Source organism: Streptomyces sp. NPDC090025 (assembly GCF_044748125.1).
Taxonomy (GTDB): domain Bacteria; phylum Actinomycetota; class Actinomycetes; order Streptomycetales; family Streptomycetaceae; genus Streptomyces.
Genome location: NZ_JBIVFL010000005.1, coordinates 287777 through 345447, shown reverse-complemented (window position 1 = coordinate 345447; position 57671 = coordinate 287777). Strand labels below are relative to the sequence as shown.

The 57671-nt window shown below is 73.8% G+C and carries 45 protein-coding genes, 1 tRNA gene and 1 pseudogene (2 of these 47 running past the window's edge); 22 read left to right on the top strand and 25 right to left on the bottom strand.

Features of this window, described 5'->3' with window-relative positions:
* Positions 1 to 167: the 5' portion of a serine/threonine dehydratase gene (locus ACIPXM_RS15815; protein ID WP_401655478.1), read on the bottom strand. It extends 817 nt beyond the left edge of the window; the window shows 167 of its 984 coding nt (coding positions 1–167); it begins with the start codon at positions 165 to 167; the stop codon falls past the left edge of the window.
* Positions 168 to 380: 213 nt separating this feature from the next.
* Here ACIPXM_RS15815 and ACIPXM_RS15810 point away from each other — a divergent pair, with 213 nt between their 5' ends.
* Complete coding sequence (locus tag ACIPXM_RS15810) at positions 381 to 2789, top strand: MFS transporter (RefSeq protein ID WP_401655558.1); 2409 nt, start codon at positions 381 to 383, stop codon at positions 2787 to 2789.
* Here the strand turns inward: ACIPXM_RS15810 and ACIPXM_RS15805 are convergent.
* The 4 genes and pseudogenes from ACIPXM_RS15805 to ACIPXM_RS15790 form a co-directional block, all read right to left on the bottom strand.
* Positions 2779 to 3897 (bottom strand): C45 family autoproteolytic acyltransferase/hydolase, encoded by a 1119-nt coding sequence (locus ACIPXM_RS15805; RefSeq protein ID WP_401655477.1) that lies wholly within the window; start codon positions 3895 to 3897, stop codon positions 2779 to 2781. The two genes, ACIPXM_RS15810 and ACIPXM_RS15805, sit on opposite strands and share 11 nt — an antisense overlap.
* A gap of 45 nt (positions 3898 to 3942) precedes the next feature.
* Complete coding sequence (locus tag ACIPXM_RS15800) at positions 3943 to 5394, bottom strand: purine-cytosine permease family protein (protein WP_401655476.1); 1452 nt, start codon at positions 5392 to 5394, stop codon at positions 3943 to 3945.
* Positions 5395 to 5646: 252 nt separating this feature from the next.
* A pseudogene (locus ACIPXM_RS15795) lies at positions 5647 to 5994 on the bottom strand (BlaI/MecI/CopY family transcriptional regulator); the annotation flags it as partial.
* Positions 5995 to 6413: 419 nt separating this feature from the next.
* The gene (locus ACIPXM_RS15790; protein WP_401655475.1) at positions 6414 to 7175 is read right to left on the bottom strand and encodes a hypothetical protein; all 762 of its coding nucleotides are present in this window, start codon (positions 7173 to 7175) and stop codon (positions 6414 to 6416) included.
* A gap of 201 nt (positions 7176 to 7376) precedes the next feature.
* Between ACIPXM_RS15790 and ACIPXM_RS15785 the strand changes: the two genes are divergently transcribed.
* Positions 7377 to 7775: a nuclear transport factor 2 family protein gene (locus ACIPXM_RS15785; RefSeq protein ID WP_401655474.1), complete on the top strand. Its 399-nt coding sequence runs from the start codon at positions 7377 to 7379 to the stop codon at positions 7773 to 7775.
* Between the two features lie 19 nt (positions 7776 to 7794).
* On the opposite strand, the gene ACIPXM_RS15780 is transcribed toward ACIPXM_RS15785, so the two are convergent.
* Both ACIPXM_RS15780 and ACIPXM_RS15775 read right to left on the bottom strand, forming a co-directional pair.
* A complete protein-coding gene (locus ACIPXM_RS15780) occupies positions 7795 to 8199 on the bottom strand; it encodes a hypothetical protein (protein ID WP_401655473.1) in 405 nt (134 codons plus the stop codon).
* Positions 8196 to 9086, bottom strand: a complete 891-nt coding sequence (locus ACIPXM_RS15775) for a YqjF family protein (RefSeq protein ID WP_401655472.1) — start codon at positions 9084 to 9086, stop codon at positions 8196 to 8198. Before ACIPXM_RS15775 ends, ACIPXM_RS15780 begins: the two co-directional genes overlap by 4 nt.
* A gap of 229 nt (positions 9087 to 9315) precedes the next feature.
* Between ACIPXM_RS15775 and ACIPXM_RS15770 the strand changes: the two genes are divergently transcribed.
* Positions 9316 to 10371: a glycoside hydrolase family 26 protein gene (locus ACIPXM_RS15770; RefSeq protein WP_401655471.1), complete on the top strand. Its 1056-nt coding sequence runs from the start codon at positions 9316 to 9318 to the stop codon at positions 10369 to 10371.
* Here the strand turns inward: ACIPXM_RS15770 and ACIPXM_RS15765 are convergent.
* Entirely contained in the window at positions 10356 to 10979 is a 624-nt protein-coding gene (locus ACIPXM_RS15765; protein WP_401655470.1) for an NADPH-dependent FMN reductase, read from the bottom strand. The two genes, ACIPXM_RS15770 and ACIPXM_RS15765, sit on opposite strands and share 16 nt — an antisense overlap.
* Before the next feature lie 260 nt (positions 10980 to 11239).
* Here ACIPXM_RS15765 and ACIPXM_RS15760 point away from each other — a divergent pair.
* Positions 11240 to 11327 (top strand) — tRNA-Leu (locus tag ACIPXM_RS15760).
* A gap of 88 nt (positions 11328 to 11415) precedes the next feature.
* Here the strand turns inward: ACIPXM_RS15760 and ACIPXM_RS15755 are convergent.
* The 8 genes from ACIPXM_RS15755 to ACIPXM_RS15720 form a co-directional block, all read right to left on the bottom strand.
* Positions 11416 to 12249 (bottom strand): tyrosine-type recombinase/integrase, encoded by an 834-nt coding sequence (locus ACIPXM_RS15755; RefSeq protein ID WP_401655469.1) that lies wholly within the window; start codon positions 12247 to 12249, stop codon positions 11416 to 11418.
* Positions 12250 to 12468: 219 nt separating this feature from the next.
* Positions 12469 to 12651 (bottom strand): hypothetical protein, encoded by a 183-nt coding sequence (locus tag ACIPXM_RS15750; RefSeq protein WP_401655467.1) that lies wholly within the window; start codon positions 12649 to 12651, stop codon positions 12469 to 12471.
* A gap of 9 nt (positions 12652 to 12660) precedes the next feature.
* A complete protein-coding gene (locus ACIPXM_RS15745; protein ID WP_401655466.1) occupies positions 12661 to 12870 on the bottom strand; it encodes a DUF397 domain-containing protein in 210 nt (69 codons plus the stop codon).
* 396 nt (positions 12871 to 13266) lie between these two features.
* A complete protein-coding gene (locus ACIPXM_RS15740) occupies positions 13267 to 13452 on the bottom strand; it encodes a hypothetical protein (protein WP_401655465.1) in 186 nt (61 codons plus the stop codon).
* A gap of 96 nt (positions 13453 to 13548) precedes the next feature.
* On the bottom strand, positions 13549 to 14382 hold the full coding sequence (locus tag ACIPXM_RS15735) for a helix-turn-helix domain-containing protein (RefSeq protein WP_401655464.1): 834 nt from the start codon (positions 14380 to 14382) through the stop codon (positions 13549 to 13551).
* Positions 14379 to 14900 (bottom strand): DUF6879 family protein, encoded by a 522-nt coding sequence (locus tag ACIPXM_RS15730; RefSeq protein WP_401655463.1) that lies wholly within the window; start codon positions 14898 to 14900, stop codon positions 14379 to 14381. The genes ACIPXM_RS15735 and ACIPXM_RS15730 overlap by 4 nt, the downstream gene beginning before the upstream one ends.
* Positions 14884 to 15093, bottom strand: a complete 210-nt coding sequence (locus tag ACIPXM_RS15725; RefSeq protein ID WP_401655462.1) for a hypothetical protein — start codon at positions 15091 to 15093, stop codon at positions 14884 to 14886. Before ACIPXM_RS15725 ends, ACIPXM_RS15730 begins: the two co-directional genes overlap by 17 nt.
* A 315-nt stretch (positions 15094 to 15408) precedes the next feature.
* Positions 15409 to 16035, bottom strand: a complete 627-nt coding sequence (locus ACIPXM_RS15720) for a GNAT family N-acetyltransferase (RefSeq protein WP_401655461.1) — start codon at positions 16033 to 16035, stop codon at positions 15409 to 15411.
* Positions 16036 to 16178: 143 nt separating this feature from the next.
* Here ACIPXM_RS15720 and ACIPXM_RS15715 point away from each other — a divergent pair, with 143 nt between their 5' ends.
* The 17 genes from ACIPXM_RS15715 (at position 16179) to ACIPXM_RS15635 (ending at position 37818) form a co-directional block, all read left to right on the top strand.
* Entirely contained in the window at positions 16179 to 17003 is an 825-nt protein-coding gene (locus ACIPXM_RS15715; protein WP_401655460.1) for a Tat pathway signal sequence domain protein, read from the top strand.
* A 197-nt stretch (positions 17004 to 17200) separates the two neighbouring features.
* A complete protein-coding gene (locus ACIPXM_RS15710) occupies positions 17201 to 18025 on the top strand; it encodes a dienelactone hydrolase family protein (RefSeq protein WP_401655459.1) in 825 nt (274 codons plus the stop codon).
* A 91-nt stretch (positions 18026 to 18116) separates the two neighbouring features.
* The gene (locus ACIPXM_RS15705; protein WP_401655458.1) at positions 18117 to 18941 is read left to right on the top strand and encodes an arylamine N-acetyltransferase; all 825 of its coding nucleotides are present in this window, start codon (positions 18117 to 18119) and stop codon (positions 18939 to 18941) included.
* A gap of 186 nt (positions 18942 to 19127) precedes the next feature.
* Positions 19128 to 20117, top strand: a complete 990-nt coding sequence (locus ACIPXM_RS15700; RefSeq protein ID WP_401655457.1) for an alpha/beta hydrolase — start codon at positions 19128 to 19130, stop codon at positions 20115 to 20117.
* 295 nt (positions 20118 to 20412) lie between these two features.
* Entirely contained in the window at positions 20413 to 20850 is a 438-nt protein-coding gene (locus tag ACIPXM_RS15695) for a hypothetical protein (RefSeq protein ID WP_401655456.1), read from the top strand.
* Complete coding sequence (gene pstC / locus ACIPXM_RS15690; RefSeq protein ID WP_401655455.1) at positions 20847 to 21872, top strand: phosphate ABC transporter permease subunit PstC; 1026 nt, start codon at positions 20847 to 20849, stop codon at positions 21870 to 21872. The genes ACIPXM_RS15695 and pstC overlap by 4 nt, the downstream gene beginning before the upstream one ends.
* Positions 21873 to 21874: 2 nt before the next feature.
* Positions 21875 to 23320, top strand: a complete 1446-nt coding sequence (gene pstA, locus ACIPXM_RS15685; protein ID WP_401655454.1) for a phosphate ABC transporter permease PstA — start codon at positions 21875 to 21877, stop codon at positions 23318 to 23320.
* 49 nt (positions 23321 to 23369) lie between these two features.
* Positions 23370 to 25145: a phosphate ABC transporter substrate-binding protein PstS gene (pstS, locus tag ACIPXM_RS15680; protein WP_401655453.1), complete on the top strand. Its 1776-nt coding sequence runs from the start codon at positions 23370 to 23372 to the stop codon at positions 25143 to 25145.
* Positions 25142 to 27730 carry a hypothetical protein gene (locus ACIPXM_RS15675; RefSeq protein ID WP_401655452.1) on the top strand — a complete coding sequence of 863 codons (2589 nt, stop codon included), beginning with the start codon at positions 25142 to 25144 and terminating at the stop codon, positions 27728 to 27730. The genes pstS and ACIPXM_RS15675 overlap by 4 nt, the downstream gene beginning before the upstream one ends.
* A gap of 102 nt (positions 27731 to 27832) precedes the next feature.
* Complete coding sequence (locus ACIPXM_RS15670; protein WP_401655450.1) at positions 27833 to 28831, top strand: hypothetical protein; 999 nt, start codon at positions 27833 to 27835, stop codon at positions 28829 to 28831.
* Between the two features lie 47 nt (positions 28832 to 28878).
* The gene (locus ACIPXM_RS15665; protein WP_401655448.1) at positions 28879 to 30453 is read left to right on the top strand and encodes an Ig-like domain repeat protein; all 1575 of its coding nucleotides are present in this window, start codon (positions 28879 to 28881) and stop codon (positions 30451 to 30453) included.
* Positions 30454 to 30650: 197 nt separating this feature from the next.
* Positions 30651 to 32669 carry a WxL protein peptidoglycan domain-containing protein gene (locus tag ACIPXM_RS15660; RefSeq protein WP_401655447.1) on the top strand — a complete coding sequence of 673 codons (2019 nt, stop codon included), beginning with the start codon at positions 30651 to 30653 and terminating at the stop codon, positions 32667 to 32669.
* Between the two features lie 35 nt (positions 32670 to 32704).
* Positions 32705 to 33634 (top strand): hypothetical protein, encoded by a 930-nt coding sequence (locus tag ACIPXM_RS15655; RefSeq protein WP_401655446.1) that lies wholly within the window; start codon positions 32705 to 32707, stop codon positions 33632 to 33634.
* A gap of 20 nt (positions 33635 to 33654) precedes the next feature.
* Positions 33655 to 34953, top strand: coding sequence for an Ig-like domain repeat protein (locus ACIPXM_RS15650; protein ID WP_401655445.1), 1299 nt, complete (start codon positions 33655 to 33657; stop codon positions 34951 to 34953).
* On the top strand, positions 34950 to 35909 hold the full coding sequence (locus ACIPXM_RS15645; protein WP_401655443.1) for a sortase: 960 nt from the start codon (positions 34950 to 34952) through the stop codon (positions 35907 to 35909). The genes ACIPXM_RS15650 and ACIPXM_RS15645 overlap by 4 nt, the downstream gene beginning before the upstream one ends.
* A gap of 181 nt (positions 35910 to 36090) precedes the next feature.
* A complete protein-coding gene (locus ACIPXM_RS15640; protein ID WP_401655557.1) occupies positions 36091 to 36870 on the top strand; it encodes a phosphate ABC transporter ATP-binding protein in 780 nt (259 codons plus the stop codon).
* 216 nt (positions 36871 to 37086) lie between these two features.
* The gene (locus ACIPXM_RS15635; RefSeq protein WP_401655442.1) at positions 37087 to 37818 is read left to right on the top strand and encodes an anti-sigma factor family protein; all 732 of its coding nucleotides are present in this window, start codon (positions 37087 to 37089) and stop codon (positions 37816 to 37818) included.
* Positions 37819 to 37932: 114 nt separating this feature from the next.
* Here the strand turns inward: ACIPXM_RS15635 and ACIPXM_RS15630 are convergent, their stop codons facing one another.
* The 3 genes from ACIPXM_RS15630 to ACIPXM_RS15620 form a co-directional block, all read right to left on the bottom strand.
* A complete protein-coding gene (locus tag ACIPXM_RS15630; RefSeq protein ID WP_401655441.1) occupies positions 37933 to 38583 on the bottom strand; it encodes a hypothetical protein in 651 nt (216 codons plus the stop codon).
* A gap of 100 nt (positions 38584 to 38683) precedes the next feature.
* Positions 38684 to 39271: a type VII secretion system-associated protein gene (locus ACIPXM_RS15625; RefSeq protein ID WP_401655440.1), complete on the bottom strand. Its 588-nt coding sequence runs from the start codon at positions 39269 to 39271 to the stop codon at positions 38684 to 38686.
* The gene (locus tag ACIPXM_RS15620; protein ID WP_401655439.1) at positions 39268 to 40518 is read right to left on the bottom strand and encodes an AAA family ATPase; all 1251 of its coding nucleotides are present in this window, start codon (positions 40516 to 40518) and stop codon (positions 39268 to 39270) included. The genes ACIPXM_RS15625 and ACIPXM_RS15620 overlap by 4 nt, the downstream gene beginning before the upstream one ends.
* 280 nt (positions 40519 to 40798) lie before the next feature.
* Here ACIPXM_RS15620 and ACIPXM_RS15615 point away from each other — a divergent pair, with 280 nt between their 5' ends.
* Entirely contained in the window at positions 40799 to 43669 is a 2871-nt protein-coding gene (locus tag ACIPXM_RS15615; RefSeq protein ID WP_401655438.1) for a BTAD domain-containing putative transcriptional regulator, read from the top strand.
* A gap of 18 nt (positions 43670 to 43687) precedes the next feature.
* On the opposite strand, the gene ACIPXM_RS15610 is transcribed toward ACIPXM_RS15615, so the two are convergent.
* The 6 genes from ACIPXM_RS15610 to ACIPXM_RS15585 all read right to left on the bottom strand — a co-directional run.
* Complete coding sequence (locus ACIPXM_RS15610; protein WP_401655437.1) at positions 43688 to 44272, bottom strand: sigma-70 family RNA polymerase sigma factor; 585 nt, start codon at positions 44270 to 44272, stop codon at positions 43688 to 43690.
* 247 nt (positions 44273 to 44519) lie between these two features.
* A complete protein-coding gene (locus ACIPXM_RS15605; protein ID WP_401655436.1) occupies positions 44520 to 45842 on the bottom strand; it encodes a S8 family serine peptidase in 1323 nt (440 codons plus the stop codon).
* The gene (locus ACIPXM_RS15600) at positions 45839 to 49300 is read right to left on the bottom strand and encodes a right-handed parallel beta-helix repeat-containing protein (RefSeq protein WP_401655435.1); all 3462 of its coding nucleotides are present in this window, start codon (positions 49298 to 49300) and stop codon (positions 45839 to 45841) included. Before ACIPXM_RS15600 ends, ACIPXM_RS15605 begins: the two co-directional genes overlap by 4 nt.
* A 119-nt stretch (positions 49301 to 49419) precedes the next feature.
* Positions 49420 to 50790 carry a hypothetical protein gene (locus ACIPXM_RS15595; protein WP_401655434.1) on the bottom strand — a complete coding sequence of 457 codons (1371 nt, stop codon included), beginning with the start codon at positions 50788 to 50790 and terminating at the stop codon, positions 49420 to 49422.
* A gap of 135 nt (positions 50791 to 50925) precedes the next feature.
* On the bottom strand, positions 50926 to 51357 hold the full coding sequence (locus tag ACIPXM_RS15590; RefSeq protein ID WP_401655433.1) for a hypothetical protein: 432 nt from the start codon (positions 51355 to 51357) through the stop codon (positions 50926 to 50928).
* A 134-nt stretch (positions 51358 to 51491) separates the two neighbouring features.
* Positions 51492 to 57671, bottom strand: the end of a protein-coding gene (locus ACIPXM_RS15585; protein WP_401655432.1) for a hypothetical protein. Its footprint extends 20442 nt past the window's final position; the window shows 6180 of its 26622 coding nt (coding positions 20443–26622); the start codon falls outside the window, past its right edge; it ends in the stop codon at positions 51492 to 51494.

Here is a 57671-nt window from a genome sequence, read left to right as displayed (position 1 = left end):
GCCTTGAACGATCCGGTGTGCTGGAGGAACTCCAGGGCCAGGAAGAGGTCGGGACGGTCGGGGGCGTCGGCGGTGCCGGGCTCCGCCCGGGCGACCGTGACCGGTCGGATGACATCGGCGACCCGCTCGACGGCGGCCTTCACCTCGGCGTGGCTGAGGGACTGCACGGTGCTGCCTCCAGGTGCGTGGCGACGGCGGCCGCCCGGTCCCGGGTGCCCGCCCGTGCATCCGATCATCGCACCCGGAGCCGTACCGGGGCCGGGCCGGGCGCGGGCCGGGGCCGCCCCCGGCGCGGGCCACCACCGCGCGGAACCGGCCTGATCGGCCCAAACACCCGCCCGTCCAGGGGAGTTGCACTATCCTGCCGCCTCGTGGAACAGATGACCGCAGCGGACCCGAGCCACATCGGCCCCTACCGTCTCATCGGCCGCCTCGGCGCGGGCGGCATGGGCCTGGTGTACCTGGGGCGCTCCGAGGCCGGGCGGACCGTGGCCGTGAAGGTCGTGCAGGCCGAGTACGCGGGGAACGCGGAGTTCCGCAGGCGCTTCGCCCGCGAGGTCGCCGCCGCGCGCCGGGTCGGCGGGGAGTGGACGGCGGCGGTGCTCGACGCCGACCCGGAGGCCGAGGTGCCCTGGGTGGCGACCCAGTACATACCCGGGCCCGACCTGCACACCGTGGTCGCCCGGGACTACGGGCCGCTGCCCGAGCACTCGGTGACGGCCCTCGCCAACCGGCTCGCCCTCGCCCTGCGGACCGTGCACGACGCCGGGCTGATCCACCGCGACCTCAAGCCCTCCAACGTGCTCGTCACCGTCGACGGACCCCGGGTCATCGACTTCGGCATCGCCCGGGCGATGGAGAGCCTCGCCGGGGACAGCCTCCACACCCGCACCGGGATGCTGATCGGCTCACCCGGCTTCATGTCCCCCGAGCAGGTCCGCGGCCGTGAACTCACCCCGGCCAGCGATGTGTTCTGTCTGGGCGCGGTGCTCGTGTACGCGGCGACCGGACGCATGCTGTTCGGCGCGGGCGACTCGGGGCTCAACGCCCATCTGTTCCGCGTCGCGGAGGAGGAGCCGGACCTCACCGGCGTACCGGCGCCGCTGGTGGAACTCGTACGGGCCTGTCTGGACAAGGATCCGGCCCGCCGCCCGACGCCCCAGCAGATCGCCGAACGGACCGCGACCGACCACCCGGACGAATGGCTGCCGGGCTCCGTACTCGCCCAACTCGGCCGTCACGCCGCAGGACTGCTCGACTTCGCGCCCCCGCTGCCCGCCGCTGCGGCGATGCCGCCCGCACCGACGGTGCCGCCCGTGGTGCCCGCGCAGCACGACCCCCGGGTGGCCCTCGCGTACGCGCCGACGGCGGGCGCCGCGCCGTACGCCCCGACCGCCCCGTCGGTGTCCCCTGCCGGGGCGCCGGGCGGCGGGCGGCGGCGCGGGGCGGTGCTGATCGCCGTGCTCGTGCTGCTGATGGTGGCGGTGGAGGCGAGCGTCTTCGCGGGCACCTACCAGGATCTCCGGGTCAGTCTCGACCTGGGGAGCGAAGAGGTCCTGCTCGCGTTCCGCGTGTACCTCGTCGGGTTCGCCGCCGCACTGCCCCTCGCCGGACACCTCGTCGACCGGATCGGCAACCGTGCCGCGCTGCTCGCGGGACTGTCGGGATTCCTGTCCGTCACGCTGCTGGAATGCGTCCTGGCGGCGGACGTCTTCGGCGAGGGGGCGACCCTCGGCGTGCTCGTCGCGGCCCGCGGAATCATGGGCGTCACCGCCGCACTGCTGACCGCCGGCGCCTTCGCGCTGATCACCAGGGGAGTCCCCGACCCGGGGGCGCGACGGCGGGCCTTCGTCGGCTTCGCCGCGGTGGTCGTGGGCGGTTCCGCCGTCGGCAGGCTCCTCACGGGAGCTGTCGAGGAGGGCCTGAACTGGCGGATCGGGCTCTACCTGATGGTCCCCTTCGCCGTCACCCTGGTGGCCATGACGCTGGGCAAGGTCGAGCGCCGGGCCCCGGCCGAGGGCCCGGGCACGCCCTTCGACGCCGCCGCGGTGCTGCTCGGCGGCGCCGGACTCGGCGCGCTGGCCTACGGCGGCGCGGTGCTCGACCCGTTCGACGAGCCGGAGCCGGTGAGCGCGGTCGTCACGGTGGCCGGTCTGCTGCTGTGTGCCGCGTTCGGGTGGCGGCAGCGGGCGGTGTGGCAGGCCCTCGCGGGCCCGGGCATCCTCGGCGGCCGCCGTCGGGCGGGCAGCTTCCTCGCACTCGGGCTGTTCACCGCCGCGCTGTTCGATCTGAGCTGGGCGTCCGACTTTCAACCGGTCGTCTACCACGAACTCGGGCCGACCGCGCAGGGCGGCGTGATGCTGTCCCTGCTCGTCGGCGCCCTCGCCGGTGCGGCGGTGGCCGGGCGGCGGGCGGCCGGGGCCGCCGGGACGAGGTCCTGCGTCGTCTGGGGCGGAATCCTGCTGGCCGCCGGGGCCGCGGTGCTGCCGCTGCGCCTGGACGCCGGTGGGGTGTTCGCCGTCGTGGCCGCCCTCGCGGTCGGCGGGTTCGGGGCCGGTCTCGCGCTCGCCCCGCTCTACGCGGACCTGGCCGACGACGCGCCCGCCGGGTTCGTCGGAGGCGTCGGAGCGCTCGCCGCCGCCGCCACGCAGGCCGGGGAGAGCGTCAACAGCGGGCTGATGAGCAGCACCGCGGCCCCGGATCTCATCGCCGTGGTGGGCCTGGCCGCCGCCCTGCTCGCCGCCCTCGTCGCCGGAACCCTCCTCCGCCCCCGCCGCGTCACGCCCTGAGCTGCCGCCACGGGCGGGTGAACCGCTCCGCCGGGGTGCCGTCCAGGACCTGGACGGTACGGGCCGCCGGGTCGAGGACCACGGTGGCGAGGCTCGCCCAGCGGCGGCCCAGCGGCGCGCCCGGCTCGGGCAGGCAGGTCACCGGCGGCTCGCCGGGACCGGTGACCAGCAGGCCCGCCGTCCGCTCCGGCACTCCGGCGGCGGCCCGCCCGGCGTCGAGGCCGGTGGGTCCGCCGTCGGCAAGCCGGTCGCGCAGGAAGCGGTAGCGCTCGCCCGAATCCGGCTGGTACAGCCGGGACTTCTCCTCGGCGGCGGGCACCGGGGTGAGGAAGTGGTTGGTGCGCAGATAGGTGTCGGCGCGGACCGGCGGGGCCTCGAAGACGCCGACCGGGCTGAGGTCGAGCAGCACCGTCCGGTCGGTGTCGAAGAGCAGGAACGAGCCTGACGAGGCCAGCGGCGCCGAGTGGACCAACTCCTCGGCGTGCGCGACGCTTTCGGCGTCCTCCAGGACGAGCGTGGCGAGCACGTGCACCGAGATGCCGCCGACGCCGTCGGCCTCGTGGCCGAGGATGTTGAAGTGCAGGGCCACCCCCGCGCTGTTGACGCCGATCTTGGCGAGGATGCCGTGCTCGGTCAGACCGACATAGCGGTGCGCGGCACCGCTGGACGCCACGGTGTGCCAGTACGGGGCGAGTTCGACGTGCCAGTCCCAGGTCTGCACCCCGACCGGCGACCCTGCCCCGGCCCCGGCGGGGCGACGGACCACGGTCGAGCACTCGCCCGGCGGTACGGCGGCCGAGCGGGCCAGTATTTCGGTACGGGCGTTCAGCGCGGCGATCCGCCAGACCTCCACCCCGGCGCCCTCGGCCACCCCCTCGATCTGCTCGCGCAGTCCTGGCCGGAACGCCCCGACCGCGTCCAGGGCCCGTTCGGCGTCCGCCCTGACCACCTCCGGCGCGATCCCGCCGAGGGCGAACAGCCGGTCGTACGTCTCGATGGCGCCGTGCAGTTCCGGGCCGAGCAGCCGCCCGCGCTCGGCGCCGCGACGGCGCGGGTCGGCGGCGGAGACGGCGAGGTGCGGACGGTGGGCGGGGCGCGGGAAGGGCACGGCTGCTCCGGGAGCGATCGGGGGTGAGAGGTGGCGGTGACGGGGTCAGGAGGCGCGGGTGGCGCGGGCGGGGAGGGTGCCCAGGGCGCGGGAGAGGCCCCAGTAGAGCGCGGCGGAGCCCAGGACGCCGACCGGGATCGCCAGGTTGAGGCCGTCGAGGGCGGCCGACACCGGTCCGGCCCACGAGGTGGAGCTGACGCAGAGGGTGGCGGCGAGCGCGCCGAGCAGGGTGGCGAGGGCGCCGGCCCAGTTGACGCCGCCGCGGTACCAGTAGGGGCCGGTGCGGCTCAGATCGTGCAGCGCGGCGCCGTCGTACCGGTTGCGGCGCAGCACGACATCGGTCGCGTACACGGCCATGCAGGGTCCGGTGACGACCACGACCAGTTCGAGGAGGGTGTTGACGGCGGTGAGGAAGTCGAAGACGAGGATCGCGAACAGGGTCATCGCGGTGCCGATGGCACCGACCACGAGGACGGCGGCGACGCGGGGCAGCCGTACCCCGATGGACTGCAGCGACAGCCCGGCGCTGTAGGCGGTCATGCCGTTGTTGGCGACCGTGTTGAGCACCACGCAGACGACGAACAGCGGCACCAGCCAGCCGGGCATCACGCTCTCCAGGGCGGCCTGCGGGTCGCTCATGTCGAGCGAGGTGGCGGCAAGGGCGCCGACCGTCGTGAACACCACGCTCGGCACGAAGGCGCCCGCCGCGGTCCACAGCGCGACGGCGGCCCGGCCGCTGTCACGGGGCAGATAGCGGGCCAGATCGGGGCTGTTCGCGTACGACAGGGGCGCGGAGGCCACCAGGGTGAGCCCGGAGGCGAGGGCGACCAGGTGGGCGGTGCCGGTGAGCGGCTCGGCGGGGGACCAGGAGAAGTCGGCGTGGCCGAGGACGAGCCCGGCGACGATCACGAAGACGACGGTGAGCAGCACGGTGAGGGCCGGGTAGAGCCGCACGATGGTGGCGTGGCCGTAGATCGCGACGAGCAGGGTCGCCCCGGCGATCAGACAGATCACCACGGCGTCCAGGGCGGGCGAGTCGGGCAGTCCGAGGCGGCCGGTGAGGCCGATGCCCGCGACGGAGGCGGCCGACCAGTTGAGCGCGAGGTAGAGCGCGGAGATCAGCCAGCCGGTGAGGGCGACCACCACCTTGTTGCCGAGGACGCCGTAGATGGCCCGGGAGACCACCGAGCCGGTGGTGCCGGAGGCCGGGCCGCTGATCGCGATGAAGCCGGTCAGCAGCCAGAACAGATTGCCGAGGACGATCAGGGCGAGGGCCTCGCCGAGCGGGAGGCCGATCAGGACGAGGGTGGCACCGACGACGAGGCTGAGATAGCTGACGTTCGGGGCGGCCCAGATCATGAACAGTTCACGGGGCGAGCCGTGCCGCTCGTCGTCCGGGACGCAGTCGATGCCCCGGCTCTCGACCTGGCCGGCCCGGTCGACTCCGGTGCGGTCGGCGTCCGGGGCGGACGCGGGGGACGCGGGGGTGGGAGGCATGGCAGGGGTCCTTGTCCGAGAGGGTGCGCCGGGTCCTCCGGGTACGTCGGCGGGCGGTGGGGGGTCACCGCCGGTGCACTCGGCTTCGCCAAGCGTTATTGGTTGGGCAACCAATAGCTTGTTGGTCCGCCATCCAATAGCCTGCCGGGTGTGGCGTCAACCCCTCGCCCGATCCTGATTCGTGCTCTCGGCCGCGTTCTCCGTCGCACGCTCCGGCGCGCTGTCGACCGCGCTCTCCGCCGTGCTCTCTGCCGTGCTCTCGACCGCGCGGCGCAGGGCGTCGCGTTCGGCCGCGTCGAGCCGTCCGATGAACGCGAGCAGGACGGCGGAGGGGTCGGCGCCCGCGGCGAGCCCGTCGGCCATCAGGGCGGCGGCGTAGTCCTCGCGGGTCGCGGCGGCCCGGTACACCCAGATCCGGCCGTCCCGGGAGCGGGTGAGGAAGTCCTTGTGGAAGAGGATCGTGGTCACCGTGGTGACGGTGGTGTAGGCCACGTCCCGGTGCCGGTTGATGTCGTCGACGATCTCGCGGACGGTGGCGGGCCGCCGCCACTCCCAGAAGCGGTCCATGATCTCCGCCTCCAGCTCGCCGAGCCTGCGCATCCCCGGATCCCCCTCCGCCGCCCTCGTCCGGCCCGGCCGACCGGCCCGGCGTCCGGGTCCGCGCCTGTGCCCGGGTCCGGGTCCGTGCCCGCGCGTCATCGTAGAGGCGCAGGTCGGGCCGGTCGGGGCGGTCGGCGGCAGGGGGCTGGCGTGATCACGCCATAGCGTGTTCACGCCAGCGGGAACCCCTGTCGGGGCGGGGTGGCCGCGGGCCACGATGCTGCTGCGACGCGCACCCCGCGGGTACCGGGGAGCAGGCGCGCGTCGGACGGCACGGACCGGGCGTGGCCCTGGAGGAGTCGGTCACGGGCGGGGAGCACTTCCCCCGCCCCTCGCCCGTGATCGCGGCACCGCCCGGTCCTGCCGTTCAACTGCCCGCGAAGGTACGGGGTGTGAGGCTTCGTCAGGAGTTGGATGGCTCAGGCGGAGAGGGCGTCGGGTCCCGCCGTCGCGCGCCATGCGGTGGCCAGGCCCGCCAGCCACGCGGGCGGGAGTTCGGCGGCGTCCCATTCCTCGCGCAGGTCGTCGGGCGTCGTGGTGAGGCGTTCCAGGACGGCGACGCTGGTGGGGGAGTGCAGCAGGGAGAAGCGGCCGTGGATCGCGATCGGGCTGCCCGGCCCGTACTCGGCGTACATGCGTGCCACGCGGCCGTGGTGGGCGTCGGTGAACGCGGTGAGCCTGCCCGCGTAGGCGGCGCGCTGACGGCTGGTCATGGTGGCCAGAACGGCGGTCAGGACCTGCTCGGAGACCTCGGGGTCGAGGTCGGAGACGCTGCTGAAGGAGAGGTAGAGCGGCAGCACGACCACCTTCGCGCGCTCCAGCTCCATCCGGCCGACCTTCGGGCGCGGACCCGGGTCGGCGCCGAACCCGGCCCCGCCGTCCGGTCCGACGGCCTCGCGCAGCGTCCGCTCGGCCCGGCCCCCGAGCCCGTCGGCGACGCTCTGGGCGCCGTCCAGCCAGCCCGAGGTGTACGGCTCGCCCTTGCCGTCCGGCGCGTCGCGCGCGTGGGCGTCGAGCTCCCGATGGGCCAGGGCGAGCGCCCCGGCCTCGACGAGGCCGATCAGCTCCTCGGCGTCACCGGAGTAGACCCCCGCGCGGGCGAGGAGTTGGACGAGGGTCGTCTTCGCGTTGCGGACGTCGGCCTCGTCCAGCCGGAGTCGGGTTTCCTCGGTGGCGTTCATGGGATCTCCTCGTCGCAGCGGCCGCGCCGCCGCGAGCCTACGTGGCCGGAGCCCCCGTCCGCTGCTGGACAGGTACGGGTCGGGGGCCTAGCCTCACGATCACCTACTCAATAAATTGAGTAGGTAGGCGGGGTGGGTGTACGTCCGAGGACGCGCACGCGAACGACTTCGAGCATTTCGAGGAAGAGGAGAGGGCCGATCATGCATCCGTTCCGCAAGGCCGTGGAGAACCGTGACATCGCCGCGATCGAGGCGCTGCTCGCCGAGAACGTCGTCTTCACCAGCCCGGTCGCCTTCAAGCCGTACCCCGGCAAGCCGATCACCGCGGCCATCCTGCGCGCCGTGATGCGGGTGTTCGAGGACTTCCGCTACGAGCGCGAGCTCGACGGGGCGGACGGGCGCGACCACGCCCTGGTGTTCAGCGCGACCGTCGGCGGCAAGCGCATCCAGGGCTGCGACTTCCTGCACGTCGACGAGGACGGCCTCATCGACGACTTCATGGTGATGGTCCGCCCGCTGTCCGCCGCGCAGGCCCTGGCCGAGGCGATGGGCGCCCAGTTCGACCGCATCGCCGAGGAGGCGGCGGCCGCCGGGAAGTGACGAGGCCCCGCGCGGGCCGTCAGGACCGGGGCGCGGGGTCGGGCCGGGGCACCGCGACGACCTGGACCTCGTCCTCGTACACGACCCGCCCCGGATCGTCGGTCTCGACCCGCTCCCAGGCCACCCCGTGCGCGGTGAGGAGCGCCAGGTAGCCGGGGACCCGGTCGAGCAGATGACGGGCGTCGGCCCGGAACCAGGCGACCGCGCCCGGGTTGAGCCCGTGGTCGTACACCGTCGGGTCCTTCACCGACGGATCCGGGTAGGCGGCGTCGTACCAGTCGTTGGCGGCCCGCCAGAAGCGGTGCTCGGCCGGGTCGAGCGCGCCCTCCCGGGCCAGGCCGTTGGCCAGCGCGAAGACCCCGGGGAAGTGGCCCCGGGGGTGGCGCGCCGTGCCCTGGAAACGGACGAAGCGGGCGGCGGTCACCGCGCCGGGCCGCCGTTCCGCTGGTGCGGCAGCGCGAGCGGGCTCCTGGCACCGGCCTCGGACGGGACGCGGGGCGGCGGGCCGAAGCGGACCGGGACGCCGGGGGAGTAGAGGACGCTCAGCGGCGGGCCCTTCGGCGCGGTGAGACCGGCGGCGGCGATCAGGTCCTCGTCGCAGGACAGCAGCTCGGCCCGGTGCAGCGGCCAGCGCGGATGGGCGTTCGGGAGATAGCCCGCCCGCCCCGGGACCGTGCTGTGCAGGCCCCACCGGGCGGTGAGGAAGTGCTCCAGCGGCGTCGGCTCGGCGATCGGGTCCCCGACCCGCACCGCGAGCGCGCTGCGCGCCCCGCGCGGTCCCGGCCAGCGGCGGCTGCTCGTGTACGTGAGGGTCGCGCCGTCCTGCCGGACGCTCATCCGCGACCAGACGTACGGGATGCGGAAGGCCCACCGCCCCACCAGCACCGGCAACAGCCGCGAGGCGTCGAGCGAGCGGAACACCACGCCACGCCGCCCGTGCGCGTCGACCGAGTACAGCCGGACGTTCGTCTCGGGGAAGCTCCCGAGATAGGGGACGCCCGGCAGCCGGAACCAGCCCACCCGGTGCATCCGGAACGCCACCAGACCGACGTACGTGACGCCGTCGAAGACGTCCGGCACCGTGCCCTTCGGCAGCAGCGGCGCGACCTCCGCCGGGTCCACCGCCCAGTGCAGGAAGGCCAGGTCGAGCCAGGACTGGGTGAGCAGGGTCGGGGTCGCGTCGTGCGGCGGGTCGACCGTGACCGGCTCCGGCGTGGTGCCGGCCGTCGCCTTGAGGTCCGGCGTCACGTCCGGCGGTACGGAGCCGGGCACGGGTATCGGGTCCGGCACGGGGCGCTGCGTCGACGGCATCGCAGCAGTATGGCAAACGGCCCCCGGACCGCCGCCGAGCGCCGGGCCCCGCCGCCCGCCTTTCCCGGTGCCGGGCGCCCGCCTGGAGTGGCGGCCCCGCCCCCGCTTCGCCAGACTCGTGATCACCACGCCCCGCCCGGGCCGCGAGCACGAGGACGGTCCCCATGACACACGACGAGGACCCGGCGGATCCGGCGGCCCCGGTGGCCGGGGCGCACCGGGTGACCGGGTGAGACGCACCGCCGTCGGTGCCCTGCTCGCCCTGCTCGGCACCGCCCTCACCGCCCAGCTGCTGCTGCCCGGCGCCGTCGCGGGCGGCGACACCGAGGCCGCCAGGTCCGCCGACGCGGCGCGCCCGGCCGTTTCGGTGACGGCCGCCGCGTCCGGAACGGCGCCCGTCCACGGATCGGCCGCGGGGGCCGCCGGGGCGGCCCGTACCGCGAACGGAGTCTTCACCGGTTCCGGCGCGGACGGCATCGCGCGCCTCGCCCGGTTCGAGAAGTGGCGGGGGCGCGGGCCGCTCACCGCGGGCCGGACCTATCTGCCGGGCGACGACTGGGAGAGCATCGAGGGGCCGGTCGCCTTTCTGCGGCCCTGGTCGGTCTGGCGGGCGGCGCGCGCCGGACGGTTCGTCGCCCTCAACGTGCCGATGCTCGACCGCAGCGAGGCCAGGCTGTCCGACGCCCGGGTGGCCGCCCTGCTCAAGGCGGGGGCGGCCGGCCGCTACGACCGGCACTTCACCGTGCTCGCCCGGCGCCTGGTGAGCCTGCGGCTCGCGGACACCGTGCTGGTGCTCGGCTGGGAGATGAACGGCGTCACCTACACCCACCGCTGCCACCCCGCGCCGGATCGCTGGCGGGCCTACTGGCGGCGGATCGTCCGGGCCATGCGGGCGGTGAAGGGCCAGCGGTTCCGGTTCGACTTCGCGCCGAGCCGCGGCCGGGACGCCGTGCCGTGGACCCGCTGCTACCCGGGTGACGCGTACGTGGACGTGATCGGCATGGACTCCTACGACCAGCCGCGCCGCGCCACCTTCCGGCAGCAGGTGGAGGAACCGTACGGGCTGCGCGCCCAGGTGACGTTCGCCCGGCGGCACCGCAAGGCCGTCTCGTACCCGGAGTGGGGGTTGTTCCGCAACGGCGACGATCCGGCGTACATGCGCGGGATGCTCGACTGGTTCCGCCGCCATCCGCCGCTCTACCAGTCCTTGTCGGACTACTGCCCGCACGGGGTGTGGGCGTGCGGGCGGCATCCGAGGAGCGCGAAGGTCTACCGGGGGCGGTGAGCGACGGGCGCCGGGCCGGGGCCGCCGCGCAGCGTGCCGAGCGCGGTCGACCAGGCGATGGTCTGGTCGAGGACGCCGTGCAGCGCCTCGGCCTGGAAGGAGCGCGGGGTGAAGGTGCCGGGGCCGGGGTGGTCGGTGCCGGGGGCGAAGTCGTCCGCCAGGCCGAGCAGTACGGTGTCGCGCACGGTCGCCACCTTCAACTCGGCGAAGACGGCCCGCAGATGCTCGATGGCGCGGACGCCGCCTGCCGTGCCGTAGCCGACGAATCCGGCGGCCTTGTCGTGCCATTCGGGGCAGAGCCGGTCGATGGCGTTCTTCAGGGCGGCGGGTACGGAGTGGTTGTGTTCGGCGGTGACGACGACGAAGCCGTCGGCGTCCGCGACGGCCGCCGCCCAGCGCCGGGTGCCGTCGTCGGCGTACCGGTCGTACGGGGCGTCCTCGGCGGGCGGCAGCGGTTCGTCGCGGGCCGGGAGGGCGAAGTCGGCGATGTCGACGAGGACGAACTCCGCGTCGGTGCGCAGGCTCGCCTGTCCGAGGACCCAGGCGGCGACCCCTTCGCCCCTGCGTCCGGGGCGGTGAGAACCCAGGATGACGGCGATCTTGGTCATGGCGGCGCACTCCTTCGTGAGTCGGCTTCAGGTTCGCCGGGCGGGCACGAGGTGGGGGCACGGGTGGGGGTGGCTTCGACCGTACGGGGCGGGGCTGGCGCGCCGGTCGGGACGGAAGGCCCGAAAGCGGGTGACGAGCGGCCCGCCGGAGCTGCCCATAGAGCCCTGACCACCGGAAACGTGGTGAACACCGGCTCGAACACCTGGTAGATTGATGTGCGTCGCCGAGGGCAGCAGCACTGCCCTCGACCACACACCCCGTCCGGGTGGCGGAATGGCAGACGCGCTAGCTTGAGGTGCTAGTGCCCTTTATCGGGCGTGGGGGTTCAAGTCCCCCCTCGGACACCAGCAAAGACCCTAGTTCATCTGGGGTTTTTTGCATTTCTGGGCTGTGGCGTGACCAACCACGTGACCAACGGCCCAGAGATTCCCCTGGTCAGACCAGGGATGACAGGCCGAGTCGGCCCGCTCCGGAGGCGGCCAGTCGGCGGGCTCCGTCCTTACGTGAGTGCCCGTACCGGGCCATCGTGTAGCCCGGCGAGTGGTGCCGGACGTTCGCGGACACCTCTACGGGGTTCTCCCCGGCCTCCAGATCGTTCGTGACCTTGCTGTGCCGCCAGTCGTGGACCCGGAAGCTCAGGAAGGTGCAGCCGGTTCCGCAGCGTGCGCCACCGCGCCGAGACCTTCTCGGGGTCCTGAGGGCCCCGGCCTCACCCCGGTACAGCTTGAAGCCGTCCCGGGCGAACACCAGATCGTGATCGACCCACTCGGAGCCGAGTCGCTCCCGCTCGGCGTCCTGGCGCTGCTCCTGCCACTTGAGGACGTTCATCACGGACTGATCCACGTAGATCAAGGCGTTGTCGTCGCCGTCCTTGGTCAGCTTCCGCAGCCTGTACGCATTCCCCTCCTCGACCACGACCCAGCCAAGTTCGATAGCCCCCTCGTCCCAGCGGATCAGGGACCAATGCATGCCCAGGGCCTCACTGCGCCGGACGCCGGTGGCGGCGTAGACGGTCCACAGCGGGGCGTCTCGAAGGCAGTGATGGGTCAGGCCGCCGTCACAGGCCCGGTTTCCGCACGGCTCCCGCACGGTCCCCAAGAACCGCGCCGTCTGCCCGTCGTCCAGGGGCTTGCCCTTGTTCGTGGGACACGGGGCCGTCTCCAGCAGCCGGTACAGATCGTCCAGGGTGTCATCCGTGACTTCGCACAGCTTCACGCCACTGATGCGCGGCTTGATGTGCAGACGGATCTTCGTCTCGTACCCGGCCACGGTCGTTCCTTCCTTCCTGTGGTTGCTCAGCCACTTGTCGAGCCAGTCACCCGACTTCATGTCCGAGCGGGCCACGACCTTTCCGGCCTCATGCTCAGTGATCCACTTCCGGAGCGCCTTCTCCGCTTCGGTCTTGGTCTTGTACTCCCGGCCTATCCAGTAGCGCTCCTGACCAAGGAACGCCCCTGCCGAGAACGGCAGGGGCGTTCGTTTGTCGGTTCACCGCCGTAGGCCCCGGAACTCTTCCAGCACCCGCAGCCCGGAGTTGAGCGTCGGCCGGTGGCCGGGGCAGAGCCTTTCCGAGGGCAGTGCCAGCACTTCCCAGCACACCATGCAGCGCATCACCCCGGAGTGCTCCGGGTCGTTCTCCACGCTGCCGCCGCACCGGGGACACTGGTCCATGACGACTCCCTACGCGGTCACGTCGAACTCTCCCAGCTTGGCACCGCCGAGGAAGTCGGTCCACTCCTCGGCCGTGAACTCGACCGTCTGACCGGTCACGGTGCTGCGGATCGCCACCTTGCCGGGAACGTTGGTCGCGACCGCCACACACCGAGGGTCGCTGTTGTTGTACTGGCACGTGCTGGACGTACGGAACTCGTATGCGGATGTCTTGGCCACTGGTGATCTCCGTTCGCTGTTGTGGTGGTGACCGCCCCTGCCGTGCCGGTCGGCGTCAGTCACGGCAGGGGCGGGGCCTTGAGGAGCGGGGCGGTGCCCTCGCTCGATGGGTTGGCGTAGCCGCACCGGGTGCAGGCGTAGCGACCGTGCACGCCGTGGACCCTGCAACCGCATTGGTGGCAGTGGTGCGTGGTGATCGCGTCTAGACGCGGCTGACCGTGTTCGGGGGTGCCAGCCACTCCCTACCGCCGTTCTCCGGGGCCAGGAACGCCATACGCTGGGGGCGACGCTCCGAGGGCATGACGGCCGGGTCCTCGTAATCGCGGATCACATCCCGGAGGATGTCGACGCGTCCATGTGCGTCCTGGACGAGCTTCCCGACATCCTTGTTGCTGATCACGACGGCTGCGGGCACGTGGTGCCCGAGTGCGTGTAGACGACGTTCGCCAGGGCGCCGGAGTCGGTGCCGGTGATGAATCCGCGCCGTACGCGTTCGTCCCGCCGGATCGGCTGTCCGCACCGGTGGCACTTGTGCCCCGCCGGGGCGTGAGTGCCGTATTCGTCCGTGATGTTTGCGGTCATGCCCGCGCCTCTCGATGACGTTACCTGTTGTTCGGTACGTCATCCTTCACGAGTGGACGCCGGGGTAGGCCGATCATTCGCGTCCCGGAATAAAGATTATCCTCGGCAACTTTCAGCCCAGTGACGGAGTAGGTTTCTAGCGTCATCGCCAAAGCGGGCGTGCTGTTCGAACTGAGTGAACACGGCGAGGTATTCAGAGATGTCGCGTGCATCTCGAAACACCATTCGTCCGGTGAAGTTCTCTACCGTCGCCAGCCGATTGTCATAGACCGTGAATGTGTTCATCGGGCCACGGCCGGTGGGTGTGCCCAGAGGGATGACCCCGATCCTCACGTTGGGCAGGTGGGACAGCGAGACCAGGCGATCGATCTGCACGGCCAGGGCGGGGCCGGGGACGATGGACCAGCGCGCTGCCTGCTCCGTCAGTAGGAACGTGAAGTGCTTCGCCGCGTTGAAGAGGACCGCTTGCCGTTCCAGCTTGCGGATCACCGTCTTCGGCGAGTCTCCGGGAGTGTGGCTCAGACTGGCTCGAATGTACTCGGGTGTTGCCAGGAGCCCGGTAATCATCGAAGGGAGGAAGTACCGGAGTTCTGTTGCCTCTGACTCCAGGGCCGCCAGCTCCGCCTGGCGCTTCTCCACGCCCCGGCGCCAAGAGGACCGCTTGTCCTGCCATTCGGTATTGGCGATCCGCGCGAGGGAGTTTATTTCCGTGATCACATCGGGCGGCGCGTCGAGCGCCCGCAAGATGCGCTCGACATCCATCAGGGTCGGCGTCTTCCGGCCCGTCTCGAACTTACTAATCTGGCTCTGAGACATATTGCAGCGTCGGCCGAGCCGTTCCCCGGTCAGGCCGGCCGCCTTGCGGAGGTTGCGCAGTTTCTCCGCAAGGTCGGTCCTGGACTGGCCTAGCTGCTCAGGCTCAAACGTCACACGTTGTCTTTCACGTACTCGGAGAACGGCACGGCGTGGGCCAGGGCGATGCGCTGCCACTCCAGGTAGGGAGCGACGTCACCCGTCACCAGTTCTCGATTGATCTGCGTACCGTCCGAGCGGAAGTTCAGGTGCACAACGCCTGTGTCGTCGAACATCCACCAGTCGGTTCCCGACAGGGGCAGCCCGTAGTCGTCGTGCGTGACGTCCAGGACGCGGATGTCCTCCCCGGCCTGGATGTTGCCGGGGATACCCCAGGCGAACTGGTACCGCTGGTAGTCAGTCAGCGGCTGCCGCACGATCCGCACGCGCCCGATGGTCCGCCCCGTTGTCACGAAGCCACGGACGCGCTCATGCCACCGCTCGTTGTGCCCGACCGGCTTGGGCTCGCCCCGGAGGAAGCGGGCGACGTTCTCGGCTTCCTTGGGCATGCTGTAGGTGGGCTGGGCTTCGAATCGCCACGCAACGCGCTCGTAGGCGTCGAACGTCCGCCGCCACTCGTCACCATCCAAGAGCACGGACAGCCTCCCTCAGCACCGCTTCCGGGATCTCCACCAGGGCCTCGCCCTCCGGCGGCTGGAAGGCGTTGGACACGTTGCCCTGGACGACGATGGCGCCGCTCTCCGTGCGGTACACGTTCGGGCAGTCGTCGTCATCACAGTTCGGGCCGTTGAGCTTGCCGGTAAGCCGCGTCAGGTCGTTGCGTGCCACTGGTTCCCCTCCCGTCGTCGGCCCCGATCGGGCCGCTGCTTGACGACGCTATGCAGGGCATCGCTCCTCGTCTATGCCGACTCCGGACTATTCCCGATCCGGCATAAACGATCTCTGGTGCTAAGGGTTGGCAACGCGACCAACGCATGACCAACAGCGGTCCGAAACGGCAGGAAACAGGGGGAATGCATGACCAACCGAGGCTGTCAACATGCGGCGTGTCTTGGTATCCGCGCAGGTCGCAAGACCAGTGGACTGGTGTCCGAGTGGAGAGTTCAAGTCCCCCCTCGGACACCAACCAACGAAGACCCCTGTTCAGCAGGGGTCTTCCGCGTTTTCCGGGGTGGCGCCGAGTCCGAGGGCGAGACTCATGAACAGCGCCGTCTCCCCCTCGGACGCGGTGCCGTTGTAGAGGGTCGTGTCCAGGCCGCAGAAGGCGAACCCCATCCGCTGGTAGGCGCGGATGGCGGGAGCGTTGATGTTCGTCACCTCCAGCCAGACGTGCCCGGCGCCGCACTCCCGGGCGCGGCCGATGGCGTGGCGCATCAGGGCCCGCCCGATGCCCCGGCTCCGATACGGCGCGGCGACCTCGATGTCGGCGATGACCAGGCGCCGGTTCCAGGGCTCGTACGTCGTGTCGACATAGCCACACACGAGTTCGCCGTCCAGCGCGACGAACCGGCGCGCGCCCTCCGAGCCCTCGTCGGCCCCGGCTTCGGTTCCGGCCTCGGGCTCGTCGTCGGGGAAGACCTTGTGCACCGGCGGGTCGAGCCGGGTGGGCCGCAGGGTGAAGCCGCTGTCGGAGGCGGCCACGTCGAAGACGGTGTCCGAGGTGAACTCGCCCCTGATGACGGCGGACCTGTCCTTCTCGCTCGCGGCCACGCGGTAGGTGACGGCCGACGAGGGCTCGGGCCCGGCCGGTCCGTGGTCAGGGAGCGTCATCTCCTCACCGTACCCGGCGGCCGCGCCACGGCAGTTCACTGTCAGGAACCTTTACTAACCGACCATTCAGGCGGCAGGATGGCGTGCACCCATCAAGTCGACCGGGCGTCGGCCCTCGGCTTCTCCCCCCATGGAGGTGGCGCATGACGCGTCGGCACACCGTCCCGCTCGCCCTCGCGGCGGCCCTCGGCACCCTCGCCCTCACCCTGTCCGGCGCGGCGTCCGCGTCCCCCGCGTCCCCCGCGGACCGGGCCCCGGCCCGGGCGGCCGCCGCCTGGACGCTCAAGTGGTCCCCGAACCCCGCCACCAACGGCCTCGGCGCCTTCGAGTCGGTCGAGGACGACCGGGCCGACTCGCACCCCGGCGGCGCCCCGCACATCAAGGTCGCCGGGGACGCCTACCGCTTCGACATGCACAAGGTCGACCGGGACAGCGCGACCGACCGGCAGCGCCACGAGGTCACCGGCAACCGGACCTCGTCGTCCTCCTACCTGTCATGGAAGCTCGGCGAGACCTGGCGGGTCACGTACTCCATGTACATCCCCAGCTCGCTGATGGCGACCACCACCTTCACCCACATCATGCAGACCAAGCAGCCCGGCACCGGCACCTCCCCGATCACCGTCACCTCGCTGCGCCGGGTGGACGGCGTCCAGACCATCGAGCACAAGATCTTCGGCGGCGACATCCTGGTCGGCCGGACGAACCTGACGCCGCTGCAGAACAAGTGGATCGACATCGAGTACGAGATCAAGATCGGCAACGGCACGGCGGGCTCGGTCCGCTGGGTCGTCAAGAGCGGCGGCACCACCGTGGTGGACGCCAAGAAGACCGGCGTCGACACCTTCCTCGCCGACCGGGTGCGCCCCAAGTGGGGCATCTACCGCTCCCTGGGGGACACTTCGGGCTCGCTGCGCGACACGTATCTGCTGATCCGCAACCTGCGCGCCTACCAGCTGACCGACTGAGCGGCCTCAACTCGACGGTGTTCACCGAGGTTCACCGAAGCCCATGGGGCGAACGCTGCGCCAACGGTGAACACCGGCCCGAGCGGGTGCGACGGTCAGTACCGTCGGGCCGTATGACGAGCCCGATGACGAGCCCGATGACGAGCCCGATGACGAGCCCGATGACGAGCCCGATGACAAGTCCGATGACAAGTCCGATGACGAGCCGTCCGACGACGATCAGCACCCGCACGGTCACCTACCCGGCCGACGGCCTGACGATGACCGGACACCTCGCGCTCCCGGCCGGTGCCGGGCGCGGGCCCGCGGTGCTGATCGGGCCCGAGGGGGTGGGGCTCGGCGATGTCGAGCGCCGCCGGGCCGAAGCCCTGGCCGAACTGGGGTACGTGGCGCTGGCCTTCGACCTGCACGGCGGGCGCTATCTGGCGGAGCCGGAGGAGATGCTGGCCCGGTGCCTGCCGCTGCTCGCCGACCCCGACCGGATGCGGGACATCGGCCACGCCGCGCTCGACGTGCTGCGCGCCGAACCGCGGGCCGACCCCGAGCGGATCGCCGCCATCGGCTACGGCACCGGGGGCGCGGTCGCGTTGGAGCTCGGGCGCGACGGCGTCGACCTGCGCGCGATCGGGACGGTCAACGCGCTGACCACAGGCCGGCCGGGCGAGGCGGCGCGGATCCGCTGTCCGGTGTGGGCCGGGGTCGGGTCCGAGGACCCGATCATGCCGCCCGAGCAACGGGTCGCGTTCGCCGAGGAGATGCGGGCCGCGGGCGTCGACTGGCGCCTGGTGGTCTACGGCGGGGCCCTGCACGCCTTCCACCACCCGCCGGTCGACCACGCCACGCCGCCCGGCGTGGGCCACCATCCGCGGCACGCGGAGCGCGCCTGGCGCGACATCGTCGCGCTGCTCGCCGAGTGCCTGCCCGTCACGGACCGAACCGGGCGGCTCCCGGGCCCTACGCCCCCGCCCCCGCCCGCGCCCGGGACCCGAGACGTAGGACCGGGGCTCGGACCCTGGTCCTAGGCCGGTGCGGGCGGGGACCGGGGCCCGGTCCTGGCGCGGATCGGGCCCCGGTCCGAGGCGCGGTCCGTACCGGGCCGCATACGGTGAGGGCATGAAGATCGATCTTGACGCCTATCTCGCCCGCATCGGCTGGACCGGGGAGCGCCGCCCCACCCTCGACGTGCTGCGGTCCGTGCACCGCGCCCATCTGACGAGCATCCCGTTCGAGAACCTTGAGCCGGTGCTCGGCAGCGCGCCCTCGCTGGCGCTGCCGGACCTGGAGGCCAAGCTGGTGCGCGGCGGGCGCGGCGGCTACTGCTACGAGCACAACACACTGCTCGCCGCCGCGCTGACCGCGCTCGGTTTCCGGTACACCCTGCTGACCGCGCGGGTGCTCGTCGGCGCGAAGCCCGGGGACATCAGGCCGCGCACCCATATGCTGATGCTGACCGAGGTGCCGGGGGAGTCCGTGCCGTACGTGACGGACGTCGGCTTCGGCTCGATCGGCTCGCTGCTCGACCCCGTACCGCTCGTCGCGGACACCGAGTTCGCCGACACCCCGCGCCGCCACCGGCTGGTCCTGGGCGACCCGCCGCGGGGCGGGACGCTGCCGCTGTGGACGCTGCAGGCGCACGGCGCGGATTCCGACGGCTGGGACGACCAGTACGCGTTCACCGTCGAGCCGTTCGAGGCGCCCGACTACGAGGTCATCAACTGGCACATCGCCACCAACCCGCGCTCGCCGTTCGCCCAGGGCGTCTACGTCCAGCGCACCCTGGCGGACCGGCACCTGTCCCTGAGCGGCCGCACCCTCACCGAGACCGCCGCCGACGGCACCCGCACGGAGCGCGAACTCGCGGACGCCGACGAGGTCCTCGCGGTGCTCCGCGAGGAGTTCGCGATCCGCCTCCCGGACGGCATCCGGCTGGACGCGTAGCGGTACGGCGGCCCGGCCGCCGCCGGGCCCGGGGCTACGCTCCGCCGACGCGTCGCCCCCGATCGCCCCCCCGCCCGCGCCGTGCACGCGGGGAACCCTGGTGGGCGGTGGGCGGGGGCTACTGTGCCGGATATGCCCCGGCCGTCCCGCCGTGGTGTCCGTCGCTACGGGAAGCAGGATCCGCGCATGACCGAGCACATTCCCCCGCACGTTCCCCCGCACACGCCCGTCCTCGAACCCGCCGCCGCCGCTTTCGCCGAGGCGACCGCCAAGCCGCCCTTCCTCTTCCAGCTGCCGCCGGACGAGGGGCGCGCGGCGGTCGACGAGGTGCAGGGCGGGCCGGTCGAACTGCTCGCCGTCGACGAGGAGTGGGTCACCGTCGAGGGCGGCCCCACCGGGTCGGTGCGGGCCCGGATCGTCCGGCCCGAGGGGGCCGAGGGGCCGCTCCCGGTGATCGTGTACATCCACGGCGCCGGCTGGGTGTTCGGCAATGCCCACACCCATGACCGGCTGGTGCGCGAGCTGGCCGTCGGCGCCGGGGCGGCCGTGGTGTTCCCCGAGTACGACCGCTCGCCCGAGGTCCGCTACCCGGTGGCCCTGGAGCAGAGCTGGACGGTCGCCCGCTGGGTGGTCGGCCAGGGTGCCGGGCACGGTCTCGACCCGGCCCGGATCGCCGTCGCGGGCGACTCGGTCGGCGGCAACATGTCCGCCGCGCTGACCCTGCTCGCCAAGGAGCGCGGCGGGCTCCCGCTCGTCCAGCAGGTGCTGTTCTACCCGGTGACCGACGCCCGCTTCGACACCGCGTCGTACCGGCAGTTCGCCGAGGGCTACTTCCTGCGCCGGGACGGGATGGAGTGGTTCTGGGACCAGTACACGACCGACGAGGCGGACCGGGCCAGGATCACCGCCTCGCCGCTGCGCGCCACCACCGAGCAGCTGGCCGGGCTGCCCCCGGCGCTGGTCATCACGGCCGAGGCCGATGTGCTGCGGGACGAGGGCGAGGCGTACGCGGACAAGCTCCGCCAGGCCGGGGTACCGGTCGCCGCCGTGCGCTACCAGGGCGTCATCCACGACTTCGTGATGCTGAACGCGCTCCGCGAGACCCCGGCCGCCGGATCCGCCATCGAACTGGCCGCGACCACCCTGCGCCGCGCCTTCGCCGCCGCGCGGGACTGAGCCGCCCGGCCTCACCGGCCCGCCCGACGGCCGACGTCTGGCGAGAAGTCGTCGATACGGCCGCGGACTTCGTGCCGCGATTTGTCCGAGCTTGACCGTTCTCGTTCAGTGCCCCGGGGGCCCGCAGTGGTCCCCGGGGTGCTTTTCGGACACCTCAGCGTCTCTCGTTCATGTGCGCTCCGTTCGGCCTTCACTCATCCGTGCACACAAGTCCCACACAAGTCCGCGACTCTCACAACGCTTCGGGCGAAAGGCCGGTTGCGGAGTGTCGCCCTGTGTGGGCAGCGGAGAGGGGGTGGTCTCCATGGTTCCGGCGCGATTCCTGTACGTAGTGCTCGGGGCGCGGCAGAGACCGGTGGGGGATGCGCAGCGGATCGGCTGGCGTCTCGTGGGTGCCAACCATCGTGAACTGGGGCGTAGTGCCCTGATGTTCGCCGACCCCGCCGAGTGTCTCGCGGCGGTGGTGCTGCTCCGCGAGCGGATCGCCGACGGCCGCGCGCTGTTGACCACCACGGGAACCGCGGGTGGCTGGGGGTGGCGGCTGGAAATCGATCAGCGTCCCGTCGCCGTCTCGGGTCGCCCGTACCAGCGTCAGCGCGACTGCCAGTACAACCTCGGCCAGTTTCTGAACGCGGTTCCGGTGGCCGAGCTCGCGGGTCCCTTCCCGGTCAGGTCCCAGCTGGGGACGCTGCCGAAGCCCGCGGGCGGTTTCGACCGGGCGGGTGTGCGATGACCACCTTCGTGACAGCTCCTCGGGACCGGGCGGCCGGGGCCGCCGACACCGCGCGCCGGGTGCCGCCCGGCCGTACCGAGACCGTCGACCGGGTGTTCCGCGGCGGGGCCCGGGGCAGCGGCGCGGTCGTCCTGGTGATCATGCTGCTGGTCGGTGTGTTCCTCACCTACCGCGCCACCCAGGCGCTCGGCGTGGCCCGCTTCGACTTCCTCACCGAGCCGCTGTGGGAGCCCGACGCCCACCGCTTCGGCATCGCGGCCGTGCTCACCGGCACCGTCCTGATCGGCCTGGTCGCGGTCGGCATCGCCCTCCCGCTGGCGCTCGGCACCGCGCTCTACATCTCCGAGTACGCGCCGCGGAAGCTGAAGCGGACGCTGGTCAGCCTGGTCGACCTGATGGCCGCCGTGCCCAGTGTGGTGTTCGGCCTGTGGGGTGCCTTCTTCTTCCAGGGGCACGTCACCGGGCTGTCCCGCTGGCTCGCCACGTACCTCTCCTGGATCCCGCTCTTCGCGGTCGACGGCTCCGACCCGGACGACCCGCTGCAGACCCTCACCGTCTACACCTCCTCGACGTTCATCGCCGGGATCGTGGTGGCGCTGATGGTCACCCCGATCGCCTGCTCGGTGATGCGCGAGACCTTCTCGCAGGCGCCGGCCGGTGAGCGGGAGGGCGCGCTCGCGCTCGGCTCCACCCGCTGGGGCATGATCCGCTCCGTCGTCCTCCCGTACGGCTGGGGCGGCGTGATCGGCGGCACCATGCTCGGCCTCGGCCGCGCGCTCGGCGAGACCATCGCCGTCTTCATGATCATCTCGCCGGTCTTCGCGGTGCAGCCGCACATCCTGCAGAACGGCGCCAACTCGGTGTCCGCGCTGATCGCGCTGCGCTACGGCTCCGCCAGCGAGTTCGGCATGTCGGCCCTGATGGCCGCCGGACTCGCGCTCTTCCTGATGACCCTCATCGTGAACTTCATCGCGTCCTCGATCGCCGCGCGCAGCCGCTCCGGCGCCGGAACGGAGGCCTGAGCATGACCACCGACCTCCTGCCCGGCCGGCCCGGGCAGCCCGAGGCCGCCGCCACGGCCACCACGGCGGTCCAGGCGGGCCCCGCCGACGAGGTGAACCCGCCCGGGCGGACCGTCCGGCCCGCGCTGCTCCCCGCCGAGCGCGGCCCCGAACCCCGCCGCAGCACCTCCTCGGTGCACGCCACGGACCTGCTCGCCCTCGCGGGCGCCGCGCTCGGCTCGCTCGCCCTGACCACCCTGCTGTTCGTCTGGGTGGCGCCGTTCGACACCGTCCTCGGCTTCGTCGTCGTCGCCTACCTGCTCTTCCTCACCGTGTACGGGGTGCTCATCGGCCTCGACGAGTCGGCCGTGGCGGTCCGCGACAAGGTCGCCGCCGTCCTGGTGCAGAGCCTCGCCGCGCTGCTCCTGTGCGCGCTCGTGCTGGTCGTCGGCTACACCCTGTGGCGCGGCCACGCGGCGCTCGGACACCTCAACTTCTTCGTCGAGGACATGTCCAGCACCGGACCGCTCCAGCCGCTGTCCGACGGCGGTGTGGTGCACGCGATCATCGGCACCCTGGAGCAGATCGGCATCTCGCTCGCCATCACCGTCCCGCTGGGCCTCGCCTGCGCGGTGTTCCTCAACGAGGTGCCCGGACGCTACGCGCGTTTCGTCCGCACCATCGTGGAGGCCATGACGGCGCTGCCGTCGATCGTCGCCGGTCTCTTCATCTACGCCACGGTCATCCTGATCCTGGGCCTCGGCAAGTCCGGTTTCGCCGCGTCCCTCGCGCTCGGCGTGATGATGCTGCCGATCATCATCCGCGCCGCCGACGTGGTGATCCGGCTGGTGCCGAGCTCGCTGCGGGAGGCTTCGTACGCGCTCGGCGCCAGCCAGTGGCGCACGGTGTGGACCGTGGTGCTGCCCACCTCGCGCTCCGGGCTCACCACCGCCGTCATCCTCGGCACCGCCCGCGGCATCGGCGAGACCTCGCCGGTGCTGCTCACCTCCGGCGCCACCGCCGAGCTGAACCTCAACCCGCTGGACGGGCCGCAGGTCTCGCTGCCGCTGGCCACCTTCCAGCTGGTCTCCTCGCCGCAGCAGACGCTGATCGCCCGCGGTTTCGGCTCGGCCGCGCTCCTGATGGCCCTGGTGCTGCTGTTGTTCATCGTGGCCCGGGTGATCGGTGGCCGCGGCCCCGGCGAGCTCACCCGCAACCAGCGGCACCGCCGGGTGGTCGCCTCCCGGCGCGACGCCGACCGGATCGCCGCCCGGCACGCCCGGGAGAAGTCCTGGCCGGTCGAGGCCGTGCCCGACGCCGCGGTCGCGGCCCCGGCGGCAGCCCCGGCCGAGGTCCCCGCCGACGCGACGGCGTACGGCCCCGCCGACACCCCGGCCCACGCCTCCGCCGAGGCCCCCGCCGACGCCCCGGGCACCGGGCGCCACGCCGGCCCCGCAGCGGCCGAATAACCCACCCCGTACCTTCCCCGCACCCTCACCCGACCAGGAGTTCGCCGTCATGCCCGGATCGCCTCCGGCCTCCCCCGCCTTCCTCCGTACGAGAGCGGTCACCGCCCTCGTCCTGCTGGCCGCCCTGGTCTTCGGCGCCACGCTGACGGGGGCCGAGCCCGCGGCCGCCGCCACCTATGTGCCGATCTCGGGTGCCGGTTCGACCTGGAGCCAGAACGCGCTCGACCAGTGGCGGGCCAACGTCAAGCAGTACGGCATGACCGTGAACTACAACGGCACCGGCTCCTCCGACGGCCGCAACCAGTTCCGCAACGGCACCGTCGACTACGCCGTCTCCGAGATCCCGTACGGCATCAAGGACTCCGGCGTGGTGGACTCCCCGCCGTCCCGGAAGTACGCCTACATGCCGATCGTGGCCGGTGGCACCTCCTTCATGTACAACCTCGTCATCGGCAACAAGCGGGTCACCAACCTGCGGCTGTCCGGCGAGGTCATCGCGAAGATGTTCACCGGGCAGATCAAGACCTGGAACGACCCGGCGATCAAGGCCGACAACCCGGCGCTCGCCAACGCGCTGCCCGCCCGCCGGGTGGTCCCGGTGGTCCGGTCCGACGGCTCCGGCACCACCGCGCAGTTCACCACCTGGCTGAGCAAGCAGCACGCCGGACTGTGGGACGCCTACTGCGGCCGGGCCGGACGGTCCGCGCCGTGCGGCGCCACCTCCAACTTCCCGCTGGTGCCCGGCTCCGGCTTCGTCGGCCAGTCCGGCTCCAACGGTGTCTCCGGCTACGTCGCCCAGGGCAACAACATCGGCACCATCACGTACGTCGAGTACTCCTACGCCGTCTACACCACGGGCTTCCCGGTGGCGAAGGTGCTCAACAAGTCCGGCTACTACACCGAGCCGACCGCCCGGAACGTGGCGGTGGCGCTGACCAAGGCCCGGATCAACAACGACGCCTCGTCGCCGAGCTACCTCACCCAGATCCTCGACGACGTCTACAACGACTCCGACCCGCGGGCCTACCCGCTCTCCAGCTACAGCTACATGATCGTGCCCACCCAGCTGGAGGCGAACTTCAACAACCAGAAGGGCAAGACGCTCGGCGCCTTCGCCTACTACTTCCTCTGCCAGGGCCAGCAGAGCGTCGACAACCTCGGCTACTCGCCACTGCCGATCAACCTGGTGCAGGCCGGACTCGACCAGGTCCGCCGGATCCCCGGCGTCCAGCAGGAGAGCATCAACATCAAGTCCTGCCACAACCCGACCTTCTCCAGCAACGGCACCAACACCCTGGTGAAGACCGCCCCGTTCCCGGCCGCCTGTGACAAGAAGGGCACGGCGCAGTGCGCCACCGGCACCGGTGGCGCCAGGACCCCGACCCAGATCGGCGGCGGCAACGGCGGGAGCACCGGCAACACCGGTACGGCCAACGGTGGTTCGGGCTCCGGAGGGTCCGGCTCCAACGGCGGTACGACCACCGGCAGCGGCAACGGCGGTGGCACCACGGCCGGTTCGGCCACCGCGGGCGCCGGGACCGCGGGCACCGCGGGCGGCAAGGGCGGCGCGACCGCCGCCGGGACCACCGCGGGCGCCGGGGCGGGCGGCGGCGCCGTCGACCCCGACACCGGCCAGGCCGTCGGCAACGGCGCCGCCGGTGGCGGCCAGGGCGCCGACGCCTTCGCGATGCCGGTGACCAGCTCCCGCAGCATCGGCAGCGGACTGCGCACCGCGCTCATGGTGGTGGCCGGACTGCTGCTCGTCGCCGTCACCGTCGGCCCCCCGATGATCGGGCGGCTCCTGAAGCGAGGCGGCGCCTCGTGATCCGGATGCTCCCGGCGGTCCGCCGCTTCCTGGCGACGAGCCTCACCGTCGCCCTCACCCTGTTCGCCGTCATCGGCACCGCCGTCCTGGTGTCGGCGCCCGCCCCCGCGCAGGCCGCCGACTCCCGATCGAAGGTCACCGTCTCGGGCCAGGGTCCGTACGCCGGACTGAAGTTGACGGTCAGTCAGACCCGTAATCTGGTCAACCAGGTGGTCAAGATCTCCTGGGAGGGCGCCAAGCCGACCGTCTCCGACACCACCTACGCCGCCGACTACCTCCAGATCATGCAGTGCTGGGGCGACGCGGCCGCCGGACCCGACCCCGAGCAGTGCCAGTTCGGCGGCACCTCCGCGCTCGGCGCGGGCGCCGGGAGCCAGGCGGCCGGCGCGTACACCAACACCCGGCAGCTGACCTACGGGCGGCTGAAGGACCCGGCGCAGAACCTGCCGCCGATCACCGGCACCGGCAACGCCTACGTGCCGTTCCGCTCGGTCACCGGCGACACCAGCGCCAAGGGCAACTGGAACGAGTTCTACGACTCCAACACCACCAACGAGGTGCCCTACGCCCGCAGTGGCCCGGACGGCACCGGTGAGGTCTGGTTCGAGACCCAGACCGGGCTCGAGGCCCCCGGCCTCGGCTGCGGCGAAGTCCCCGCCGGTGCCTCCGGCGCCACCGCCGGACGCTCCTGCTGGCTCGTCGTGGTCCCGCGCGGCCAGACCGAGGTCGACGACTCCGCGTACACCACCCAGCCCAGCGGGATGCTCCAGTCCTCCCCGCTGTCCGCCACCAACTGGGCGCACCGCATGGTGATCCCGCTGCGCTTCGAGCCGATGGGCCGGTTCTGCCCGATCGGCGCCGTCGAGCGCGGCACCCTCGGCCACGAACTGGTCGCCGAGGCCGTCTCCCGCTGGCAGCCCGCCCTGTGCCAGTCCGGCGGCAGGACCATCTACGGCTACGCCCAGGTCACCGACGACACCGCCCGCGCCAAGCTGGTCTCCGGCACCCCCGGCCTGGTGTTCCTCGGCCGCCCCGCCGAAGCCGCGCAGATCCCCGCCGGACAGCGGCCGGTGTACGCCCCGGTCGCCCTCACCGGCCTCACCATCGGCTTCTTCATCGAGAGCCAGGCCGGGTTCAACGCCCCCGGCGACGTCAAGGCCCGCGACGGCGCCCGGCTCGACTCGCTCGACCTCACCCCGCGCCTGGTCGCCAAGCTGCTCACCGAGTCCTACCCGGACGGCAACTCCCGGTTCGCGCCCAGCACCCAGGGCAACCCGTACAACCTGGCGCACGACCCGGAGTTCCTGAAGCACAACCCGCGCTACAAGAACCTCGACTTCCGCGGTGGACTCGGCGACCTCATCGTCCCCGAGGCGCTCTCCGACGCGGCCTGGGAGCTGTGGCGCTGGGTCCAGCAGGACCCGGCCGCCCGCGAGTTCCTCAAGGGCACCCCCGACAACCAGGGCGCCCACGGCGACGCCTCCTTCAGCGGCATGAAGGTCAACCCGCACTACCGGTCGATGGAACTGCCCCGCAACGAGTTCCCCAAGAGCGACCCGTTCTGCCAGCAGTTCTCCGACCGCGCCGACCACCCGCTGTGCATCCAGGACAAGCACCCGTACGCCATCGACATGCACACCGGGGCCCGCGCCGCCGCCCGCGGCGACACCCTCGCCCGCACCAACTGGGACAACACCTCCACCCCGCCCGGCTACAAGAAGGACCCGCCGCAGCCCGGCGGCAAGCGCGCGGTGCTCGCCCTCACCGACACCGCCACCGCCGCCCGCTACGGCCTGGTGACCGCCCGGCTGCAGAACGCCTCCGGCACCTTCGTCGCCCCCGACAACCGCGGACTCCTTGCCGGCCAGGCCGCCATGAAGCCCGGCACCGGGGGAGTGCTCCACCCCGACCCGGCCACCAGGAACCGCGCCGCCTACCCGCTGACCCTGCTCACCTACGCGGCCACCGTGCCCGAGAAGCTCACCCAGCGCGAGGGCAAGGACTATGCCGCCCTGCTCGGCTACGCGGCCGGTGACGGACAGCGCCCCGGCGTCTCCGCCGGAACCCTGCCCGAGGGGTACGCCCCGCTGCCCGACGCGGTCCGCAAGGTCACCCGCACGGCCGCCGCGGCCATCGCCGCCCGCGCCGACGCCAAGCCCTCGGGCAACGGCTCCACCGCCGGGAACACCAGCTCCGGCCAGGGCACCACGGCGGGCTCCGGGAGCTCCGGCGGCTCCGACGGCGGCCAGGGCACCGGCGGTTCGAACGGCGGCGGCGCCAGCACCGGCACCAGCGCCGGAACCGGCGACCACGCCGCGGCCGCCGCGGGCACCAGCGGCTCCCCGGCCCCGGGCACGCCCGCCACGAGCAAGCCGGCCCCCCAGCCCGCCGCCGCGGCCGACGACAGCACGTCCCTCACTCCCGAATGGGCGCTCGGCGCCGTGCGCTACGCCCTCCTGATCGCCCTGATCGCCGGTCTGGCCGCCGCCGTCTGCGGCCCCCTCCTGCCGAGGGTGGTGCCGCGGCTCTTCGGCCCGCGCGCCGACCGGGACTCCGGGACCCCCGCCGCCAAGACGGGGAGGTGATGCCCGACCCCACACCTTCGACAGGTCCGCGCCAACGAACTGTCCGAAACATCGCGCCGGGCATCACCACCCGGCGAAAGCCTAACCCGAGAGGTATCGCACGTGAACAAGTCAAAGGCCGCCGTCGCCGCCGTGGGTCTCGCCGGTCTCCTCACCGGCACGCTCTGCGCCACGCAGGCCGTCGCCGACCCGTCCGGGCCGCCGCCGTACCGCCAGCTGGCGGGTGTCGGCTCCGACACCACGCAGGACGTCATGAACGGCCTGTCCAACGTCGTCACCATCAACGGCCAGAAGGTGATCGGCTCGTACGACGCCACCGGCTCGGCGAACATCACGACCAAGGACCCCGCGACCACCCCGGGCTGCACCATCCAGCGCCCGAACGGTTCCGGCGCCGGCCGCACCGCCCTGCTCAACTCCCTCCAGGCGAACAACAACTGCCTGGACTTCGCGCGCTCCTCCAGCCTCAGCCTGGGCGCCGCCAACCCCGGCCTGACCTACGTGCCGTTCGCCGTGGACGGCGTCAGCTACGCGATCACGCCCACCAGCACCGTGCCGCGCAAGCTGTCGCTCGCCGACCTCAAGGCGATCTACCACTGCGACCCCAACTACGTGGGCAGCGGCCCGAACTTCGGTCTGACGGTGTACCTGCCGCAGGCCGGCTCGGGGACCCGCTCCTTCTGGGAGTCCCAGATGGGCATCACCGAGGCCGATGTCGTCGGTGGCGTCTACCCCTGCATCAAGGACGTCAAGGGCGGCACCCCGGTCCAGGAGCACGACGGCCGCGTCCTCGACGACAAGTCGATCGTGCCGTTCTCCATCGCGCAGTACAACGCGCAGAGCTCGCAGACCATCGCCGACCTCCGGGGCCGCGCCCTGCTCGGCACCGTCGACGGCAACGCCCCGACGGTCCTGAACACCGGCTTCGGTGTGAAGCGTGACGTCTACAACGTCATCCCCACCAGCAAGCTCAACACCGCGCCGTGGAGCAACGTCTTCGTCGGCCCGAACGCGCTCATCTGCCAGCAGCAGAGCGTGATCAACACCTATGGCTTCGCCGCCAACCAGAACTGCGGCGACACCAGCAAGCAGACCCCCTGATCACGCACCCGCTCATTTCAACGCCTTCGGAGAAGGAGCGCACGACTGTGTGGAAGAGCACGCTCTCGCGGACCGTCGCGGGTAGCCTCGCGAGCCTGGTGGCGGTACTGGCGGGCGGCATCGCCCTCGCCCCCTCGGCGTCCGCCGCCGAGATCGGCACGGCCTCGGTCACCCCGGCGACCGGCAGCGACACCTCCAGCATGTCCCTCACCACCACGGGTGCCTGCCCGGCCAACGCCACCAACATCATCGTCTCGGTGACGGGGTCCGGCTTCCCGGCCGCCGGTCAGAACGTGGTCGGCAACTCGCCGATCACCACCTACGGCACCACCCCGGACGGCGGTCTCGTGATCCCGCTGTCCCAGACCATGCGGGACTACGCCAACACGGCGGGCTTCACCAACCTGACGGGCAAGTACACCTTCCAGGTGACCTGCCGCACCGCGTTCAACGGCACCAGCCTCGGCGACTTCCCCGCCTCGGTCTGGTTCACCTCGAACACGGCCTACCAGAACACCGACCCGGCCGTGAAGAACGACACCACCACGTCACTCGCCGTCGCCCCGGCCGGCCCCTCGGTGGAGGGCACCGCCCTCACCCTCACGGCCAACGTCGGCCCGGCCGGTGCCACCGGCACCGTCCAGTTCCGCGACAACGGCACCGCGCTCGGCTCGCCCGTCGCGGTCTCCGCCGGCCGCGCCGCGCTCACCACGTCCGCGCTCACCCGCGGCAACCACGCCCTGACCGCCGAGTTCCAGCCCGGCAGCCCGGCGTACAACGGCTCCACCTCCGCCGTCGTGACCTACACGGTCCAGGCCGCCCCGGCGACCCCGACCACCACGGCCCTCGCGGTCTCCCCGGCCGGCTCCGCCGACCAGTACAGCCCGGTCTCCCTCACGGCCACCGTCGCGCCCGCCGCGGCCGCCGGTTCCGTGAAGTTCCAGGACACCGTCGCGGGTGCCACCAGCACCCTCGCCACCGTCCCGGTGACCGGTGGCCAGGCCGCGTTCACCACCAGCAGCCTGCCCTCCGGCGACCACTCCTTCACGGCGGTCTTCGTCCCGGCCGACTCCGGCAGGTTCACGGGCTCCACCTCCGGTGCCGTCCCGTACGTGATCGGTGCCTTCAAGGGCGTCACCGCCTCGCAGTCCATCACCACGACGGTCGAGTCGGGCGCGCTGGTCATCAGCGTCGCCAACCCGAACGTCACCCTGCCGTCGCCGCGCCTGAACACCGACGGCGACCTGCTCCAGACCACGGGCGCGATCAACCCGGTCACGCTCACCGACACCCGCGCCGGCAACCCGGGCTGGTCCGTCAGCGGTCAGGTGACCGACTTCTCGGACGGCGGCGCCAACAAGATCAACGGCCAGAACCTCGGCTGGACGCCCAAGGTCGTCGACAAGGGCGCCTCGCAGACCGTGACGCCGGGCTCCGCCGTCGCCGCCGCGCACGGCGTCGCCGTCGCGGACGCGGGCACCGCGGGCCTGAAGTCCTCCCGTTCGCTGGCCAACGGCACCGGTCTGGGCACCGCCCACCTCGGCGCCGACCTGGCCCTCGACGCGCCGACCTCCACCAAGGCCGGCACCTACACCGCCACGCTCACGCTGACGGCCATCTGAGCCCCGACGCCTGACGCCTGACGGCACCCCGGCCGGGGCGGGCAGCCCGCCCGCCCCGGCCAACCCCCCCCAGGCCACCGGGGGGTGTCCGGCCGAACGGACCGGGCCCGCGACCGCAGCGCAGTGCACCGCACCGCGCGCACCCGGCCCCGGCCCGATCGACAGGACATCCCCGCGCCCGAACGGACGACCCCGACATGATCCCCACCTCGGCCCGCAGGCTCGCGGCGACGCTGACCGCCTGCCTCCTCGCCGCCCTCCCCGCCACGGCCGCCTCCGCCGCGACGCCGGTCACCGGCCCGTTCGCCGCACCGGCCGCCCCCGTGGCGCTGCCGGGCGACGGGGCGGCGAAGGGCGACGGACGGTCCACCTTCGGTGTCCAGCCCTCGGCCGCGAAGAAGGCCGACACCCGGCCGCACTTCTCCTACGGCGCCACCCCCGGCGCCGCCGTCTCCGACCACATCGCCGTCCTCAACTACGGCACCGAGCCGCTGACCCTGCGGGTGTACGCGCAGGACGCGTTCACCACCCCCGACGGCGGCTTCGACCTGCGCGCAGGCAAGGAGAAGGCCAAGGACCTCGGCTCCTGGGTGACGCTCGGCAAGAGCCAGGTCACCGTGCCCGCCCGGGGCCAGGCCATCGTGCCGTTCACCCTCCGGATCCCCGCCACGGCCACCCCCGGCGACCACACCGGCGGCATCGTCGCCTCGCTCGCCGCCCTGCGCGCCGACAAGAAGGGCAACAAGGTCGCCGTCGACCAGCGCGTCGGCGCCCGCGTCTACGTCCGGGTCTCCGGCGAACTCACCGCGCGGCTCGCCGTGGAGAACCTGCACACCGCCTACCACGGCACCGCCAACCCCTTCGGCACCGGCGCCGCCACCGTCTCGTACACCGTCCGCAACACCGGCAATGTGCGCCTGGCGGCCCGTCAGGCGGTCGAGGTCCGGGACCCGTTCGGCGGCACCGGCGACGTCGCCCCGGTCGAGGACCTGGCCGAACTGCTGCCCGGCGACGCGCTCACCGTCACCACCACGGCCACCGGTGTGCTGCCCGGCTTCCGCGACACCGCCACGGTCACCGTCGACCCCCGGCCGGTGCGCGGCGACATCAAGCACCGGGTGCTGCCCCGGGTCACCCGCACCGAGACCTTCACGGCGATGCCGTGGGCCGCGCTGACCCTGCTGCTCGTGCTCGCCGCCGCGACCGCCGTGCTGCTGGTACGGCGCCGCCGCCGGGCCCGCGCCGGGGCCGCACTCCGCCCGGTCGGCTCCGGGCGCGGCCGCCAGGCCGTCGCGCTCGCCGCCGTCCTGTTCGTCGCGGGCACCCTCGTCCAGGGCACCGTCGCCGACGCCCGCGCCGCCGACGGCGGCAAGCTCGGCGTCGTCCCGGCCCGGGGCACCGACACCCAGCCGATCACCCTGACCACCGGCGGCGGCTGCCCCGACGGCACCTCGAACGTCATCGCCCGGGTCACCGGCGCCGGGTTCCCGCGCGAGGGCCAGATCGTCGTCGGCAACGCCCCGCTCGCCACGTACCCGAAGCTGCTCGGCGGCTCGCTCGCCGTCCCGCTGATCTCCACCATGCGGGACTACGCCACCACCGCCGGGTTCACCGCCCTGCACGGCACCTACACCTTCACGGTCAGCTGCCTCAGGGGCGCCTTCCAGTCCACCGTGCTGCGGGAGTTCACCGGCACCCTGAACTTCACCGCGAAGAGCGCCTACACCGACGGCACCACGGTCAAGCTGCCGACCGTCCCGAGCGCGGCCGCCCCGAACGCGGGCGCCTCGGCGGCCGGGTCCGCCGGTGCGTCGGCCTCCGGCGGCTCCGGTACGTCCTCCGGTACGGCCGACTCCGGTACGGGCGGCTCCGCCGCCCCCGCCCCCGGCACCAGCGACGCGCCGGGCGCCCCGGCGGCGAACGCACCCCAGGCTCCCGGGACTTCGGCCGCCGCGGACTCCGACGCCGCGCTCACCGCCTGGTCGGCCGTCGGCTTCGCGGTCTGCCTGATCGCGCTGCTCAGCGGCGGACTGCTGTGGCTGCGCGGCCGCCGGGAGCGGGCCACCGAGCCCGGGACCACCGAGTCCGAGACCACGGAGTCCGAGACCGAGCCGGAGTCCGAGACCGAGCCGGAGTCCGAGACCGAGCCGGAGACCGAGACCGAGCCGGAGACCGAAGGCGCCGAGCCCGCCGCCGTGTCGACCACCACGTCCTGAACCACCTGCCCACCGTCCCCAAGGGAGACCACACCGTGTCCTTCACCCCGCCCCGCCGGGCCTCTGTCCGCGTCGGCACCTTCGTCGCCGCGTGCGGCACCGCCGGACTGCTCGCCACCGCCGCCACCCTCGCCCTGGCGCCGACCGCGCAGGCGGCCGACCCGACCGCGATGGAGGTCGCCCCGGCCACCGGCACCGACGGCAGCGGCATCACGCTGACCACCCCGGGCGCCTGCCCGGCCGCGGCCACCAACCTGCTCGTCACGGTGAAGGGCACCGGCTTCCCCGCCGAGGGCCAGAACGTCGTCAGCAACTCGCCGCTCGCCACGTACGCCGCCACCCCGGCCGGCGGCCTGATCGTGCCGCTGACCCAGACCATGCGCGACTACGCGAACACGGCCGGGTTCAGCACCCTGACGGGCCGCTACGACTTCACCCTGACCTGCCGCACCGCGTTCAACGGCACCAGCCTCGGCGACTTCACCGCCGCGATCTGGTTCACCAGCAACACCGCCTACCGCAACACCGACCCGGCCGCGCCCACCGGCACCCCGTCGAACTCGGCCACGCCGACCGGGACCGCGACGCCGACCGGGACCGCCACGCCCACCGGCACGGCCACGCCGACCGGTACGGCCACGCCCACCGAGACGGCGTCGCCGTCCGACTCGGCCACCCCCACGGACAGCGCGTCGCCGACCGACACCGCCTCGCCCAGCGACAGCGCCTCTCCGTCCGCCACCTCCTCCGCGAGCACCGGCGGCGACGGCTCGCAGGACGTCTCCACCCACGTCAGCGGCGGCGCCGGTGGCGGCTCGGGCAGCGGCGGCACCCTCGCCAAGACCGGTGCCGAGGCCGGTGCCCTCGGCGTGCTCTCCGGCGGCCTGGTGCTCGCCGGTGCCGTCATGGTGCGCCGCGCCCGCCGCCGCGAGGACTTCCCGGCCTCCGACCTGCCGAACGCCTGACCCGGAAAAGGACCCAGACCATGAACGCCCTGGCAGTACGCCGCCCGCTCGCGGCCTCCCTCGTGACCGCGCTCGCCGCCGGTGCCTTCGTGCTCGGCACCGACGCGGCCCGCGCCGAGTCCCTCGGTGCCCTGGAGGTCACCCCGGGCAACGGCACCGACGCCACCGGCATCGCGCTGACCACCGCCGCCCCCTGCCCCGAGCCCGCGACGAACCTCATCGTCTCGGTCAAGGGCACCGGCTTCCCCGCCGAGGGCCAGATCGTGGTGAGCAACTCGCCGATCGCCACCTACGCCGCCAGCCAGACCGGCGGCATCGTCGTCCCGCTGACCCAGACCATGCGGGACTACGCCAGCACCGCGGGCTTCACCACCCTGACCGGCCGCTACGACTTCACCCTGACCTGCCGCCCCGCCTTCGGGTCGGCCACCTACGGCGACTTCTCGGCGCCGATCTGGTTCACCTCCGACACCACGTACCAGAGCACCGCGCCGGTCACCCGGACCAGCACCACCCTCGCGGTCGCCCCGGCGGCCCCGGTCGTCGAGGGCACCGCCGTCAAGCTGACCGCCACCGTCGCCCCGGCCACCGCCGCGGGCACCGTGCGGTTCCTCGACGGCGCCACCCCGATCGGCGCCCCGGTGCCGGTCACCGGCGGCACCGCGACCCTCACCACCAGCGCGCTGACCGCGGCCACCCACGGGCTGAAGGCCGAGTTCGTCCCGGCCGACCCGGCGGCCGTCACCGGCTCCGCCTCGGCCGCGCTGTCCTACACCGTCAAGATCAAGGCCCCGGTCGTCACCGCCGCCGCCAAGGTCACCGGCACCACCAAGGTCGGCTCCGCCGTCACCTGCGCCGTCGGCTTCAACGGCGCGAGCACCGTCGGCTACAGCTGGCTGCGCGACGGCGCCGTCATCGCGGGCGTCACCGGCCGCACCAAGGCGCTCATCCCGGCCGACCACGCGCACAAGATCGCCTGCCGCGCCCAGGGCACCAACACCACCGGCAGCGCCGTCTCCACCAGCCCCGCCGCCGTCATCGGCCTCGGCCCGGCCGTGAAGAACACCGTCCGGCCGACCATCTCCGGCGCCCACCGCACCGGCCGCGCCGAGACCGCCCGCCCCGGTACCTGGACGCCCGCCGCCACCACGTACACGTACGTGTGGAGCCGGGACGGCCGGGCCATCCGCGGCGCCACCCGCGCCGCCTACACGCCCACCACGGCGGACCGCGGCCACAAGCTCACCGTGACCGTCACCGCCCGCCGCGCCGGGTACGCCAACGGCACCGCCACCAGCGGCTGGGTGAGAGTCGGATGACGACGGCTCCCCCCGCCGCCCAGGTCTGGGCCCCGCCCGCCGACGCTCCGTCGGCCGGCGGGCCCGGCCCCGGGCCCACCGGGCCCCGCCGCCCCAAGGGCCCCACCGCGGGCCCCGGTCTGCGGGTGGCCGGTGCGGCCATCAGCATCCTCGCCGCCGTGCTGCTCGGCTTCGTGATCGACGCGGGCGTCGTCAGCGACCTGCGGCACGCCCGCGACCGGCAGGTCGACTACGCGGCCTTCCGCTCCGACCTCGCCAACGGCACCGCCCCGATCGGCCGTTCGGCGGCCGGCGGCCGGGCCGCCGGACTCGGCGAACCGGTGGCGATCCTGGAGATCCCCGCCCTCCGGCTGCGCGAGGTCATCCGCGAGGGCACCTCCGCCGAGGAGCTCGCCCGCGGCGCCGGACACCGGCGCGACACCCCGCTGCCCGGCCAGGCCGGTACCAGCGTCCTGATGGGCCGCCAGGCCACCTTCGGCGGACCGTTCCGCCACCTCGGCGAACTGTCCACCGGCGACACCGTGCGGCTCATCACCGGCCAGGGCACCCACGTCTACAAGGTCGTCGCACCGCGCCGCGCGGGCGACCCGCAGCCGCCCGCGCTCGCCCAGGGCAAGGGCCGGGTCACCCTGGTCACCGCCGACGGCACCCCGTTCATGCCCGACGGCATCCTGCGGGTCGACGCCGAACTGACCAGCGAGGTGCAGCCGGGCCCGCCGCCCGGACTCCCGGCCGGCGCCCTGCCCGAGGACGAGAAGCCGATGGCGGGCCGGGCCGACGCCTGGCTGCCGCTGGTGCTCTGGGGCCAGGCCCTGGTGCTCGCCGCCGCCGCGCTCGCCTGGGCGCACGCCCGCTGGGGCCGCCGCCACACCTGGGTCGTCGGCGTCCCGCTGCTCGGCGCGCTCGGCCTCGCCGTCGCCGACCAGACGCTGCTGCTCCTGCCCAACCTGCTGTGAGAGCCCGTACCGCCCCGAAGCGCGTACGGCCGACAGAAGCCCGAACGAAGGACATGCCGTGACCGACCAGACCCTCGCCCCGGGGACCGCAGCCCCGGAGACCACCGCTCCGGAGCCCGCCGCCCCGGAGACCACGCTCCCGCTGCCCGCGGCGACGGCGCCCGCCGCCGTCACCGCCACCGTGAACGGGGCGACGCTGGAGGCCCGCGGCATCTCGGCCTGGTTCGGCGACCACAAGGTGCTCGACCGGGTCTCGCTGACCATGGGAGCCGGTCTCGTCACCGCCCTCATCGGCCCGTCCGGCTGCGGCAAGTCCACCTTCCTGCGGATCCTCAACCGGATGCACGAGCTGGTGCCCTCCGCCACCCTCGCCGGTGAGGTGCTCGTCGACGGCCAGGACATCTACGCGGCGGGCCAGCGGCTCACCGCCGCCCGCCGCACCATCGGCATGGTGTTCCAGAAGCCCAACCCGTTCCCGGCGATGTCCATCTACGACAACGTCACGGCCGGGCTCAAGCTCACCGGCACCCGGGTCGGTGGCGACGCCAAGGACGCCCTGGTGGAGGAGTGCCTCACCAAGGCCGGCCTGTGGAAGGAGGTCAGGGACCGGCTGCGGCAGCCCGGCGGCGCCCTGTCCGGCGGCCAGCAGCAGCGCCTGTGCATCGCCCGCTCGCTCGCGGTGCGGCCCAAGGTGCTCCTGATGGACGAGCCCTGCTCGGCCCTCGACCCCACCTCCACCCGCCGCATCGAGGAGACGATCAGGGAACTCGCCCTGGAGGTCACCATCGTGATCGTCACCCACAACATGCAGCAGGCCGCCCGCGTTTCCGACCGGTGCGCCTTCTTCCTCGCCGAGCAGGGCACCCCCGGCGGCATCGTCGAACACGGCCCGACCGACGCGATGTTCGGCGCCCCGCAGGACGAGCGGACCGCCGACTACGTCAACGGCCGCTTCGGATAACCGCGTTCGACCGGCCGGCCGTCACCGCGCGATGTGACGTACGTCACCTGAACCTTCGGGGCCCGGCAGCCGTGTGGGCCCCGACGAACGACGGACATCCACACGGAGCTGGTGCGTATGGCCGCACTACGCCCTCCGGGCACTCCGCGAGGCTCCAGGACACGGGCGGCCGCCGGACGGAACCGGCCGGCCCGCCGGAATGCGGGAGGTGGTCGCGTGAACGGGCGGCGGCACGACGAGGAGGTCCCACTCGGCCCCTACGTCCTCGGCGTCCTCGACGAGGCCGAGGCCGCCCGGGTGGCGGCCCACACGGCCGGGTGCGAGACATGCCGGGAGGAGGTGGCCGCAATGCGCGAGATGGAACGGGCGCTCGGCGAGGTGCCGCCCGCGGCGTTCCTCGAAGGACCGCCGCAGGGTGGTGACCTGCTGCTCCAGCGCACCCTGCGGCAGGTGCGGGCCGAACGCGCCGGGCAGGTCCGCCGTCGCGGCGCCCTGATCGGTCTCGCGGCCGCCGTCGCGCTCGCCGGAGTGTTCTGGGCGGGCACGGTCACCGGCGGCGCGCCACCGGTCGCCCTCCCGGACCCGTCGCCGACCGTCACCGGCGCCCCCGTGCCCACCTCGCCGCCGGGCACCCGGGTGGCCTCGGCCGCCGATCCCGGCAGCGGGGCCCGGATGACGGTCCGGGTCACCCCGGCCGCCGCCTGGGTGCGGGTGCACGCCGCCGTGACCGGACTGCCACCGGGGGAACGCTGCCTGCTCGTCGTGGTGGGCAAGGACGGCCGCCGGACCACGGCGGGCAGCTGGGTGGTCGGCAGGGGCGAACCCGCGGGCCCCGGCAAGGGGGTGGCCCTGGACGGCTCGGCGGCCGTCGACCCGGCGGACGTGGCCGCCGTGGTGGTCGAGAGCGAGACGGGCGAGCGGTTCGTGGACGTGCCCCTGCCCGGGTGACCGCGGCGGGGAAGCGCCGGTCGCCCCCGATGAGGGGCGACCGGCGGCACCTGGTTCACCGTCTCCGCCAAGGGCAAGCTGGTCAAGTGGCCGCCGGGCGGCGGCCGGTGGGCCTCAGGAGGCCGACCAGGTCGCCCCGCCGCTCGACGTGGTGCCGCCGCCCGACGACGTACCGCCCGAGGACGTACCACCGGACGACGTACCGCCCGACGTGCCGCCGCGCCAGTCCTCGCTCTGCCGGGGGACGTGCCAGTTGGTGCCGCTCGAACCGCCGGTCGAGGGCGTGCCGTACGAGGACGAGGTCGCCCCGCCGTAGCTGGTGGGGGCCGCCGCGCCCGAGCTCCGGCCCGAGGTGCCGTGCGCGCCGGACTCCGTGGTCCAGCGGGACGGCGCGTCCCAGGACCGCTCCGCCTCCCGCTGCTCCGCCACCGGCTCGCCGGTGCGCTCCAGGCGCAGCACCAGATTGCGCTCCCTGCGGTCGCGCGGCTGGTCGACGTCCTTGCTGCGCACCGTCTGTGTGCGGATCCCGCCGACCTCGCTCCAACGGCTGGTCACCGCGCGGACGTTGGGCCGCCAGCGGCCCTCGAACTCGTGCTCCAGATCCAGGTCCCAGCTGGGCGCGTCCACGAACGCGACGGCACCCACGGTGCCCGGGATGACGGTCCGGGCGCCGCCCGGGCCGCGTACGGTCACCACCGCCCGCTGGGGGTAGTCCGCGTCGACGCCGATCACCGTGATGCGGCAGGGGCCTTCGTACCAGGCCATGGTTCTCCTTCGGGGAAACGGTCGAAGAACGGGTCCGGGCGGCCGGGGAGACCACCCGGACCCGTGGATCCGGCGGACGGCAGGGGAGGCCGCCCCGGGATCAGCGGGCCGGCGGACGGGACTCGTCCCGCTCGGCCAGGGCGTGTCGCAGATCGTCCGGATCCAGTCGCATCGCCACCGCGCCACCGGGGTTCAGGAGCACCTGATGTCCCTCGGGGAGCAGGGCGACGAGTCGGGCGGGGGAGAGCACCCCGTACGGGGGCTCGCCGGAGGCGGTCAGCTGCGCGTCCGAACTGAACGCGAGCACCACCGGAGGTTCACCGGGGGACCGGACCACGCCCACGGCGCCGCCCGGGTCGAGGGCCACCGCGAGCCGCCCGGCCGCGACGACCGCCCGGTGCACGTCCTCGGGCGGCCCGTAGCCGGTCGCCGCCAACTGCACGGCCGCGTCGACCGGTTCGGCCGGGACCGGCCAGCCGAGCGACAGCGGCGACGGCCGGTGCACCGGGTTCTCCCGGAAGTCGGTTACGGTGCCGTCGGCCGCGGTCAGCCACTCGCCGAGCAGCGCCCACTCCGGCGGCACGCCCTCGCCGCGCCAGGCGGGGTCGGCGACCGCCACCCAGGAGCCGGGCAGCGCGTGCGCCACCGCGTCCCGCACGAAACCGGGCACCACCAGGTCGTCGCTCATGCGCCGAACCCCTCCGCCACCAGGGCCGCCAGTTCGTAGTAGGCGGCGGTCGTCCGGGGGCGGAGCAGCGCCATGTCGACCTCGCCGCCGTGCGCCAGGTGCTCGTCGAACGGCACCGCGACGACACCACGGCAGCGCTGCTTGAAGTGGGCCACCACGTCGTCGACCCGGACCAGCCGGGAACCGTTGGACCGCACCCCGGAGACCACGGTCACGGCCCGCCGGACCTGCTCGTCGTAGCCGTGCGCGGCCAGCCAGTCGAGCGTGATGCTGGCGCTGGTGGCGCCGTCGACGCTGGGCGTGGCCACCACGACCAGCTGGTCGGCGAGGTCGAGCACCCCGCGCATGGTGGAGTGCAGCAGACCGGTGCCGGAGTCGGTGAGCACGATCGGGTACTGGCCGCCGAGCAGCTCCATCACCCGGCGGTAGTCCTCGTCGTCGAAGGTCCGCGAGACCCCCGGGTCGGAGTCGTTCGCGAGGACTTCGAGTCCGCTCGGCGCCTGCGAGGTGAAGGCCCGGATGTCCATGTAGGTGCGCAGCCCCGGCAGCGCGGTGACCAGGTCCCGGATGGTCGCCGGGGTCTGGCGGCTGACCCGGCGGCCCAGGGTGCCCGAGTCGGGGTTGGCGTCCACCGCGATCACCCGGTCGGCGCGCTCGCTCGCGAGCACCGAGCCGAGGGCGACGGTCGTGGTGGTCTTGCTGACCCCGCCCTTCAGGCTGATCACGGCGATCCGGTGGCTGCGGCCGAGCGGGGTACGGATGGTGTCGCCGTGCGACGCCCCCGCCCGGCCCTTCCGGCCGAGGCCGCCGAGCAGCCGCCGGGGCGCGCGGCGGATCAGCCGCTCCGCGCTCAGCTCGGTGTCGGCGGACTGGCCGAGCCGCGCGGGGGCGGCCGGGGTGGGTACGGGGACGGGCGCCGCCGGGGCCATGGGCGCCGGTGCGACCGGGTGCGCCGGGGCGTGCGCGACGGGCGGGACGGGGGCGGCCGGTGCGGAGGGGGCGGGTGGTGCGGCCGGGACGGCCGCCACCAGCGGCTCCGGGGCCACCGCCGCCAGCGGCTCGGCCACCGGGGACGCCGGGATGACCGGCGCCGCCGGCTCCAGGGCGAGGCTCAGATCCAGCGCGCGCAGCACCGGCGGACGCTCCGGGTCGGGCCAGAGCTCGGGCGCGTAGTCGGGAGCCGAGGCCCAGTGCGCGGGATCGGCCGGGTCGATCCTGTCCACACCGGTGGTTCCCGTGGTCGTCACCGTGCCGCATCCCTTCGTCCGAACCTTTTGCCGTCGTCCCCCGTACTGCCTACCAAGGGCGGAGGACGTCTCAGTCGGTCGAACGGATCGGAAGCCGCGGATGGTTCAGACGGTTTACCAGGCACCCGCGGCCGGGCTGCCCGGGACACGGGAGCACGGCCCGGCCGGGCCGCGCGACCGGGCGCGGGCGACGGACGCGGCGAACGGTACGATGTGTCCCGATGTCGTGGCTGTGTCAAAGGCCGCCGCGACCGGACCGGGCAGAGAGGAGAGCGGGCGCGTGACCGGCCCACTCATCCGGGTGCTCGGACCCGTGGAACTCCGCGACGCCGACGACCGGCCGCTGCCGGTCGCCGGGAGCAAGCGGAAGGCCGCCCTGGCCCTGCTCGCGCTCTCGGTCAACCGCACCGTGCCGGTCGGCCGGTTCCTCGACGCGCTCTGGGAGGGCGACCCGCCGCCGCAGGCCAAGGCCGCGCTCCAGGGCCACATCGCCGCGCTGCGCAAGACCCTCGCGGGCTCCGCGCTCCGCGTGGAGACCAGACCCGGCGGCTACGCCCTGGTCGGCGACCCGCACGCGGTCGACTGCCACCGCTTCACCGACCTGTCCGAGGGCGAGCCCGGCTTCGAGCGGCTCGCCGACGCGCTGCGCCTGTGGCGCGGGCCCGCGCTCGACGGACTGCCCGCCACCGAGGAGCTGGGCACCCTCGCCAACCGGCTCGACCAGTCCGGTCTGTCCGTCCTGGAGGCATGGGCCGCCGCCGGGCTTCGCGAGGGCCGGGCCGCCGCCGTCGTCCCGCACCTGGAGACGGCGCTCGCCGAGTACCCGCTGCGCGAGCCGCTCGCCGCACTCCTGGTCCGCGCCCTCGGCCGGTGCGGCCGCCGCGCCGACGCGCTGGTGGTCTACCGGCGCACCGCCCGGCTGCTCACCGACCAGCTCGGCATGGACCCGGGGCCCACCCTCACCGAGGCCGTCCGCACGGTCCAGGAGGAGCCCGCCGAGGACCCGGCGGCGCCGCTGCCGCCCGCGGCCCCCGCCGCGCCCGCGCCCCTCGCGTCCGTCGCGCCCGCCCCCGTACCGCCCGCCGGAACCCCGCAGCCCGTGGCCGAGGCCGCCGCCGCGCGTCCCTCTGACTACCTGGTGCCCCGGCTGCTGCCGCGCCCGCTCGGCTCCGGCTTCGTCGACCGGCCCGACGAGACCGGCTGGCTGGACCGCTTCGCCGACGGCGCCACCCGGGTCGCGATCGTCGCCGGGGCCGCGGGCAGCGGCAAGACCACCCTGGTGGTGCGCTGGGCCAACGGCCTCGCCGACCGCTTCCCCGACGGACAGCTCTACGGCGATCTGCGCGGCTTCAACGCGGCGGGCCCCACCGACCCCGGCGAGGTGCTGCACGGCTTCCTGCGCGCGATGGGCGTGCGCGAGACCGAGATCCCGGAACGCACCGAGGCCCGCTCCCGGCTGTTCCGCGAGCGCAGCCGGGGCCGCCGGCTGCTCGTCGTCGTCGACAACGCGCTGTCCGGCGCCGACGTCGAACTGCTCCTGCCGGACGGCGCCGAGGCCCGCGCCGTGGTGTGCAGCCGCCATGTCCTCGACGAACTGATCGTGCGCGAGGGCGCCGAGTTCCTGCCGGTCGGCCCGTTCACCACCGAGGCCGCCCGGGCCCTGGTGCTGCGCCGGGTCGGCGCGGAGCGCGCCGCCGAGGACCCGGCGGCCGTCGACCGGCTGATCGACCTGTGCGGCCGGCTGCCGCTGGCGCTGTCCATCGCGCTCGCCCGGCTCGCCACCCGGCCCGGCTGGTCGGTCGCCGACATCGTCGACGACCTGGAGGACGAGAGCGACCGGCTGAGCGGCCTCGGCACCCCCGGCGACATCGGCGTCACCCGCGAACTCACCCTCAGCCGCCGCCAGCTGCCGCCCGAGGCGGCCCGGCTGCTGCCGCTGCTCACGCTCCACCCCGGCTCCGGCGGCCTGGACGCGCTCGCCGCCGCCGCGCTGCTCGACGTGCCGCTGCGCGACGGGCGGCTCGCGCTCGGCGCGCTCGCCGCGCTGCACCTGGTGACCGAGGCGGGTCCCGGCCGCTACCAGATCCACGACCTGGTCCGGCTGTTCGCCCAGCAACTGCTGCACGAGGAGGTCGCCGTCGCCGACCGGGCCGCCGCCGTACGGCGGCTCAGCGACTACTTCCTCGCCGCGACCGCCGCCGCCAACGTCCTGGTCTCCGGCCGGGACAGCGGACTGCACCGGCCCGTCGCCGACCCGCCGGGCCTGCCCCGGCACCGCGACATCCGGGACGCGCTGCGCTGGCTCGGCCACGAGGGCGAGGCCATCCGGGCGCTCACCCGCCGGTGCGCCGAGAGCGGCGAGCACGACCGGGCCTGGCGCCTCGCCGACAACGTCACCGGCCTGTTCTTCGCCTCTGGCGACTACGGCAGCTGGCAGGAGTGCGCCCTGACCGGGCTGCGCGCCGCCGGGCACTCCGCCGACCCCGCCGCGCTGCCCCGGATGAAGTGCTCGCTCGGCTTCGTCAACAAGGAGATGAGCCGGCTGCGTGAGGCCGCCGACCTGCTCAGCGAGGCCGCCGAGGCGGTGCCGGGCCACGACGACCCGATGCACCGGGTACGGGCCCTGGTGCCACTCGCCGGGGTGTACCGCGACCTCGGCGAGGTCGAACGCAGCCTGGAGTGCGCGCACACCGCGCTCACCGCCGCCCGCGAGGCCGGCGACACCTGGTCGGAGGCGTATGTGCTGCACGCCGTCTGCCTGGGCGAACTCGGCAGCGGCCGCCCCGAGGTGAGCCTCGCCCACGCCGACCGGGCCATCGCGCTGCTCGCCGACCATCCGGCCGGGCACGCCAAGATGGCCGTGATGGCCTGCGCCGCGCTCTCGCTCGGCGCGCTCGGCCGGTTCGCCGAGGCAGAGGAGCGCTGGCAGACCCTCATCGGCCTGTCCGGACAGGGCGGCAACGACCATGTCCGCTCGCTCGTCGAGACCTGGTACGCGGACCTGCTGGCCCGGCTCGGCCGCCACGACGAGGCCGCGGTACGGCTGCGCACGGCGATCGAGCTCTACCGGCGCCGCGAGGACGGCATCACGGTGGCGACGCTCACCGCCCGCCTCGACGCCCTCACCCGCGCCGCCGCCGCTCAGGGGTAGCCCCCCCGGGGCCCCGGCTTACGCCGGGGCGAGCCCGCGCCGCTCCAGGAGCGGCCGGAAGGCCCGTACGGCATAGAAGTTGCGGGACTTCACGGTGCCCGGCGGGATGCCCAGGAGCGCCGCGGTCTCGGCGGCCGAGCGGTCGTTCATGTGCAGCTCGACGAGGACCTCGCGCTGGTGCGGCGGCAGCTTGTCGAGCGCCTTGCGCACATCGTGCGCGAGCAGCACCTCGTCGTACGGGTCCTGACCGGTCGTCCGGTCCTCCGGGGCCTCGTCGCCGACCTCCTTGACCCGGGCCGCCTGCATCCGGAAGTGGTCGATGGCGATCCGGCGGGCCACCGTGAACAGCCACGGACGGCCGTGCTCGGGGCCCCGGGTGAGCGCCTGCGGGTTCTGCCAGGCGCGCAGGAAGGTCTCCTGGAGGATGTCCTCCGCCCGCCCGCGGTCGCCGCTGGTCAGCCGGAGCAGCGCCCGCATCAGGTAGGGGGAGTGCAGCCGGTGGAGCTCGGCCAGGGTGTCCCGGTCCATGGTGGGCCTGACCGGTGTGCCGTTCCCGGCCGCGGCCACGCCACCCGTACCCGCACTCGACGGCTCCTTCGACATCGGCGCCTTCCCTCCCGATCGGCCACCGCGGCACTTCCCCTGCCGGGCGGTCCCCTCCGTGCGACACATCGTTGTCGGCCGACGTGTCGTGCTTGACGAGAGTAAGAATGGCGGTCCCGTCCAACGCCCCGCCAACGAACCGCCAACTTTCTTTACAGTTAGCGGCCAACGGGCCGTTGGTACCTCCCCAACGCCGCTCTGACCTGCGATTTCACCGATCAGCAGAGGTGACTTGCGTTCTTTTCGTTCACGCCTGATGACGTCCGGGAGCCCACTTCCTGCGTCGTCCGGCGGGCAGCACGAACCCCGCGGCGGCCACCGCGGCCGTGCCGGCCACCGCTCCGGCGACCACCGGCCAGGCCCCGTCGAGTGCCGAAGGACCCGGCCGCGGCGGCATCGCGGCGGGCGGCACGGCGGGGCGCGCCGGCGCCGCCGCCCCCGCCCGCTCCTCCGGAAGGACCGCCGTCACCGCCGCCACCGGGTCCACCGTGCCCCAGCCCATCAGCGGGTCCGGCAGCCGCGATCCCGGCCGCGACGCCGTGGCCCGCAGCCGGTGCGCCAGCTGGGCGCCCGTCAGCTCCGGCCGGTAGCCGCTGACCAGCGCCGCGCTGCCTGCCACGAACGCGGCGGCGTAACTCGGCCCGGACGCCGTGAAGTAGCCCTTCCCGCCCGGCCCGGTGCCCATCACCGACGTGCCGGGCGCCACCAGGTCCACCCGGGCGGACGGCGCGCCGCCGTCGGCCGAGCCGCCCGCCGGCAGTCCGGCCGGTCCGGTGGCCGCCACCGACACCACCTCGGGATAGGCGGCCGGATAGGCCGTCACCCCCTTCGTCTGCGCGTCCGGGGCCACCGGGGCCACCAGGACCGCGCCCTTGCCCGTCGCGTACCGGACCGCGTTCCGCAGGGCGCCGCTGCCCTCACCGGCCACCGCCACCACGGCGATCACCCGGGCGCCCCGGTCGGCGGCGATCCGGATGCCCTTGGCGAGCAGCTCCGCCGTGGTGTTCCCGGACCGGTCGGTCACCCCGACCGACAGCACCCGGGCGCGCGGCGCGATCCCCGCGAACCCGGCGCCCGGTGTCCTGGCCGCCGCGATCAGCCCGGCGGCGAAGGTGCCGTGACCCGAACAGTCCGCCTCCCGGCCCGCGTCGAACTGGCGCGGCGCGCGCTCCAGGCGTCCGCCGAGCACCCCGGCCGCGTCGTCGACGCCCGAGCCCACCACGGCCACCGTCACCCCGGCGCCCTCGGTCAGCGGCCACACCCGGTCGGGCCGCAGATACGCCTGCGGCCACGGAGTGCGGTCGGTGGTCCGGCCGTTGCCCTTGCGGCAGCCGTCCCGGGCCCCGGTCATCCGCTGGGAGAGCCCCGGGAAGGTGGTCGGCCCGCTGCCGCCGTCCCCCGCGACCGCGCCGGGCCCGGTCCCGAGCCCCGTACCGAGGCCGGAGCCGGATCCGGAGCCACCGCCCGTGCCGGGCACCGCGGCGCCCGCCACCGCGGGCCCCGAGAGCAGCGCCGCGCACACCACACCCGCCACCAGCGCCGTACGGGACACGGCGCGCCGCCCGCTCACGCCGCGCCGCCGATGACCCGGTCGACCGGAATGTCCTGCGGCAGCAGCAGACTGAGCTCGGCCAGGTCGTCCACGTCGAGCCGGCTGAGCCGCCCCGCCTGCCGGGTGATCATCGACTCCAGGGTCTGCCGCGCGAAACGGCCGTTGCCGAAGTTGCGGTCGCGCGGCACCGTCGCGAACAGCTCGCCGAGCGCCCCCAGGGTCTCCGGCGGGCACACATAGCCGTTCTTGTCCGCCTGCACCTCCACGATCCGCACCAGCTCCTCGTCCGTGTAATGCCCGAACGTCACCGAACGCGAGAACCGGGACGCCAGACCCGGGTTGGAGTCCAGGAAGCCGCGCATCTCGTCCGCGTAACCGGCCACGATCACCACCACCTCGTCGCGGTGGTCCTCCATCAGCTTCATCAGGGTGTCCACGGCCTCCTGGCCGAAGTCGTTGCCGCTGCCGCCGCGCGGGGTCAGCGTGTACGCCTCGTCGATGAACAGCACCCCGCCGCGGGCCCGCTCGAACGCCTCCTTCGTCAGCTGCGCCGTATGACCCACGTACCGGCCGACCAGGTCCGCGCGCGCCGTCTCGATCAGCTGACCGCCCGGCAGCACCCCCAGCTCGGCGAGCAGCTGCCCGTACAGCCGCGCCACCGTCGTCTTACCGGTACCGGGCGGCCCCGAGAACACCAGGTGGTGGCTGATCGTCGCGGTCGGCAGCCCGGCCTCCTTGCGCCGGTTCACCTGCTTGATCAGATTGACCAGGTCCTCGACCTGCTCCTTCGCCTCCGGCAGACCGATCATCGCCCGCAGCTCGTCGAGCAGCTCCGTCTTCTGGTCCTGACCGACGCCCGCCGCCGCGGCCGCCGCGGCGCCGCTCACGTCCTCCGGCCGCAGCAGCGCCAGATCGGCCGTCGCGATCTCCGGCAGCGTCGCGAGCCGCGACGCCTGCCGGTCCACCATCTCCTCGAACACCTTGCGCGCGGCCCGGCCGTTGCCGAAGTCCGCGCCCTTCGCGACCGACGCGAAGTGCGCCGTCAGCGCCTCCCGGGTGCCGTCCGCCAGCTCGTAGCCGTGCGCGGCGGCCGCCATCGACACGATGGTGGTCAGCTCGTCGTCCGCGTAGTTCTCGAACTCCACCGTGCGGCTGAACCGGGACGCCAGACCCGGGTTGGAGTCCAGGAAGCCGCGCATCTCCTCCGAGTAGCCCGCAACGATCACCACCACCTCGTCGCGGTGGTCCTCCATCAGCTTCACCAGGGTGTCGATGGCCTCCCGGCCGAAGTCGGGCCCGGTGCCCCCGGAACCCTGCGACAGGGTGTACGCCTCGTCGATGAACAGCACACCGCCGAGCGCCTTGTTGAACACCTCGGTCGTCTTGATCGCCGTACCACCGATGATCGACGCGACCAGATCGGCCCGCGCCACCTCCACCAGATGACCCGACGGCAGCACGTCCAGCTCCGCCAGGATCGAACCGTAGAGCCGCGCCACCGTCGTCTTGCCGGTGCCGGGCGGCCCCGCGAAGATCAGATGCCGGCTCATCGGCAGCGCGGGCATGCCCGCCAGCTCACGCCGCCGGGCCAGCTTGTTCAGATTGACCAGGGTGCCGACCTGCTCCTTCACCCCCTCAAGACCGACCAGCGACATCAGCACGTCCAGCGGACCCTGCTTGCGCGCCGCGGGCACCGGCTCGGCCGCCGACCTGCCCCGTTCGCCGCCCCGCTCCGCGTCCGTACCGTCCGCGGGCTCCGCCACGCCGTACGGCTCCCGCTCGCCCCCGCCGTCCGCCGCACCGGCCGCGGGGCCCTGGGCCGCACCGCCCTGCCCGTGCGCGTCCGGCATCTCGTTGCCCACGCTCACCAGGTTCTCCACCGCGATCCGGTCCGACGGCTTCAACTGCCGAAGACCCGAACCCCGGTTGTCCGACACCGTGCAGTCGTGCACCCGGACCGCCTCCGTGGAGTCGACCCGGATCCCGTCGCCGGTGTTCTCCACGGCCTCGCAGCGGGTCAGCGTCGCCCGCCCGCCCGCCGCGATCTGGAAGCCGTGCCGACGGCAGGCCCGGGCCCGGGTCCTGGTCGCCGACAGTTCCCCGCCGTCCTCCACCAGAACACCCTCGTACGGGGAGTCCGCCACGTCGCAGTCGCGCAGCTGCGCCACCCCGCCGCCGCCGACCGAGACACCGGCCGCGCCCGTGTCCCGTACCGTCGTGTTCCCCACATAGGTGTGGCCGCCGTCCGCGATCCGCACACCGGCCCCGCCGGTCGCGGAGATCTCCGAAGCCTCCACCCGGCCCCGGCCGTTGCGGATCACCTCGACGCCCGCGCCGCGCACATCGGCCACGTTCAGCCGCCGCAGCATCGGGTTCGCGCCCTCCACCACCCGCACCCCGGGGCCGGGCGTGTCCCGCACCTCCAGACGGTCGAAGTCCGGCGTGGCGTCGCCCGTGAGCAGCACGCCCGCCGCTTGCGCGTCCCGCACCGCGCACCGGTTGAAGGACGGGCCCGAGGACTCCTCGACCAGGATGCCGTGCCCCTCCGCCCCGCTGACCTCGCACTCCTCGAAGGTGCCGCGCGACCGGCCGGTCACATGGATGCCGTCGCCCTTGGTCCGCGAGGTGCGGCAGCGCCGCAGCACCGGATCGGTGCCCCCGGCGAGCGCGATGCCGTGCACCTTCGCACCGGTCACCGACACGTCCTCCAGGGTCACCCGGTCGCCCGAGCTGACGAACACCCCGAGCAGACTGTCCCGCACGGCCGTGCGCACCACCCGCGTGGTGCTGTTCTCCTCCAGGGCGATCGCCGGCTTGTCGGTGCCCGAGATCTCGCAGTCCTCGATCAGCCCACGGCCCTCGCCGTTGGCGCACACCCCGTTGCCGCGGGCGTCCCGCAGCACGCAGTTGCGCACCGTCGGGTTCGCCCGCTCCCCGATCACCAGCGCCGAGGTGCCGAGGTGTTCCACCACGCAGTCCTCGATCACGCTGGTGCCGGTGGACGTCTCCACGATCCCGGCACCGCCCGGATTGGTCACCCGGCAGCCCCGCATGGCCAGCGACCCCTGCTGACGGGTGAGCACCGCGGTCCACGCGTTGCCCACCACCTCGCAGTCCTGGAGCGCCGCCTGGCCCCGCGGCACGTCCACGGCCGGCAGCTCCTCGTCCTGGCCCTGCAGGACCAGTCCGGTGAGCTGCACGGCCTCGGCGACCACCTGGACCACCGCGCCCGCGCGCGGGCTGACGCGGACGCTGCCCCGCGCCTCCTCGGCCGTGATCGTCACCATCTTGGTGATGACCAGGTTCTCCTCGTACCGGCCGGGACGCACCGAGATGACCGCGCCACTGCGCGCGGCCGCCAGCGCCTCTCCGATGGTCCGGTACGAGTCCCGTGACCCGGACCGGCCGTCGCCGGCCCCGTAGTGGCCGTCGCCGTTCCGCGGATCGGCGCACACGGTCAGCACATGGCGCGACATGCCTGATGGTTCCCTTCGTTCGGGTCTTGCCGCCGCCGCGCCGGGTGACGCGGGACGGTACGAGGCGGTGCCAGGAGGTCCCGGTGGTGCCGGGTGGATCCGGACGGTGCCGGGGTGGGTCAGGAGGTGCAGCTCACCCGGACCGCCGACGCCGCGTGGTGCGCGTACGTCTTCGTGCCGGATCCGGACCAGTCCTTGCCCCGGTCGTTGAGCATCACCGACAGCGCGCCACCGGAGATCCGGTAACTGCCGCCGCCGACCCAACTGCCCAGCGCGGAACGCTGGTCGACCGAGAACGAGCCGAGCACCGACCCGCTCGCGGAGGCGGAGCCGCGCACCGTGTACAGCGACGGGTTGCCGCCCACCGCCTTGATGTCGCCGGAGTTCGGGATGAACACCGACACCTGGCAGGTGCCGGTGGTGACCGCCCCGGTCCGGAACGTCCACAGCACGTAGTTGCCGGAGTCCCGGGTGGCACTGCCCGACATCGGCATCGACTCGTAGCCGCCGCACGCGCCGCCCGAACCGTAGGAGAGCCAGCCCTCCTTGCCGTTCTTCCAGTAGCCGTTGCGGCTGTACCCGGTGCCGCTGCCGCCGCAACCGGACCCGGCGAGCGCCGCGTACGTCTTCTTCGGCGGCGCGGTGACGGGCGGCGCCGGCTTCACGGCCGGCTTGGCCGCGGGCTTCGCGGCGGGCTTCGCCGCGGTCTGCCGCTGCTGCTGCACGGGCTGCTGGCGCGGCTGGGTCCGCGGCTGCGTCCGGGTGTCGGTCTGCCGACCCGGCTGCTGGACCGGGGCCTGCTGCTGACCGGCCGGGGGCCGCGCCACGACCGTGGTGCCGTTCCGGGACGCGCCGGGCGACGGCGACGCGGCGGCCGCGCCGGGCACGACCGCCGCACCGGGCAGCGCCTGGTTCGCGGGCTGGTCGGCGCCGGGCACGAAGCCGTCGGGACCGTTCTCCGGCTGGTTGAACCCGGCGGGGCGGGGCGGCGTCGGGCCGGGGCCCGAACCGCCGCCGTTGCCCAACTGGGCCAGGAGCAGCGGAATGCCCATGAGCACCACGCCCGAGGTCGCCGCCGCGGCGATCATCGGCTTCGGGATGCGCCCGATCCGACGGCCGCGCGACGCCATGCCGGTCGCGGTCGCGGCGGCCGGTTCGGCCGCCTCGGCCAGCGCGGTGGCGTGTGCGTTCGCGGGCTCGGCCGGGGGCTGCTCCGCCGCCGGTTCCTCGGCCTCCTGACCGGTCACCGAAGGCTCGGTGGCCGTGGCCGTGGCCGCGTCCGGCGCGCCCGGCAGCCGCGGGGCGGCGCCCCGCACCTGCGCGGACGGCGCCGCGGGAACCTGCCCCGCGGCGCCCTCGGCGGCGGCACGCACGCCGTCGCCGTCACTTCCGTTGCTGTCGCTGCTGTTGTCGTCATTGCCGCCGGCAGCGGTGTCGCCGGGATCCGGCTCGGCCGTCTGCCAGGCGACCGTCGGCAGGGCGATCGGCACGGACGCCGTCCCCGCTCGCTCGGTTCGCTGTGTTGTTTCGTCCACCTTGTATATCCCCTCGGTGACTGCGGTATGCCCGCCGCACGTTCGAACGGACGGGCACGCACGCGGGGTTCACCGGCCGCCGGGGTCGTCTCAGCCGAGCACGTGGACCGGCTCGCCGGCCTGCGCCGGATCGAGCACGAAGGCCACGGCGCGCTCCACGGTCTCCTGGTCCACGGCGGCGTCCGCCTCGTCCGCCTCGTCCGCCGGACGGCTCAGGTGGGCGAGCAGCCCCGGCTCCGGGGCGACGCCGTACTCCGCCAGGTAGTAGGTGACCGTGTCGGTCCAGATCCACCGCCCGTCGGTGCGGAAGTTCATCGGGACCTCCGCCTTGCGCTCCGGGTTCAGCGAGTCGTCCATCAGCAGCGGCGTCACCAGGACCGGCGCGCCCGCCCGCAGCCGCCGCAGGAGCAGCGCCAGCGTGTCCGGGTCCGCGACGACCGGGTGGTCGTCGGCGAAGCCGGGACCGGTGACCGGGTCGACGTGGTCGAAGACGGCGGCGAGCTGGAACTCCGGAGCGTCCATGGCGGGTCCTGTCCATGCGGGGGCGAGCGGCGTACGTACGGAGCTGAGGCCGTACGTACCCGAGAACGGCCCGCACCCGCGAACCGGTTCACCGCTCCTTCACGTCCCCCCGCCCGCCCGCCCGGCCGGGACCGTCACCGGGTCCAGTCCAGGGCGGGCAGCTCAAGGGTGCTCACCGGCGCGACCCAGCCGAACGTGAAGCCGTCGGCGTCGTCGCCGTACTCCGGGCCCGCCCCGGCCCGCAGCGCGGCGATCGCCGCGGCGAGCGCGTCCGCCTCCTCGCGGGCCAGCCGGTCCCGCTCGGCGGCCGGGTCCGCCACCGCCGACGGGTCCGCCTCGAACGCGTCCCGCTCGGCCCGCACCCGGCGCAGCCCGTCGAGCGCCGCGGCCAGGACGGTACGGGGCTCGTGCCCGTCCGGGTCGGCGTCCGCCAGCTCCCGGGCCACCTTCGGCAGGGTGTCGCCGTAGTGCCGCAGATTGCGCTCCACCGCATCCGCCATGTCCCGCCGCTCCCGGTCGGCCGGGCGCGGGGTGTCCTGGACCACCACGTGGTGGCCGTCCGGGTCACCCGCCACGAACACCGGGCCGGGGCCCACCGGGCCCTCGACGGTGACCCGGTGCAGGGTCACTGGACCCGTCGGACCGTCGAAGCGCACGCTCGACGCCGGGTCGACCCGCAGGCGCGGACCGCCGGTCGCCGCGAGCCGCGCCCCGGCCTCGTCCACCAGCTCCTGGGTGGCGAAGAACTCCCGGGCGGCGCCGCCGTGCTCGGCCACCGCGAAGCGGCCGTCGCCGGACACCTTCAGGGCCGGCCGGTCCGGGCCGACGAGCGGCCGGACCGGACGGTACGCCGGGAACGAACCGGCGTCCTTCCCCGGGCCGCTCAGCGCCAGCTCCACCGGATCCATCCCGGCCCCGTTCGCCTCCACCCGGGCGTCGCCCCGGTACGGGGCCGGTGCGGGCCCGGTCGGCTCGTAGTCCTGGCTCAGATGCGGCGCGGGCGCGGGCGCGAACGCCGGTACCGGCCCGGTCGTCGGCACCGTCACCGGCACGGGGTCGCCGTCCGGGTCCGTGACCACGATGGTCGGCGGGGCCAGCGGGGAACCCGTACCGGCGCCGGGGACCGCGACGGGATCCGCGTCCGCGTCCGCATCGGAATCGGAATCGGAGTCGTCGGAGTCCGGCAGCGGGGTGTTCGCCGCGGTGGTCAGCGGGTCCGGGCCGGTCGCCGGGGTCCGCGGGGCGGGGACCACCGGCGGTTGGGTGCCCGAAGGCCTTGCCACCACCGGGTCGGGGCCGGTGGACGGCGGGGTCACCACGATCACCGGACCGCCGGAACCCGAGCCGGAACCGGCTTCCGGGGTCGCGTTGTTGGCCGCCGGATCCACCGGCCGGCCCCCGAACACCGCCGGGAACTTCGCCACCAGCGCGTCCACCTTCGGCTCGTGGATCATGCCGAGGAAGCCGCCGATCGCGTCGACCTCGACGGTCGTGCCGTCCTCGCCGGTCAGGACCCAGGTGACGTCCGCCTCGTAGTGGTGGTGGACGCCCTCGGCCGGGGCCTTGTCGTCGGCGGACTGGCCGATGCCGACGGTCGCGCCGCCCCTGGCCCGCTCGCCGCCCCGCTGGAACGACGGGCCCGCGGCGCCCATCGAGGGACCGCCGTCGACCGGGTAGCCGCCGCCGTCCGGGGCGACCTGGCCGGACCAGCCGAAGGTGCTCTGCTCCCGCTCGGCCTCCTGCTCCCGCTCCTTCGGGTTGTCGATACCGGCCTCGAACTCGCCCTTGGCGACGTGCCGCGCCCGGTGCACGACCAGCTTGGCCTTCACCGACCTGCCGTCGGCGACCGGGATGTCGTACCCGTCCGTCAGGAGCGCGCCGATGTTGGACCGCAGGTTCCGGCTGGTGGACATGATGTCCATGGCCAGACCCGCCATGGTCGTCGGAGCCAGGTCGCGGCGGCGCGGCGGCGTGGTGTCCGACGCGTCCACCCGGTGCGGCTTGGAGGCCGCCGCGGGCAGCCACCGCAGCACCCGGTCGAGACCGGGCAGGTCGAGGGCCTGGACCACCTGGGAGAGGTCGGCGGTCAGCGCCTTCGAGGTGTCGCCGACCGGGCTCGGCCCGTCGGGCCTGACGTGCGCGGCGATCGGCGGGGCGGGCGTCGGGTTGCTCGGCCCGTCCTTCGTCAGATGGTCGGGGACCAGGAGGTGGACCCGGCCGCCCGGCACGTCGACCTGGCGCGTGGGCTCGTGCCCGTCCGGGAACAGCGCGTTCCACTCGCTCGCCCAGTTCTCGCTGAACCAGCGCCCGGCCCGGCCGTCGGTCGCCCAGTCGACGACCTTGACCGGCGCCTCCAGGAGCTTGCCGACCATCCGGACCGCCTGGTGCGGCTCGCTGCCGGAGAAGACCTCGACCCGGTAGCGCACCGGGTGCGAGAACTCCTGCGAGGTGTCGCGGGCCTCCGCGCTGCGGTTGTCGCGCACGGTCTCGGTGACACCGGTCTTGCTGCCGCCGCCGGACTCCACGCCGCCACTGGCCTTCAGACCACCGCGCCCGCCGCCCTCGGCGGTGCCGCGGACGTTGGCGCCGGCGTTGGCGCCGATCTTGCCGGAGCTGCCCGCCGAGTGCGTCACGGAGGTGAGCCCGCCGCCGCCCGCGGTGATCTTGACGTCCTCGCGGGGCCGCTCGTGCCGGGCGTCGCCGACCTCGGCGGTCACCCGGACCCCGATCCGGCGGGTGCCGCCGTCCGGCATCTGCACCTTGATCAGCTGACGTACCGAGGTGGTGCTGAGCTGCGCGTAACCGGCCCGCAGCGCCTCCTTGGAGAACACCGAGGCGAGACCGCGCTGAAGGTCGGTCGGGGTGTCCGCGAGGGCCTCGTGGATGACCCCGAGGTCCCGCAGCGCCCGCTTCACCGCCGGGAGCACCCCGTCCGCGTCCAGCTTCTCCACGTGCGAGAACGCGGTCGCCAGGTGCTTGTGCACGTACCCCTTCTCGGGGTGCGGGCCGATCACCGGGTCGGGTCCGACGCCGTCGGGCACCGGCAGACCGAGGTCCTGCGCCTGGAGGTGCGGGACGGTCATCTCGATACCGCCGTTCACCTTCACGTACAGCGTCTCCACGTCCGCCACCGGCTTGAACCGGCCGCCCGGCAGCCAGGTGTGGTGGCTGACCTCCAGATAGGTGTCGGCCCGGAAGTGGTGGGTCTGCCCGGAGTAGGTGGCGATGGTGGACGCGGCGCTGCCGGAGACCACCGCCGTCGACTTGGACGCGGTACGGCTGCCGTCGACACCGGCACGGACCGCGAAGCCGACACCGGGCCGCTTGCCCGGCATGCCGGGTGCGGCGGCGGGCGGCGGGGTCGTGGCGGGCGTCTGGCCCGAGTCGGCCGGGTTGGGGGCGGGCGGCGCCAGGGAGAAGTTGGCGCCGAAGCCGCCGCTCAGCCCGCCGCCCAGGGTGCGGGTGCCGGACTTCGTCCAGCTGGCCTTGGCGCCGGTCTCGGTGGAGTGCAGCAGCGTCGTGCCGGTGCCGCTGGTCTCGTGCCGGGGCGCGGCCACCTTCAGCTTGATGACGAGCGCCTGCTCCCGGCCGTCCGGGGTCGGCGGCAGCGCCATCGTCGCCCCGTCCGGGCTGGTGAGCTGCTCGAACTCGGCACGGAACTGGTTGGAGGTGAAGATCTCCTCGATCTCCGAGGCGATCCCGCGCCGGATGCCCGCGACTCCGTCCCCGGACCGCTCGGCGAACAGCGTGTCGGCGGAGGTCGGGGTGTCCTCGCCGCCGCCACGCCGGGCGACCAGGCCGGCGACCGCCGTGGCGATCTCCCCGGTGCCCAGGAACTCGGTGTGGATGCCGCCGACGCCCGAGTCGGGCAGCCCGACGTGCGGCAGCGCGGTCGGCAGGCCGGTGCCGGGCCAGTTGGCCGGCGGCCGGGGGCCGACGACCTCGACCGTGCCGACGGTGGCGAGCACCGCCGGGTCGTGCGGCTGGGTCGGCAGGTTCTCGTCGGCGACCCGGATCACCGAGGAGGTGTCGTCGCCGCCGTACTCCTGGTGGAGCGCGGAGACCAGGTCGCCGTTGCCGTCGTGCAGGGTGGCGCTGAGGTGGTGCACGGTCGCGTACCGGAAGGCGGTGACGTCGCTGCTGGACTTCTCCCGGTGGAACGCCTTGACGCTGGTGGTCAGGGAGCCCTTGGCGGAGAACGCCGCGCTGGTGTTGACGTCCACGCCCGGCATGTCGACGCGGAAGCCGCCGCCGGTGCCCACCCGGATGTCGGTGGAGGCTCCGGCCGACACCGAGAGCTGGTCGGTCTGGCCCACCGCGTAGCTGGAACCACGGGTCGCGCGGCGGTCCATCTTGACGCCCGAGCCGTCGGTGGTCTCCTTCAGCTCGCGCAGCTCGGTGTGCAGATGGACGCGGAGCTCGGTGCCGTTGCCGAGCTGCCTGACCAGCGGCACACCGCCGCCGAGCAGCTTGCCGAACCGGGCCCGGATGCCGGGCGTGCCGAACGAGGCGTCCATCTCGCGGTCGAGCGAGCCGTACTCGTCCTCGTCGAGACCGGTCTTGAGCTTGCCGTGCTTGAGGTGGTTGTCCACCCACTGGCGCAGATCGGTCAGGACCTTCTCGGAGCCGGGCAGTTCGGCCACGATGCCGGGGCCGATGCCCTTGCGCGCGGCGAGCGACAGCGGCTCGCGCGGGTCGACGGGGAACTCGCGGGCCGGCTGGGGGCCGATGACCCGGCCGTTCGCGTCGACCACCAGGAGGTACGTGGCGGGCCCGGCGAACACGGTGCCGGGGGTGTGCGGTTCGCCGCCCGCGTCGAGCAGGTGGATGTCGGGGTTGGCGGCGAGCGCGGCCCGCACCTGGTCGGCGTCGCCGAAGCCGGGGCTGATCTGGAGCTGGACGGGGCCGTGCTGGTGGGCGAAGTCCTCCAAGTGGCCGATCGAGGCAGGGTCGTTGAGGTCGGTGTAGTTGTACGGACGGGTGATGCCCGGGTCGCCCTGGTCGACCGGGGCCGGGGCGGGAGCGGGCACGCCGGGGGCGGGGGCCTGGGCCGGTGCGGGTACGCCGGGGGCGGCGGGCTGCTGACCGGGCTGGGCCTGCTGGCCCGGCTGCGCGGGCTGGCTCGGCTGGGGCTGCCGGCCCTGGGTGGGCAGCGGCGGCGGCGCCACGTCGAGGTTGCGGGCCACCTGCTCGACCGGGCTGCGGAACGAGGCCGGGAAGTCGATCGTGCCGTCGGCGCCGATCCGGGTCTCGATCACGGTCCGTACCGTGGCCGCGCGCGGCGCGCCGACCTGCGGGTGCTGGAGGAAGTCCCGCAGCTGGGTGGCCGCGTCCGGGTCGGCCGCGCCGAACGCCGGGTCCGCCGTGATCCGCAGGCCGACCTCGGGGTGGCCCGCCAGGAAGTCGGTGAGCGTGGTGAGGCCGCCCTCGTGGGCGTGCCCGAGCGGGCCGAACAGCTCCTCGAAGGTGCTGGATTCGAGCCGCTGGGCCGCGACCACCGCGCCCCGGGCGTCGGTGACGTACCGGAACGCGGGCTCGTTCCGGCCGGTGCCGCGGGCGCCGACCGAGTAGCCGTCGTCGCCGTGCACCAGGGTGACGTTCGGGTGACCGAGCAGCCGGGTCCAGGCCGGCCCCCGCGGGGCGACCCCGTCGGGCACGGAGACCTCGATCGGCCGCTTCTTCGCGATCTTGTAGAGACCCGCCGCGTCGGGTACCCCGCCGCTCGGGAACGGCCGGTGGTGGCCGCCGACGTCGTTGTTCATCGCGGGCTCGCGCCGGGCGATCCGGAGCAGCTGGCGGACCTGGTCGCCGAAGGGCAGCGGCCGGGCCGTCGGCAGGGCGGTGCCGGGCGCCGGAGCCGGGGCGGGCGTCTGGGCGGCACCCTGGGCGGGAGCCTGCGCCGGTGCTTGCGCCGGTGCCTGGCCGGGCGCGGGCGCGGCGACCACCGGGGTCGCCGTGGCCGGGGCGGGCGCCTGGGCGGGGGCCGGGGCCGCGGCGGTGTCGATGACCGCGCCGAGGGTGGCCTCCTCGAACCTCGCCGACTGCGACGACGGCACACCGACGGCCAGCACGATCGGCGCCTCGAACGGCGGGATCGACGTCTTCGCGAGCGTCTTGAAGTCCACCCGGAAGGTGGCCGTCGCCCGGTAGTCCACCTGCGGCTCGTTGCCGTGCTGCAGGGTGTTCTTGGCCGCGTCGGAGCCACCCGCGTCGAACTGGTGCGACCGGGAGGCGTTCACGGCGAACTCCACGCCCGGCGAGACCACCATGGGGGAGAGCAGCATGGTGAGGCTCGCGCCCACCTTGAGCGCGCC

Bases quoted from the DNA above. Each gene is read 5' to 3' on its own strand.
- ACIPXM_RS15810 (WP_401655558.1), top strand. From the start codon at position 381: ATGACCGCAGCGGACCCGAGCCACATCGGCCCCTACCGTCTCATCGGC.
- ACIPXM_RS15800 (WP_401655476.1), bottom strand. From the start codon at position 5,394: ATGCCTCCCACCCCCGCGTCCCCCGCGTCCGCCCCGGACGCCGACCGC.
- ACIPXM_RS15790 (WP_401655475.1), bottom strand. From the start codon at position 7,175: ATGAACGCCACCGAGGAAACCCGACTCCGGCTGGACGAGGCCGACGTC.
- ACIPXM_RS15785 (WP_401655474.1), top strand. From the start codon at position 7,377: ATGCATCCGTTCCGCAAGGCCGTGGAGAACCGTGACATCGCCGCGATC.
- ACIPXM_RS15775 (WP_401655472.1), bottom strand. From the start codon at position 9,086: ATGCCGTCGACGCAGCGCCCCGTGCCGGACCCGATACCCGTGCCCGGC.
- ACIPXM_RS15765 (WP_401655470.1), bottom strand. From the start codon at position 10,979: ATGACCAAGATCGCCGTCATCCTGGGTTCTCACCGCCCCGGACGCAGG.
- ACIPXM_RS15750 (WP_401655467.1), bottom strand. From the start codon at position 12,651: ATGGACCAGTGTCCCCGGTGCGGCGGCAGCGTGGAGAACGACCCGGAG.
- ACIPXM_RS15740 (WP_401655465.1), bottom strand. From the start codon at position 13,452: ATGACCGCAAACATCACGGACGAATACGGCACTCACGCCCCGGCGGGG.
- ACIPXM_RS15720 (WP_401655461.1), bottom strand. From the start codon at position 16,035: ATGACGCTCCCTGACCACGGACCGGCCGGGCCCGAGCCCTCGTCGGCC.
- ACIPXM_RS15715 (WP_401655460.1), top strand. From the start codon at position 16,179: ATGACGCGTCGGCACACCGTCCCGCTCGCCCTCGCGGCGGCCCTCGGC.
- ACIPXM_RS15710 (WP_401655459.1), top strand. From the start codon at position 17,201: ATGACGAGCCGTCCGACGACGATCAGCACCCGCACGGTCACCTACCCG.
- ACIPXM_RS15705 (WP_401655458.1), top strand. From the start codon at position 18,117: ATGAAGATCGATCTTGACGCCTATCTCGCCCGCATCGGCTGGACCGGG.
- ACIPXM_RS15700 (WP_401655457.1), top strand. From the start codon at position 19,128: ATGACCGAGCACATTCCCCCGCACGTTCCCCCGCACACGCCCGTCCTC.
- pstC (WP_401655455.1), top strand. From the start codon at position 20,847: ATGACCACCTTCGTGACAGCTCCTCGGGACCGGGCGGCCGGGGCCGCC.
- pstA (WP_401655454.1), top strand. From the start codon at position 21,875: ATGACCACCGACCTCCTGCCCGGCCGGCCCGGGCAGCCCGAGGCCGCC.
- pstS (WP_401655453.1), top strand. From the start codon at position 23,370: ATGCCCGGATCGCCTCCGGCCTCCCCCGCCTTCCTCCGTACGAGAGCG.
- ACIPXM_RS15660 (WP_401655447.1), top strand. From the start codon at position 30,651: ATGATCCCCACCTCGGCCCGCAGGCTCGCGGCGACGCTGACCGCCTGC.
- ACIPXM_RS15650 (WP_401655445.1), top strand. From the start codon at position 33,655: ATGAACGCCCTGGCAGTACGCCGCCCGCTCGCGGCCTCCCTCGTGACC.
- ACIPXM_RS15645 (WP_401655443.1), top strand. From the start codon at position 34,950: ATGACGACGGCTCCCCCCGCCGCCCAGGTCTGGGCCCCGCCCGCCGAC.
- ACIPXM_RS15630 (WP_401655441.1), bottom strand. From the start codon at position 38,583: ATGGCCTGGTACGAAGGCCCCTGCCGCATCACGGTGATCGGCGTCGAC.
- ACIPXM_RS15625 (WP_401655440.1), bottom strand. From the start codon at position 39,271: ATGAGCGACGACCTGGTGGTGCCCGGTTTCGTGCGGGACGCGGTGGCG.
- ACIPXM_RS15610 (WP_401655437.1), bottom strand. From the start codon at position 44,272: ATGTCGAAGGAGCCGTCGAGTGCGGGTACGGGTGGCGTGGCCGCGGCC.
- ACIPXM_RS15600 (WP_401655435.1), bottom strand. From the start codon at position 49,300: ATGTCGCGCCATGTGCTGACCGTGTGCGCCGATCCGCGGAACGGCGAC.
- ACIPXM_RS15590 (WP_401655433.1), bottom strand. From the start codon at position 51,357: ATGGACGCTCCGGAGTTCCAGCTCGCCGCCGTCTTCGACCACGTCGAC.